The 57,671-nt window shown below is 73.8% G+C and carries 41 protein-coding genes, 2 tRNA genes and 1 pseudogene (1 of these 44 running past the window's edge); 19 read left to right on the top strand and 25 right to left on the bottom strand.

The window, feature by feature from the left end; translation table 11 throughout:
* Nucleotides 1-6,470: the start of a non-ribosomal peptide synthetase gene (locus L6E12_RS03150; protein WP_236226350.1), read on the bottom strand. 8,329 nt of this gene lie to the left of the window's left edge; the window shows 6,470 of its 14,799 coding nt (coding positions 1-6,470); it begins with the start codon at nt 6,468-6,470; its stop codon lies off the left edge, out of view.
* Between the two features lie 75 nt (nt 6,471-6,545).
* Entirely contained in the window at nt 6,546-15,656 is a 9,111-nt protein-coding gene (locus L6E12_RS03145) for a non-ribosomal peptide synthetase (protein WP_236226349.1), read from the bottom strand.
* A gap of 253 nt (nt 15,657-15,909) precedes the next feature.
* On the opposite strand from L6E12_RS03145, the gene L6E12_RS03140 reads away from it, so the two are divergent.
* The 5 genes from L6E12_RS03140 to L6E12_RS35260 all read left to right on the top strand — a co-directional run bounded on the left by L6E12_RS03140 (nt 15,910) and on the right by L6E12_RS35260 (nt 21,070).
* Nucleotides 15,910-16,851 (top strand): ATP-binding cassette domain-containing protein, encoded by a 942-nt coding sequence (locus tag L6E12_RS03140; RefSeq protein WP_236226348.1) that lies wholly within the window; start codon nt 15,910-15,912, stop codon nt 16,849-16,851.
* Entirely contained in the window at nt 16,848-17,732 is an 885-nt protein-coding gene (locus tag L6E12_RS03135) for an ABC transporter permease (protein ID WP_236226347.1), read from the top strand. Before L6E12_RS03140 ends, L6E12_RS03135 begins: the two co-directional genes overlap by 4 nt.
* Complete coding sequence (gene sbnA, locus L6E12_RS03130; RefSeq protein ID WP_236226346.1) at nt 17,729-18,718, top strand: 2,3-diaminopropionate biosynthesis protein SbnA; 990 nt, start codon at nt 17,729-17,731, stop codon at nt 18,716-18,718. The genes L6E12_RS03135 and sbnA overlap by 4 nt, the downstream gene beginning before the upstream one ends.
* A 52-nt stretch (nt 18,719-18,770) precedes the next feature.
* Nucleotides 18,771-19,832 (top strand): 2,3-diaminopropionate biosynthesis protein SbnB, encoded by a 1,062-nt coding sequence (gene sbnB, locus L6E12_RS03125; RefSeq protein ID WP_236226345.1) that lies wholly within the window; start codon nt 18,771-18,773, stop codon nt 19,830-19,832.
* A 194-nt stretch (nt 19,833-20,026) separates the two neighbouring features.
* Nucleotides 20,027-21,070 (top strand): LuxR family transcriptional regulator, encoded by a 1,044-nt coding sequence (locus L6E12_RS35260; protein ID WP_236226344.1) that lies wholly within the window; start codon nt 20,027-20,029, stop codon nt 21,068-21,070.
* Nucleotides 21,071-21,081: 11 nt separating this feature from the next.
* Here the strand turns inward: L6E12_RS35260 and L6E12_RS03115 are convergent, their stop codons facing one another.
* A complete protein-coding gene (locus L6E12_RS03115; RefSeq protein ID WP_236226343.1) occupies nt 21,082-21,261 on the bottom strand; it encodes a hypothetical protein in 180 nt (59 codons plus the stop codon).
* A gap of 396 nt (nt 21,262-21,657) precedes the next feature.
* Between L6E12_RS03115 and L6E12_RS03110 the strand changes: the two genes are divergently transcribed.
* The 3 genes and pseudogenes from L6E12_RS03110 to L6E12_RS35255 all read left to right on the top strand — a co-directional run.
* Nucleotides 21,658-21,843, top strand: a complete 186-nt coding sequence (locus L6E12_RS03110) for a hypothetical protein (protein WP_236226342.1) — start codon at nt 21,658-21,660, stop codon at nt 21,841-21,843.
* 175 nt (nt 21,844-22,018) lie between these two features.
* Complete coding sequence (locus tag L6E12_RS03105) at nt 22,019-22,621, top strand: LuxR C-terminal-related transcriptional regulator (protein ID WP_236226341.1); 603 nt, start codon at nt 22,019-22,021, stop codon at nt 22,619-22,621.
* Nucleotides 22,622-22,762: 141 nt separating this feature from the next.
* Nucleotides 22,763-23,168 (top strand): annotated as a pseudogene (locus L6E12_RS35255) (helix-turn-helix domain-containing protein); the annotation flags it as partial.
* Nucleotides 23,169-23,639: 471 nt separating this feature from the next.
* Here the strand turns inward: L6E12_RS35255 and L6E12_RS03100 are convergent.
* The 4 genes from L6E12_RS03100 to L6E12_RS03085 all read right to left on the bottom strand — a co-directional run bounded on the left by L6E12_RS03100 (nt 23,640) and on the right by L6E12_RS03085 (nt 26,829).
* Nucleotides 23,640-24,299: a transglutaminase-like domain-containing protein gene (locus L6E12_RS03100; RefSeq protein ID WP_308074021.1), complete on the bottom strand. Its 660-nt coding sequence runs from the start codon at nt 24,297-24,299 to the stop codon at nt 23,640-23,642.
* Nucleotides 24,300-24,728: 429 nt separating this feature from the next.
* Nucleotides 24,729-25,223 carry a hypothetical protein gene (locus L6E12_RS03095; protein ID WP_236226339.1) on the bottom strand — a complete coding sequence of 165 codons (495 nt, stop codon included), beginning with the start codon at nt 25,221-25,223 and terminating at the stop codon, nt 24,729-24,731.
* Between the two features lie 76 nt (nt 25,224-25,299).
* Nucleotides 25,300-25,479 (bottom strand): hypothetical protein, encoded by a 180-nt coding sequence (locus tag L6E12_RS03090; protein ID WP_236226338.1) that lies wholly within the window; start codon nt 25,477-25,479, stop codon nt 25,300-25,302.
* 150 nt (nt 25,480-25,629) lie between these two features.
* Nucleotides 25,630-26,829 (bottom strand): MFS transporter, encoded by a 1,200-nt coding sequence (locus tag L6E12_RS03085; protein WP_236226337.1) that lies wholly within the window; start codon nt 26,827-26,829, stop codon nt 25,630-25,632.
* 120 nt (nt 26,830-26,949) lie between these two features.
* Between L6E12_RS03085 and L6E12_RS03080 the strand changes: the two genes are divergently transcribed.
* Nucleotides 26,950-27,141 carry a hypothetical protein gene (locus tag L6E12_RS03080; protein ID WP_236226336.1) on the top strand — a complete coding sequence of 64 codons (192 nt, stop codon included), beginning with the start codon at nt 26,950-26,952 and terminating at the stop codon, nt 27,139-27,141.
* Nucleotides 27,142-27,190: 49 nt separating this feature from the next.
* Here L6E12_RS03080 and L6E12_RS03075 read toward each other — a convergent pair whose 3' ends face one another.
* Both L6E12_RS03075 and L6E12_RS03070 read right to left on the bottom strand, forming a co-directional pair.
* Nucleotides 27,191-28,780 (bottom strand): ABC transporter permease, encoded by a 1,590-nt coding sequence (locus L6E12_RS03075; RefSeq protein ID WP_236226335.1) that lies wholly within the window; start codon nt 28,778-28,780, stop codon nt 27,191-27,193.
* Nucleotides 28,777-29,667 carry an ABC transporter ATP-binding protein gene (locus L6E12_RS03070; protein WP_236226334.1) on the bottom strand — a complete coding sequence of 297 codons (891 nt, stop codon included), beginning with the start codon at nt 29,665-29,667 and terminating at the stop codon, nt 28,777-28,779. The genes L6E12_RS03075 and L6E12_RS03070 overlap by 4 nt, the downstream gene beginning before the upstream one ends.
* A 67-nt stretch (nt 29,668-29,734) precedes the next feature.
* Here L6E12_RS03070 and L6E12_RS03065 point away from each other — a divergent pair, with 67 nt between their 5' ends.
* Nucleotides 29,735-30,199: a GbsR/MarR family transcriptional regulator gene (locus L6E12_RS03065; RefSeq protein WP_236226333.1), complete on the top strand. Its 465-nt coding sequence runs from the start codon at nt 29,735-29,737 to the stop codon at nt 30,197-30,199.
* A gap of 74 nt (nt 30,200-30,273) precedes the next feature.
* On the opposite strand, the gene L6E12_RS03060 is transcribed toward L6E12_RS03065, so the two are convergent.
* From L6E12_RS03060 to L6E12_RS35645, 3 genes are all read right to left on the bottom strand, one after another.
* Nucleotides 30,274-30,672: a hypothetical protein gene (locus L6E12_RS03060; protein ID WP_236226332.1), complete on the bottom strand. Its 399-nt coding sequence runs from the start codon at nt 30,670-30,672 to the stop codon at nt 30,274-30,276.
* 128 nt (nt 30,673-30,800) lie between these two features.
* A complete protein-coding gene (locus L6E12_RS03055; RefSeq protein WP_236226331.1) occupies nt 30,801-32,156 on the bottom strand; it encodes a dicarboxylate/amino acid:cation symporter in 1,356 nt (451 codons plus the stop codon).
* A gap of 49 nt (nt 32,157-32,205) precedes the next feature.
* Entirely contained in the window at nt 32,206-32,289 is an 84-nt protein-coding gene (locus L6E12_RS35645; RefSeq protein ID WP_374201831.1) for a putative leader peptide, read from the bottom strand.
* A 1,128-nt stretch (nt 32,290-33,417) separates the two neighbouring features.
* Here L6E12_RS35645 and L6E12_RS03050 point away from each other — a divergent pair.
* From L6E12_RS03050 to L6E12_RS03040, 3 genes are all read left to right on the top strand, one after another.
* Complete coding sequence (locus tag L6E12_RS03050) at nt 33,418-33,855, top strand: hypothetical protein (protein ID WP_236226330.1); 438 nt, start codon at nt 33,418-33,420, stop codon at nt 33,853-33,855.
* 21 nt (nt 33,856-33,876) lie between these two features.
* The gene (locus tag L6E12_RS03045; protein ID WP_236226329.1) at nt 33,877-34,122 is read left to right on the top strand and encodes a hypothetical protein; all 246 of its coding nucleotides are present in this window, start codon (nt 33,877-33,879) and stop codon (nt 34,120-34,122) included.
* Between the two features lie 888 nt (nt 34,123-35,010).
* A tRNA-Ser gene (locus L6E12_RS03040) sits at nt 35,011-35,100 on the top strand.
* Nucleotides 35,101-35,151: 51 nt separating this feature from the next.
* Here the strand turns inward: L6E12_RS03040 and L6E12_RS03035 are convergent.
* The 9 genes from L6E12_RS03035 to L6E12_RS02995 all read right to left on the bottom strand — a co-directional run bounded on the left by L6E12_RS03035 (nt 35,152) and on the right by L6E12_RS02995 (nt 42,805).
* A complete protein-coding gene (locus L6E12_RS03035) occupies nt 35,152-36,261 on the bottom strand; it encodes a DUF2786 domain-containing protein (RefSeq protein WP_236226328.1) in 1,110 nt (369 codons plus the stop codon).
* 150 nt (nt 36,262-36,411) lie between these two features.
* Nucleotides 36,412-36,570 (bottom strand): hypothetical protein, encoded by a 159-nt coding sequence (locus L6E12_RS03030; RefSeq protein WP_236226327.1) that lies wholly within the window; start codon nt 36,568-36,570, stop codon nt 36,412-36,414.
* Between the two features lie 40 nt (nt 36,571-36,610).
* On the bottom strand, nt 36,611-38,026 hold the full coding sequence (locus L6E12_RS03025; RefSeq protein WP_236226326.1) for an aminopeptidase P family protein: 1,416 nt from the start codon (nt 38,024-38,026) through the stop codon (nt 36,611-36,613).
* Between the two features lie 163 nt (nt 38,027-38,189).
* Nucleotides 38,190-40,613: an endonuclease/exonuclease/phosphatase family protein gene (locus tag L6E12_RS03020; RefSeq protein WP_374201829.1), complete on the bottom strand. Its 2,424-nt coding sequence runs from the start codon at nt 40,611-40,613 to the stop codon at nt 38,190-38,192.
* A gap of 185 nt (nt 40,614-40,798) precedes the next feature.
* Nucleotides 40,799-41,167 carry a ClpX C4-type zinc finger protein gene (locus L6E12_RS03015; protein ID WP_236226325.1) on the bottom strand — a complete coding sequence of 123 codons (369 nt, stop codon included), beginning with the start codon at nt 41,165-41,167 and terminating at the stop codon, nt 40,799-40,801.
* Between the two features lie 117 nt (nt 41,168-41,284).
* Nucleotides 41,285-41,374, bottom strand: a tRNA-Ser gene (locus L6E12_RS03010).
* A 181-nt stretch (nt 41,375-41,555) separates the two neighbouring features.
* Nucleotides 41,556-41,768 (bottom strand): CsbD family protein, encoded by a 213-nt coding sequence (locus L6E12_RS03005; protein ID WP_236226324.1) that lies wholly within the window; start codon nt 41,766-41,768, stop codon nt 41,556-41,558.
* A gap of 90 nt (nt 41,769-41,858) precedes the next feature.
* Entirely contained in the window at nt 41,859-42,320 is a 462-nt protein-coding gene (locus L6E12_RS03000) for a nucleoside deaminase (RefSeq protein ID WP_236226323.1), read from the bottom strand.
* Entirely contained in the window at nt 42,320-42,805 is a 486-nt protein-coding gene (locus tag L6E12_RS02995; RefSeq protein WP_236226322.1) for a tRNA adenosine deaminase-associated protein, read from the bottom strand. Before L6E12_RS02995 ends, L6E12_RS03000 begins: the two co-directional genes overlap by 1 nt.
* Before the next feature lie 78 nt (nt 42,806-42,883).
* Here L6E12_RS02995 and L6E12_RS02990 point away from each other — a divergent pair, with 78 nt between their 5' ends.
* The 3 genes from L6E12_RS02990 to L6E12_RS02980 are packed head-to-tail and all read left to right on the top strand — an operon-like array spanning nt 42,884 to nt 47,138.
* Nucleotides 42,884-44,080, top strand: a complete 1,197-nt coding sequence (locus L6E12_RS02990) for a M20 family metallopeptidase (protein WP_236226321.1) — start codon at nt 42,884-42,886, stop codon at nt 44,078-44,080.
* A 47-nt stretch (nt 44,081-44,127) separates the two neighbouring features.
* Entirely contained in the window at nt 44,128-45,108 is a 981-nt protein-coding gene (locus L6E12_RS02985; protein WP_236226320.1) for a prephenate dehydrogenase, read from the top strand.
* A gap of 56 nt (nt 45,109-45,164) precedes the next feature.
* On the top strand, nt 45,165-47,138 hold the full coding sequence (locus L6E12_RS02980) for a fibronectin type III domain-containing protein (protein WP_236226319.1): 1,974 nt from the start codon (nt 45,165-45,167) through the stop codon (nt 47,136-47,138).
* Between the two features lie 22 nt (nt 47,139-47,160).
* Here the strand turns inward: L6E12_RS02980 and L6E12_RS02975 are convergent, their stop codons facing one another.
* The 4 genes from L6E12_RS02975 to L6E12_RS02960 all read right to left on the bottom strand — a co-directional run bounded on the left by L6E12_RS02975 (nt 47,161) and on the right by L6E12_RS02960 (nt 51,312).
* Nucleotides 47,161-47,802: a putative glycolipid-binding domain-containing protein gene (locus L6E12_RS02975; RefSeq protein WP_236226318.1), complete on the bottom strand. Its 642-nt coding sequence runs from the start codon at nt 47,800-47,802 to the stop codon at nt 47,161-47,163.
* A complete protein-coding gene (locus tag L6E12_RS02970; RefSeq protein WP_236226317.1) occupies nt 47,799-48,008 on the bottom strand; it encodes an antitoxin in 210 nt (69 codons plus the stop codon). Before L6E12_RS02970 ends, L6E12_RS02975 begins: the two co-directional genes overlap by 4 nt.
* A 94-nt stretch (nt 48,009-48,102) precedes the next feature.
* Nucleotides 48,103-50,067 (bottom strand): FUSC family protein, encoded by a 1,965-nt coding sequence (locus tag L6E12_RS02965; protein WP_236226316.1) that lies wholly within the window; start codon nt 50,065-50,067, stop codon nt 48,103-48,105.
* A 72-nt stretch (nt 50,068-50,139) separates the two neighbouring features.
* Entirely contained in the window at nt 50,140-51,312 is a 1,173-nt protein-coding gene (locus L6E12_RS02960) for a thioester domain-containing protein (RefSeq protein ID WP_236226315.1), read from the bottom strand.
* Between the two features lie 445 nt (nt 51,313-51,757).
* Between L6E12_RS02960 and L6E12_RS02955 the strand changes: the two genes are divergently transcribed.
* The 3 genes from L6E12_RS02955 (at nt 51,758) to L6E12_RS02945 (ending at nt 57,446) form a co-directional block, all read left to right on the top strand.
* On the top strand, nt 51,758-52,465 hold the full coding sequence (locus L6E12_RS02955; protein WP_236226314.1) for a hypothetical protein: 708 nt from the start codon (nt 51,758-51,760) through the stop codon (nt 52,463-52,465).
* Between the two features lie 105 nt (nt 52,466-52,570).
* The gene (locus L6E12_RS02950; protein ID WP_236226313.1) at nt 52,571-54,211 is read left to right on the top strand and encodes a DUF885 family protein; all 1,641 of its coding nucleotides are present in this window, start codon (nt 52,571-52,573) and stop codon (nt 54,209-54,211) included.
* 241 nt (nt 54,212-54,452) lie between these two features.
* Nucleotides 54,453-57,446, top strand: a complete 2,994-nt coding sequence (locus L6E12_RS02945; RefSeq protein ID WP_236226312.1) for a BTAD domain-containing putative transcriptional regulator — start codon at nt 54,453-54,455, stop codon at nt 57,444-57,446.
* Nucleotides 57,447-57,671 lie beyond the last annotated feature (225 nt).

Here is a 57,671-nt window from a genome sequence, read left to right as displayed (position 1 = left end):
TGCGGGGAGTGCAGCAGCACCCGGTCCTGGTTGGGGGTGTCCCAGGCGCTGTCGGTGGCGAGGCCGAGCACGTCGCGGTGGGTGACCGCGACACCCTTGGGGATGCCGGTGGAGCCGGAGGTGAACATGGCGTAGGCCAGCGAGTCCGGGTGGGCGGGCACGACCGGCGCGGTGTCGGGCTGCCCGGCCAGGCCGGGGTCGTCGTCGACGACGAGCACGCGGCAGTCGTTGTCCGGCAGGTCGTCGCGCAGGGCGCGGTCGGTCAGCAGGGCGGTGGCGCCGGTGGTCGCCAGGACGGCGGTGAGCCGCGTGCGCGGGCTGCGGGCGTCGAGCGGGACGTAGGCCGCGCCCGCCTTGAGCACGGCGAGGGTCGCCACGACCAGGTCGACCGAGCGCTGCTGCAACAGCGCGACGGAGTCCTGGGGCCGTACGCCGAGGCCGATCAGCCGGTGCGCCAGGCGGTTGGCGCGGGCGTCGAGGTCGGCGTAGGTGATCTCGGTGTCGGCCGCGACCAGCGCCACGGAGTCCGGGGTGCGGGCGACCTGGGCGGCGAACCGCTCGTGCACGGTGTCGGTCGGGGTCGCGCGCCCGGTGCCGCGGGCGGCGGCCAGCAGCCGGGTGCGCTCGGTGGCGGTGAGGGCGTCGACCTGGCCGACGAGCCGGTCGGGCTCGGCGACGAGCAGGGCGAGCAGCCCGGTCAGCCGGGCGGCGATGGCCTCGGCGCCCGCGGCGTCGATCAGGTCGGCCCGGTAGTCCAGGGTGAGGCCGAGGTCGTCGCCGGGCAGGGCGATCAGGGTCAGCGGGTAGTGCGTGCTGTCGTCGACCTCGGCCGACTCGGCGCGCAGGCCCCCGGGCAGCCGGACGGCGGCGGGGTCGAGCGGGTAGTTCTCGAACACGGTCAGGGTGTCGAACAGCTCGGTGGTGCCCGCGATCTCGCGCACCTCGGTCAGGCCGAGGTACTGGTGGGCCAGCAACGACGCCTGCTGCTCCTGCAACCGGGACAGCAGCCCGCGCAGGGTCTCGTCGGGGCGCAGCGCCACCCGCACCGGCAGCGTGTTGATGAACAGGCCGATCATCGCCTCGACGCCGGGCAGCTCGGCCGGGCGACCGGAGGCGGTGGCGCCGAAGACGACGTCGCTGCGGCCGGTGAGCCCGGCCAGCAGCAGGCCCCACGCGCCCTGCACGACGGTGTTGAGGGTCAGCCCGTGCGCGCGGGCGAAGGCGGTCAGCGGCTCCAGCGGCACCCGCGTGACGTGGCGGGCGGGGACGGCGGGCTCGCGGCTGCCCGCGGGGGCGATCAGCGTCGGCTCCTGCACCCCGGCCAGCACCTCGCCCCAGGCGCGGCGAGCGGCGTCGCGGTCCTGGGTGGACAACCAGCGCAGGTATTCGGCCGGGGCCGGGGCCACGGCCGGGGTCTCCCCCGCGTACAGGGCGAACAGCTCGCCCGCGAGCAGCGGCATCGACCAGCCGTCGAACAGGACGTGGTGGTTGGTCAGCACGAACCGGTGCCGGTCGGCGCCGAGCCGCACCAGGGTGAACCGCAGCAGCGGCGGCGCGGCCAGGTCGAACCCGGCGGCGCGGTCGTCGGCCAGCAGGCGCTCCAGCTCGCCGTCGCCCGCGTCGGACAGGTCCACCTCGCGCCACGGGGTGGGCACGTCGACGGGGACGAAGGCCACCGGGGTGGTCAGGCCGTCGTGGCGGAACCCGGTGCGCAGCCCGGGGTTGCGGGCGAGCAGGGCGGTGGCGGCCGCGCGCAGGGCCGCCACGTCGAGGTGCCCGACGAGGTCGACCGCGAGCTGCACGGTGTAGACGTCGGAGCCCTGGTCGTAGAGGGAGTGGAACAGCAGGCCTGCCTGCAGCGACGACAGCGGCAGCAGCTCGGCGCCCTCGGGCACGGTCGGCAGGACGGCGTCCAGCTCGGTCTGGGTCAGCGACACCAGCGGGAAGTCCGACGGGGTCGCGCCGCCTGCGCCGGGGGTGGTGGCGTGGGCGACCAGGGCGGTGAGCGCGCGGGTCCAGCGCTCGGCCAGGGCGCGCACGTCGTCCTCGGCCAGGACCTCGCCCGCCCAGGCGAAGGTGGTGGCGAGCCGGGGGCCGTCGGCGCGGTCCTCGGTGACGGCGGTGACCTCCAGCGCGTGCGGCAGCGGGGTCTGCGGGTCGATGCCGCCGCCGAGACCGGCGGCCTCGGGGGCCTGCGCCCAGTCGGCGTCGACGGCGGTGAAGCGGCCCAGGTAGTTGAAGCCCAGCCGCGGGGTCGCGGTGCCCGAGAGCATCGGCGCGGTCTGCGGGTTGAGGTGGCGCAGCAGGCCGAAACCGGTGCCGTGGTCGGGGATCGCGCGCAGCTGCTCCTTGACCAGCTTGAGCGCGGTGCCCGCCGCCGGGCCGCCCGCGAGGGCGTCGGCGACGTCGACACCGGCGAGGTCGAGGCGGGCGGGGTGCATGGTGGTGAACCAGCCGACGGTGCGGGACAGGTCGGTGCCGTCGGTCCCCTCGTGCCTGCCGTGGCCCTCCAGGTCGAGCAGGGTGGTGTCACGGCCGCGCCAGTCGGCGACGGCCAGCGCGAGCGCGGCGAGCAGGACGTCCTGCACCCCGGCGCGGAACGCGGCGGGCGCCTCGGCCAGCAGCGCGGCGGTGACGTCGGTGGGCAGCTCCACCCTCAGGTCGCGGGCGGTGGCGACGGTGTCGCGGGCGCGGTCCAGGGCCGGGGTCAGCGGCTCGTCGGCGCGCAGGACCTCGGTCCAGAACGGGATCTCGGCCAGCCGCGCGGGGTCGTGGGCGGCGGCGGCCTGGCGCTCGGCCCAGCGGCGCAGCGGGGTGCCGACCGGGTCGAGGGCGGGGACGCGGCCCGCGGCGGCGTCGGCGTGGGCCGCGGCCAGGTCCGGCAGCAGCACCCGCCAGGAGACGCCGTCCACGGCGAGGTGGTGCACCAGCACGAGCAGGCGGCCGGGCTCGGTGCCCCGGTCGAACCACACGACGCGCACGAGGTCGCCGCGCTCCGGGGAGAGCTGGGACTGGGCGGTGCGGGCGGCGGCCTCGACGAGCGCGGCCACGCCGTCAGCTCCGACACCGGTGGCGTCCACAGTGGACACGCTCGGGGTCGCCGAACCGCGCGGGGGGACCTCCAGGCCCCAGGTGTGCCCACCGGTGCGGGTCAGCCGCAGCCGCAGGGCGTCGTGGTGGTCGAGCAGGGCGGCCACGGCGGTGCGCAGGTGCGCGACGTCGAGACCGGCGGGCACGCGGACCAGGGTGGACTGGTGGAAGCCGTCGACCGGGCCGCCGTGCTCGCGCAGCCAGTGCGCGATCGGGGTCAGCGGGACGGCGCCGAGCCCGGCGTCGGGGTCGGTCGCGGCGGCCTCGTCCGCCGGGCGCGCGGCGGCGGCCAGCGCCTCGACCGTGCGCAGGGCGAAGATGTCCTTCGGGGTCAGCACCAGCCCGGCCCGCCGGGCGCGGCTGACGAGCTGGATCGACATGATGCTGTCGCCGCCGAGGTCGAAGAAGCCCGAGTCGGCCCCCACCTCGGCCACCCCGAGCACCTCGGCGAACAGCCCGGCGAGCACCAGCTCGGTCTCGGTCTCCGGGGCGCGGCCGCCGGTCGAGCCGAGCCGCGGCGCGGGCAGCCCGGCCCGGTCGAGCTTGCTGCCGTTGGCGGTCATGGGGAACGCGTCGAGCGCCACGACCGCGACCGGCACCATGTACTCCGGCAGGGCAGCGGCGACGTGGGCGCGCAGCGCGTCGCTGTCGGTGGTCTCACCGGCCGCGGGGACGACGTAGGCGACGAGCCTGCGCACCCCGGGCCGGTCCTCGCGGACGAGCACGGCGGCCTGGTCGACGCTGCGGTGCCCGCGCAGCACGGACTCGATCTCGCCCAGCTCGATCCGGAACCCGCGCACCTTGACCTGCGCGTCGGAGCGGCCGTGGAACTCCAGCTCGCCGTCCGGGGTCCAGGCGACGAGGTCGCCGGTGCGGTACATCCGCGAACCCGGCCCGCCGAACGGGTCGGCGACGAAGCGCGACGCGGTCAGCCCCGGCCGGTCCAGGTAGCCGCGGGCGAGGCCGCCGCCCGCGATGTACAGCTCGCCGACGCGGCCGGGGGACACCGGGCGCAGGGCGTTGTCGAGCACGCGGACGACGGTGTTCCACAGCGGGCTGCCGATCGGCGGGACCCGGCCGGGCACCAGCGGGCCGCTGGTGGTGGCGGCGACGGTGGCCTCGGTGGGCCCGTAGGCGTTGACCATGCGGCGCCCGGCCGACCAGGTCGCGACCAGCTCGGCGGAGGTCGCGTCGCCGCCGACGACCAGCGAGGTGAAGTCGGGCAGGGCGGTCGGCGGCACGCTGGCCAGGGCGGCGGGCGGGATCAGCGCGTGCGTGATCCGGTTCTCGGCCAACACCTCGGCCAGCACCTCGCCCGCCAGCGGCCCGCGGTCGGGGACGACGAGCGCGGCGGCGGCGCCGAACGCGGTGCACAGCTCCAGGACGAACGCGTCGAAGCTGGGCGAGGAGAACTGCAGGACCCGGCTGCCCGCGTCCGCGGCGAAGCGCTCCACACAGGACCGGCTGAACGCGGCCAGCCCGGAGTGCGGCACGACGACGCCCTTGGGCACCCCGGTCGAGCCGGAGGTGTAGATGACGTACGCGGGGTGCTCGGGCAGCAGGGGCGCCGTGCGGTCGGCGTCGGTGACGGCGTCGGCCGGGTAGGCGCCGGTCGGCTCGCTGATGAGCAGCCGGGAGACACCGGTGCCCGGGCAGTCCACGCCCTCGGCGGTGATCACGAGGACCGGCTTGGCATCGGTGAGGGTGAAGGTGATGCGGTCGGCCGGGTAGTCCGGGTCGATCGGCAGGTACGCGCCGCCCGCCTTGGTCACCGCGAGCACGGCGACGACGAGTTCCGGCGAGCGCGGCAGCACCAGCGCCACCCGCTCCTCGGGGCCGACGCCGCGCTCGACGAGCAGCCGGGCGAGGCGGTTGGCGGCGGCGTCGACCTCGGCGTAGGTCAGGGTGGTGGCGCCGTGCACGAGGGCGGGCGCATCCGGCGACCAGGTCACGGCCGAGCCGAACAGCTCGGGGAAGGTCAGGCGGGGCAGCTCGACGGCGGTGGCGTTCCAGCGGCGCAGCACGCGGTCGCGCTCGTCGTCGGAGAGCAGGTCGACCGAGCCGGTCAGCGCCTCGGGGGTGGTGGCGATCGCGGTCAGCGCGCGCAGCACCCGGTCCAGGACACCGCGGGCGGTGGCGGCGTCGACCAGGTCGGCGCGGTGGTCCAGGCGCAGTCGCAGGGCGTCGCCCGGCAGTGCGACGAGCACCATCGGGTAGTGGGTGGCGTCGTGGGCCTCGACACCGGTCATGGTCAGGCCGGTGCCGGGCAGCCGCAGCGCGTCGGGGTCCAGCGGGTAGTTCTCGTAGACGGCGAGGGTGTCGAACAGCTCGCCCAGGCCGGTGGCGGTGCGGATGTCGGCCAGCCGCCCGTGCTGGTGGCCCAGCACCTCGGTCTGCTGCTTGCGCAGCGCGGCCAGCGTCTCGGCGATGGTCGCGGCCGGGTCGAGCGGCACCCGGACCGGGACGGTGTTGATGAACAGACCGACCATGGACTCCACGCCGGGCAGGTCGGCGGGGCGCCCGGACACCACGGACCCGAACACGACGTCGTCGCGGCCGGTGTGCGCGGCGAGCACCAGCGCCCACGCGCCCTGCACGACGGTGTTCATCGTCAGCCCGTAGGCGCGGGCGGTGGCGGCGAGGGCGGCGGTCAGCCCGGCGTCGAGGGAGACCTCCAGGCGACCCGGCTCGACCGGGGCCCGGGCGGGGTCGACGGGCGCGACGAGGGTCGGCTCGTCGAGCCCGTCGAGCACCCGCCCCCACGCCTTGGCGTCGGCGTCGCGGTCGCGACCGGCCAGCCAGGCGAGGTGCTCGCGGTACGGGGTGACCACGGGCAGGGACGTGCGGGCGCCGCGCTCGGCGTAGAGGGCGAACAGCTCGCGCACCAGCACCGGCATGGACCAGCCGTCGAGCAGGATGTGGTGGTGCGACACCAGCAGCCGGTGCCGCTCGGCGGCCAGCTTGAGCAGGGTGAAGCGCACCAGCGGCGGCGACTCCAGCTCGAACCGGGTGGTGCGGTCGGCCTCGGCCTCCCGCAGCGCGGCGGCGGCCTGCCCGACCGCGGGCACCCCGCTCAGGTCGACGACCCGCCACGGCACCGACACCGACCGGGAGACGACCTGCACGGTCTCGCCGGTCTTCTTCTGCCGGAACCCCGCCCGCAGCACCGCGTGCCTGGCCACCAGCGCGTCGGCGGCGGCGTGCAGCACGCCAGCCTCCAGCGGCCCGGCCAGGTCGAAGGCGAACCGGACGGTGTAGACGTCCTGGGCGTCCGCGTCGAACAGCGCGTGGAACAGCAACCCCTCCTGGAGGGGCGAGAGCGGGAGGATGTCCTCCACTTTGGACTGTTCTTTGCGCACGGCGGGGTCTGTCTTGCGCACGGCGGGGTCTCCTGCGTTCTGTGGCACGGGTCGTCTCCTGACGGGGGGCGGTCGGGGGGTGGCCCCGCACCTGGCTCAGTCGAGCAGGTCCTCGAAGTCGTCGATGTCCTCCTGGCTGACCGACACCAGGGCCAGGTCGGACGGGGTGAGACCGCCCGCGTCGGGGCGCGCGGCGTGCTCGGAGAGCACCAGCAGGGCCCGGCGCCAGGCGGTGGCCACGGCCCTGACCCCGGTGTCGTCGAGCAGCTCGGACGGGAACAGCCAGGTCGCCGACAGGCGGGGGCCGTCCGGTCCGTCGAGGGCCACCGCGGTGATCTCCAGCGCGTGCGGCAGCGGCATGTCCGGGTCGGCGCCGCCGCCCAGGCCCGCGGCCTCGGGGGCGGGCTCGAACCCGTCGCCGTCGGTCGGCCCGGCGAGCCTGCCCAGGTAGTTGAAGCCGATCTGCGGGGTGTGCCCGGCGGCCAGGACGCCCTCGGTGTGCGGGTTGAGGTGGCGGAGCAGGCCGTGGCCGATGCCGCCGTCCGGCAGGACGCGCAACTGCTCCTTGACCTGCTTGAGCGCGCGTCCGGCGGCCGGGCCGCCCGCCCACAACTCGGTCCAGTCGTCGACGCCCGGGTCCAGCCGCACCGGGTGCAGGCTGGTGAACCAGCCGGTGGTGCGGGACAGGTCGGTGCCGGGCAGGTCGAGCCTGCCGTGGCCCTCGACGTCGACCAGGACGGCGCCCGCGGTGTCGAGGCGCTGGTCGGCGACCGCCAGGGCGAGCGCGGTGAGCAGCACGTCCTGGACGCCCGCGTGGAAGGCGGCGGGCACGTCGGTGAGCAGCGGCAGCGTCTGCTCCGGGGTCAGCTCGACGGTGACGGTGCGGGCGGTCGCGGCCAGGTCGCGGTCGGGGTCCAGCGGCCGCGACGACAGCAGCGCGTCCGGCCGGGAGACCTGCGCCCGCCACAGCTCCAGCTCGCCCACCCGCTCGGCGGCCTGCTCGGTGAGCAGCCGCCCCCACGTGCGGTAGGAGGTCGCGACCGGGGCCAACTCCTCCCCGCGCCACGCGGCGGCCAGGTCGGGCAGCAGCACCCGCCAGGACACCCCGTCGACGCTGAGGTGGTGGACCACCAGCAGCAACCGCCCGGGGCGGCGCGGGCCCGCGTCGAACCAGACGAACCTGGCGACGCGGCCGGTGAACGGGTCCAGTTCGGTCCGCGCGGCGACCGCCTCCTCGGCGATCACCGCGGCGACGCCCTCGGGGTCCACCGTGGTCAGGTCGACCTGGCTGAGCAGGTCCGCGGCGCGGACCGTGCCGCGCGGGGCGACCGAGGCCGACCAGCCGGTCGCGTCCCGGTCCACCCGCAGCCGCAGCGAGTCGTGCCGGCCGAGCAGGGCGTCGAGGGCGGCGGCGAGCCGGTCGAGGTCGGCCCCGGCCGGGGTGGTGACCACCATCGACTGGTGGAACCCGGCGATCGGGCCGCCCCGGTCCAGCAGCCAGTGCGAGATCGGGGTCGGCACCAGCGGGCCGGTCCCGGCGTCGGCGTCCTCGACGAGGAGCGCGGCGGCGGTGTCGGCGCGGGCCACGGCGGCGAGCCGGGCGACGGTGCGGTGCTCGAACACCTGGCGCGGGGTCAGCACGAACCCGGCCGCCCTGGCCCTGGCCACGAGCTGGATGGAGACGATGCTGTCGCCGCCCAGGTCGAAGAAGCTGTCGTCGGCGCCGACCTCGGCCACGCCGAGCACGTCGGCGAACAGCCCGACCAGGACCGCCTCGACCGGGGTCCCGGCCTGCCTGCCCGACCCCGCGCGCACCGGGTCCGGGGCGGGCAGGGCCTTGCGGTCCAGCTTGCCGTTGGGGGTCAGCGGCAGCGCGTCGAGGACGACGACGGCGGCGGGGACCATGTGCTCGGGCAGCGCCTCGGCGGCGTGCTCGCGCAGCACCTCCGCGTCGACCTCGGTGCCCGCGGTGGGCACGACGTAGGCGACCAGGCGGATCGACCCGGGCCGGTCGCGGCGGGCGAGCACGGCGACCGAGCCGACCGTGGCGTGCCCGGCGAGCACGGCCTCGACCTCGCCCGGCTCGACGCGCTGGCCGCGGATCTTGACCTGGTCGTCGACCCGGCCCAGGTACTCCAGGGCGCCGTCGGCGCGCCAACGGGCGATGTCGCCGGTGCGGTACATCCGGGTGCCGGGGGCGCCGTGGGGGTCGGCGACGAACCGGTCGGCGGTCAGGCCGGGGCGGTTGTGGTAGCCCAGCGCCAACTGGCGGCCCGCCAGGTACAGCTCGCCGGGGACACCGGGCGGGACGGGGCGCAGCGCCGGGTCCAGCACGTAGGTGCGGGTGTTCCAGACCGGGCGGCCGATCGGCACCGACGTGCCGTCCTCGGGCAGCACCGCCCACGCGGTGACGTCGACCGACGCCTCGGTGGGGCCGTAGAGGTTGTGCAGCCCGGCGTCGAACGCGGCGGTGAACCGGGCGGCCAGCTCGCCGGGCAGGGCCTCCCCGCTGCACAGCACGCGGCGCAGGCTCGCGCACCGGGCGGGGTCGGCCTCGGCGACGAACGCCTGCAGCATCGACGGGACGAAGTGGGCGGTCGTGACCCGCTCGCGGTGGATCAGGTCGGCCAGGTAGCCGGGGTCGCGGTGCCCCTCGGGTCGGGCCACCACGAGGGTGGAACCGGCGATGAGCGGCCAGAAGAACTCCCACACCGACACGTCGAACCCGGAGGGGGTCTTCTGCAGCACCCGGTCGTCGGCCCCGAGCCGGTACTCGTGCTGAGTCCACAGCAGGCGGTTGACGATGCCGCGGTGCGGGACCAGCACGCCCTTGGGCCTGCCGGTGGACCCGGAGGTGAAGATCGCGTACGCGGGGTGCCCCGGCAGCAGCGGGGCGAGCCGGTCGGCGTCGGTCAGCGGTTCGGGTGACAGCGCCTCGGCACCGGCGGCGGGCAGCAGCAGGCGCGGCACGCCACCGGGCAGGCGGGAGTCCAGCCCCGGCGTCGTCAGCAGCAGCGCGGGGGCGCCGTCGGCGAGCAGGAACCCGATGCGGTCGGCCGGGTAGTCCGGGTCGATCGGCAGGTACGCCGCGCCCGCCCGCAGCACCGCGTGCAGGGCCACGACCAGCTCCACCGAGCGCGGGACCGCGACGGCGACGAGCCTGCCCGGCCCGGCGCCGTGCTCGACGAGCAGCCGGGCGAGCCGGTTGGCCTCCGCGTCGAACTCCGCGTAGGTCAGCGACCGGTCCTCGAAGACCAGCGCCTCGGCCTCCGGGGTGCGGGCGGCGGCCTCGGCGAGCAGCGCGGTGAGGGTGGTGTCGGGGACCTCGGTGGCGGTGTCGTTCCAGCCGTCGAGGACCTGGGCCCGCTCCCCGGCGGTCAGCACGTCGACGTCGCCCGGGGTGGCAGCCGGGTCGGCGACCAGGGCGTCGAGCACCCGCAGCAGCCGGTCGAGCAGCAGCCGGGCCGCGTCCGCGTCGACGAGGTCGGGGCGGTGGCCCAGGCGCAGCTCCAGGTCGGTGCCGGGGACGGCCATCAGGGTCAGCGGGTAGTGGGTGGCGTCGACACCGTCCACCCCGGTCACCTCGGCGCCGGGCAGGACCAGCGCGGACGGGTCGAGCGGGTAGTTCTCGAACACGACGAGGGTGTCGAACAGCTCGCCGAGTCCGGCGACGCGCTGCACCTCGGCCAGGCCGAGGTGCTGGTGCGGGACCAGTCCGGCCTGCCGCCCCTGGGTCGCGGCGAGGGAGTCGAGGACCGGGCGGGCCGGGTCGAGTTCGACCACGACCGGGACGGTGTTGATGAACAGGCCGACCATGGTCTCGGCGCCGTCGAGGTCGGTGGGCCGACCGGAGACGGTCGCGCCGAAGGTGACCTCGGTGCGGCCGGTCAGCTTCGCCAGCAGCACCGCCCACGCACCCTGCACCAGGGTGTTCGGGGTCAGGCCGTGGGCGCGGGCCAGCGCGTCGAGCGGGCCCATCGGCACGGTGACCGAGACGCGCCGCGGCTCGGCGGTCCGCTCGGGGCGCTCGGTCGGCAGCAGCAGCGTGGGCTCCCGCACCGACGCCAGCTCCTCGCGCCACGCCTGCTCGGCGGCGCCAGGGGGCAGCGCGGCGAGCCGGGCGAGGTGGTCGCGGAAGGGCCGCACCGGGGGCAGGACCGCGGCCGGGTCGCCGTAGAGGGCGAACAGCTCGGTCGCCACGATCGGCATCGACCAGCCGTCGAGCAGGATGTGGTGGTTGGTCAGGGTCAGGCGGTGGCGCTCGCCACCGAGGTGGAACAGGGCCACGCGCAGCAGCGGCGGGGCGGCGAGGTCGAACCGGCTGTTGCGGTCGGCGTCCTGGACGCGGGCCAGCTCGGCGGCCGGGTCGGCCACCCCGGACAGGTCGTGCACCTCCAGCGGGACGGTGACCTCGGCCGGGACGACCTGCAGCGGCCGGTCGCCGGGGACGAAGGCGGCGCCGAGGGTGGGGTGCCTGCGCACCAGCGCGGCCAGCGCGGTGCGCAGCGCGGTCTCGTCGACCGGGCCGTGCAGGTCGAAGCCGAACTGGACGGTGTAGACGTCGGTCTCGGCGTCGTCGAACTGGGCGTGGAAGAACAGGCCGCGCTGCAGCGGGGCCAGCGGCAGGACGTCGAGGAGCCTGCCGTGGCGGCGCTGCAGGGCGTCGACCCGGTCCTGGTCGAGGTCGACGAGCGGGAAGTCGCCCGGGGTGGCGCAGACCTCGCCGCCGACCGAGGACACGTGCGCGGCGGTGGCGCGCAGCGCGGCGGTCCAGGCGGCGACCAGCTCGTCGACCAGGTCGAGCCCGACCGCGCCGACGGCGGCGGTGAGGTGCGCGGCGACGCCGCCGTCCGGGGTGACCAGGGTGGTGACCTCGACGGCGTGCGCCGGGCGGGCGTCACCGTGGTCGCCGGGCACGGCCGGGGCGTCGGCGAGCGCCCAGCCGTCCAGCTCGGGCAGGGTCAGCGCGCCAAGGTGGTTGAAGCAGACCTGCGGGACGGGCGCGTCGGCGAACTCGCCCGCCGCGTGGCGCAGGACGCCGTAGCCGGTACCGCCGCCGGGGACCGCGCGCAGCAGGTCGCGGACCCGCTTGACGACGAGCGCGGCGCAACGCCCGCCCGCCAACGCGTCCCCGACGTCCACACCGGACAGGTCGATGCCGAGCGGGTGCACGGCGGTGAACCAGCCGACGGTGCGCGACAGGTCGACCCCGGGCAGGACGTCGGCGCGGCCGTGGCCCTCGACGTCGACGAGCAGCCCGCCCGCGGGGCGCACGGTCTCGACCGCGATGGCCAGCGCGCCCAGCAGCACCTCGGCGACCCCGCCGAACGCGGCGGCCACCGGGCCGAGCAGGTCGGCGGCGAGGTCGTCGGGCAGCCGGAGGCTGGTGGTGCGGGTGGTGGAGGCGGTGTCCACGGCGGGGTCGAAGGCGCGCGGCCCGAACCCGGGGTCGGCGACGGCGAGGTGCGCGCGCCAGAAGTCGATCTCGGACGAGCGGTCCAGCGCGACCAGTTCCCGCGCCCACCAGCGGTACGGGGTGCCGACCTCGGGCAGGGACACGGGGTCGCCCGCGGCGACCGCGGCCCACGCGGCGGCCAGGTCCGGCAGCAGCACCCGCCAGGACACGCCGTCGACCAGCAGGTGGTGCAGCACGAGCAGCACCCGGCCGGGCTCGGCACCGGCGTCGAACCAGACGACCTGGGCGAGCACGCCCTCCTCGGGGACCAGCCGGTTCCAGGCCGCCTCGGTGACCGCGTCGGGGTCGGCGTTCCCGCAGACGCGGCGGACCAGGTCGGTGGCGCGGACCGAGCCGCGGGCACCGATGGTGAGCTGCAGGCCGGGGTCGTCCGCGTCGACGAGCACCCTGGTGCGCAGCGCGTCGTGGTGGTCGAACAGCGCCTGCACCGCGGTGGTGAGCCCGGTGAGGGTCAGCGAGGCGGGGGCGTCGAGCAGGATCGCCTGGTGCAGGCCGTCGATCGGGCCGCCGCGGTCGCGCAGGTCGGCCACGATCGGCAGCAGCGGCAGCGCGCCGACGCCCTCCCCCACCCCGGCGGCGGTGGGTGCCTCCGCGGCCTCGGTGGCCACCGCGGCCAGCGCGGCCGGGGTGCGGGCGGCGAAGACCTGGCGCGGGGTGATCAGCAGACCGGCCTCGCGGGCCCGGGAGACCAGGCGGATGGCGACGATGCTGTCCCCGCCGAGGTCGAAGAAGCTGTCGCCGACCCCGACCCCGGACACGCCGAGGACGTCGCCGACCAGCCCGCACAACACCCGCTCGCGCTCGGAGGCGGGGGCGGCACCGGCGCCCGCGGCCACGTACTCGGGGGCGGGCAGCGCCAAGCGGTCGAGCTTGCCGTTGGGGTTGAGCGGCAACCGGTCCAGGACGACAAACGCCGACGGGACCATGTACTCGGGCAGCCCGTCGGCGATCGCCGAGCGCACCACCGCGGCGTCGATCGGGTTGCCGAGCGCGGACCCGGCGGTGTCGCCGAGGTGGCCGACGAGGTAGGCCACGAGCTGCTTGACGCCCGGCTGGTCCTCGCGGACCACCACGGCGGCCTGCGCCACGGAGGGGTGGGCGGTCAGCGCGGTCTCCACCTCGCCCAGCTCGATCCGGAAGCCGCGCACCTTGACCTGGTCGTCGGCGCGGCCCAGGTACTCCACGTCGCCGTCCGGGGTCCAGCGCACGACGTCGCCGGTGCGGTACATGCGGTCGCCGGGGGCGCCGAACGGGTCGGCGACGAAGCGCTCGGCGGTCAGACCGGGGCGGTCGAGGTAGCCGCGGGCCAGTCCGGCACCCGTCAGGTACAGCTCGCCGGTGGCGCCGGGCGGCACCGGGCGCAGCGCGGCGTCGAGGACGTACGCGCGGGTGTTGCGGATGGGCGCGCCGATCGGCGGGGCGGCCTCGACCGGCCCGTCGGCGTACCAGGCGGTGGCGTAGACCGTGGCCTCGGTGGGGCCGTAGATGTTGGACAGCCGGGCGCCCGCGACCTTCTCCTGCACCAGGCGCGCGTTGGGCAGCGACAGGCCCTCGCCCGCCAACACCACGTCGCCCGCCTCGACGGTGGCCCCGCCGTGCGCGAGCACCTGGGCCAGCGCGGACGGCACGGCGCTGACCAGGCTGCCCGACCAGGTGCCGCCCGGCTGCTCGGCGAGGGCGAGCAGGTCGCGGACGACCTCGACGGACCCGCCGCAGGCCAGCGGCCCGAACATCTCGAACACCGACACGTCGAAGTTGAGCGAGGTCGCGGCGAGCACGTGCGCGAGCCGGTCGGGCCCGAACTCGCCCACCGCCCAGCGGATCAGGTCGGCGACCCCGGCGTGCGGGACCACGACACCCTTGGGGCGGCCGGTCGAGCCCGAGGTGAAGATCGTGTACGCGGCGTTGGCCGGGCGCAGCGGGGCACGGCGGTCGGCGTCGGTCAGCGGGGTGGGGGCGTGCCCCGAGGTGTCCACGGCGCCTGCGCCGCCGACGAGCAGCAGGGGGCGGTCGGTGGCGGGCAGCGCGGACCGCGCCCGGTCGTCGGTGAGCACCAGGACGGGGTCGGCGTCGGCGAGCATGAACGCGATCCGCTCGGCCGGGTAGGCGGGGTCGACCGGCACGTACGCGCCGCCCGCCTTGAGCACGGCCAGCACCGCGACGATCAGCTCGTGGGTGCGCGGCAGGCACAGCGCCACCGAGGTCTCCGGGCCGACACCGCGCGAGACCAGCAGTCGGGCGAGCCGGTTGGCCCTGGCGTGCAGCTCGGCGTAGGTCAGGGTGGCCCCGCCGTGGCGGACCGCGGTGGCGGCTGGGGTCGCGGCGGCTTGGGCGTCGAGCAGGTCGACCGCGGTCTCCACCGGGTTCGGCGCGGCGGTGTCGTTCCACCGGCGCAGCACGGTGTCGGACTCGGCCGGGGTCGCCACGTCGAGGTGGGCCAGCGGGCTGTCCGGGCCCGCGGCGGCCAGGGCCGCGGTGAACCGGGCGAAGCGGGAGTGCAGCGCGTCCAGCTCGGCGGGGCCGAAGAGGTCGGGGTTGGCGTCGAGCAGCAGGTCGACACCGTCACCGCCGCGGCCGTCGATGACCAGCGACAGCTCGTCGACCGGGCCGCCCGCGAGGTTGACCACACGGGCCGCGGCGCCGCCGAAGGCGAGGTCCTGGTCCAGCAGCACGATGTTCACGTGCGCGCCGACCAGCCGGTCGTCGTCGGTGACCAGCTTGAGGTCGCGGCGCAGGTCCTCGTAGCGGTAGCGCTGGTGGCGCACGGCGGCACGCAGGTTCGCCGACGTGGCGGAGACCAGCTCGGCGACCGTGGCGGCCGGGTCGGCGGGCAGCACCAGCGGCACGATGTTGGACACCATGCCCGGCACCGACGCCGCCGCGCCGCGCGGGCGGGCCGAGACGGGGACACCGAGGACGACCCGGCGCGCGCCCGACAGCCTGCCCAGGTACGCGCCGAACGCGGCCACGACCACGGCGGGCCACGCGCAGCCGGTCTCCCTGGCGAGGTCGCGCACGGCGGTCAGCTCCGCGGCGCCGAGGTGGGCGCGGCGGCGGTCGAGCCGGTGCGGCATGACGGGCTTGGCGCCGGTGAGGCTGACCGGGGCGGGGCGGTCGGCCAGCAGCCCGGCCCAGTGGGCGCGGTCGCGCTCGAAGCGCTCGCCCGCCCGGTACTCGCGCTCCTCCTCGACCAGGGTCCGCAACGGCGCGAACGGCGTCGGCCCGGCCGGGCGGCCCTCGTGCAGCGCGGTGTAGACGTCGGCGACCCTGCGCTGCACCAGCGACATGCCCACGCCGTCGAGCAGCGCGTGGTGGTAGCGCTGGTACCACAGCGACCGCTCCTCGCCGACGCGCAGCAGGGCGAAGGCGTACAACGGGTCCCGGTCCAGGTCCAGCGGGGTGGAGTGCTCGGCGCGCATCCACTCCAGCGCCGCCGCGCACGGGTCCGCCGCGTCCCGGAAGTCCACCTGGGACAGTCGGGGGTCGGTGCGGTCGAGCAGGGACTGGGTCGCGCGGCCCTCGGTGTCGACCGCGACCCGCACGCGCAGCGCCTCGGCCTCGGCGATGACGGTGACCAGCGCCGCCCGCAGCAGCCCGGCGTCCACCCGCCCGTCGACCTCGACGTACTCGGCGATGTTGTACACCGGGTTGGTCGGGTCCAGGCGCTGGGCGAAGACCACCCCGGCCTGGGCGGCCGTCAGCGGCAGGTGCGGGGGGTTCGCAGCGGTCATCGGGGCATCACCTTCACTCGCGTCCGGCCCCCGGGACCCGGGGTCGCGACCCAGTCTCGGGACCGGCCCGACCGACCGGCAACGCCGCTGCAGCTAACTGCACGGCCTGCGGGAACGGGGTCGGAAGCGTTGCCGGGCAAGGCATTCGGCCCAGTGCTTCAGCTTGCTGCAACGCGCTGGGTGGCGGTGGCCCGCACTGCTTGAGTGACAACCGCACACACACCAGCGGCACGCGAGCGAACGAGGTGCGCAAGTGGACAACGCGATCGAGGCGGAGGGTCTCCGCAAGGCCTACGGCGGCCACCAGGCCCTGCGCGGGGTCGACCTCGCAGTGCCGCGCGGGACGGTGCTCGGCGTGCTCGGCCCCAACGGCGCGGGCAAGACGACGACGGTGCGCATCCTGGCCACCCTGCTGACCGCGGACGCGGGCACGGCGCGGGTGGCCGGTCACGACGTGCGCCGCCACCCCGGCCTGGTGCGCTCGCGCATCGGGCTCACCGGCCAGTACGCGGCACTCGACGACAAGCTGACCGGGCGGGAGAACCTGCGCCTGGTCGGCGTGCTGCACCACCTCGGCCGGGCCCGCGCCCGCGCCGTGGCCGACGAGCTGCTGGAGTCCTTCGAGCTGGCCGACGCCGCCGACCGGCCGGTCAAGGGCTACTCCGGCGGGATGCGGCGGCGGCTGGACCTGGCCGCCAGCCTGGTCGCCGAACCCGAGGTGCTCTTCCTCGACGAGCCGACCACCGGCCTGGACCCGCACAGCCGCAACACCCTGTGGAAGCGCATCCGCGCCCAGGTCGACGCGGGCGTCACCGTGCTGCTGACCACCCAGTACCTGGAGGAGGCCGACCAGCTCGCCGACCGCGTCGTGGTCGTCGACGCGGGCCGGGTCGTCGCCGAGGGCACCCCCGACCAGCTCAAGCGCAAGGTCGGCGGTGAGCGGCTGTCGGTCACGCTGGTCGACCCCGCCGACTCCGCCTCGGCCCTGTCGGCGCTGGCCGGGGTCGGCACCGACGCGCCGGTCCGGCAGGGCGAGCGGGTCGTGCAGGTCAGCCTGGCGGCGGGGATCGGCTCGATCGCCGACGCCGCCACCGCCCTGGCGGGTCTCGACATCGCCGTCGAGGACTTCGGTGTCCGCCGCCCCTCCCTCGACGACGTCTTCCTCGCCCTCACCGGACACGGAGCGACCGCATGACCCTGGCCACCGCCCCCCGAGGCGCCCCCGCCCCCAGCGGCGTCAGCACCCCCGACCGCGGCGCACCCGCCGCCCGCGGCCTCACCACGACCGCGGTCAACGCGCTCAGCGACGCGGGCGCCCTGTTCGGCAGGCACCTGCGCCACCTGGTGCGGATGCCGGAGAAGCTGCTCGCCGCCACCGTCATGCCGGTGGCCTACGTCGCGCTGTTCGGCGTGCTGTTCGGCAGCGCCATGGCCGCCCCCGGCGGCAACTACCAGGACTACCTGATGGCGGGCATCCTCGCCCAGACGATGCTGACCAACCTGTCCAGCACCGCCCTGGGCGTGGCCACCGACCTGGGCAACGGGCTGGTCGACCGGTTCCGCTCGCTGCCGATGTCCGACGCCGCCGTGCTCGCCGCGCGCACTGCGTCCAACGTGGTGGTCTCCGCGATCTCCATCGCCGTCATGGCGGGAGTGGGGTACCTGATCGGCTGGCGCCTGCACAACGGTGTCGGCCAGGCGCTGCTCGGCTTCGGCCTGCTGCTGCTGCTCGGCTTCGCGATGGCCTGGGTGGGCGCGTTGCTGGGCCTGCTGGTGCGCGACGCCGAGGCGATCAGCTCGGTGGCGGTGCTGGTCGTGCTGCCGCTGACGTTCCTGTCCAACGCGTTCATCCCGCTCGGCGGCCTGCCCGGCTGGCTGCGGGTGGTCTGCGAGTGGAACCCGCTCAGCGCCGTGGTCACCGCGTGCAGGCAGCTTTTCGGCAACGAGACCGGTCCGCTCCCGGGCAGCCTGCCCGGGCAGTACCCGCTGGCCGTGGGCACCGTCCTGGTGCTGGTCCTGCTCGCCGTCGCGGGCCCGCTGGCCGTGCGCGCCTACCGGCGGGCGGTCACCCGGTGACCGCCACCGCGGACGTCGCCGTCCAGGGCCCGCTCACCGAGGCGCTCGCGCGGATCGCGGGCGCGATGCGCGAGACGGCCACCGTGCCCCTCGCCCACCGCACCCTCGACCTGCACGCCAAGCTGGAGTACGCCAACCCCAACGGCAGCTCCAAGGACCGCTCCGCGTACTGGATCCTCAAGCGCGGCGTCGAGCGCGGCCACATCACCGAGCGCACCACCGTGGTCGAGTCGTCCTCGGGCAACTTCGCGCTGTCGATGGCCTCGTTCTGCCGGGCCCTGGGCATCGCGTTCATCCCGGTGATCGACCCCAACGTCAACGCCTCCACCGAGGCATACCTGCGGCTGACCTGCGACCGGGTGGAGAAGGTCACCGAACGCGACGCCACCGGCGGCTTCCTGGCCACCCGGCTGACCAGGGTCGCCACCCTGCGCGCCGAGCTGCCCGACGTGTTCTGGCCCGACCAGTACGGCAACCCCGACGCCGTCGAGGCGCACTACCTGCTCACCGGCGGTGAGCTGGTGCGCGCGCTGCCGCGCATCGACTACGCGTTCATCGGCGCGGGCACCGGCGGCACCATCGGCGGGGTCTCGCTGCGGCTCAAGGAGGCCCACCCGAGGGTGCGGGTGGTCGCGGTCGACGCGGAGGGTTCGGCGATCTTCGGCGGCGCCCCCAAGACCCGGCGCATCCCCGGCCTGGGCTCGAGCATCGTCCCGCCGCTGATCCACCGGGCCAGTGTGGACGACGTGGTCCTGGTGTCCGAGCCGGACACCGTGCGCGGCTGCCACGACCTGCTGCGCGAGCACGGCCTGTACGCGGGCGGGTCCACCGGCACCGTCTACTCCGCGCTGACCCGCTACTTCGCCGGGCACACCGGCTCCAGACCCACCGTGGTGTTCCTGGCCGCCGACCGCGGCACCGCCTACGCCGACACCGTCTACAACCCGGCCTGGGCCGCCACCCTGCTCGACCCCGTCCCCGCCTGACCCGAACCCCGACCACCCCGAACCCCGATCACGAGCACTGGGAGACCCACACATGACAGCGACCGCAGAACCGACGGCCGACCCGACCCCGGCCCCCGCCGGGCCGCGCGTGCCGCAACTGCGGGTCATCGGCGCGGGCGAGATCGCCGCGCAGGTCGACGCCGACCGGGAGGGCGCGCTCGCCGCCGTCCGCGACGCCTACCTGGCCCACGACGACGGCACCACGGTGAACCCGCACAGCAGCTTCCTGCGCTTCCCCGACCGCCCGCGCGACCGGATCATCGCGCTGCCCGCCTTCCTCGGCGGCGACCGCGAGATCGCGGGCATCAAGTGGATCGCCAGCTACCCCGGCAACACCGAGCACGGCATCCCCCGCGCCTCGGCGATGCTCGTGCTCAACGACCACGGCACCGGCTACCCCTACGCCGTCCTCGAGTCGTCGATCATCTCCGCCACCCGCACCGCCGCGTCCGCCGTCCTCGCCGCGCAGGCACTGACCGGGGGCAGGCGCGCGGGCCGCGTCGGGTTCGTCGGCACCGGCCTGATCGCCGACAACGTGCGCAAGTTCTTCCGCGACCTGGGCTGGGAGGTCGGCGGCTGGCGGCTGTTCGACACCCGCCGCGCCAACGCCGAGCGGTTCGCCGCGGCGATCACCGCCGACGGCATGGGCGAGGTCGAGGTCGTCGACGACGTGTCCGGCGCGTTCACCGGCTGCGACGTCGTGGTGCTGGCCACCGTCGCGGGCGAGCCGCACCTGGGCGACCCGGCCCTGCTGGCGCACAACCCGGTGGTGCTGCACCTGTCGCTGCGCGACCTCACCCCGGAACTCGTGCTGGCCTCGACCAACGTCACCGACGACGTCGACCACGCCGTGCGCGAGCGCACCTCGCTGCACCTGGCCGAGCAGGTGGCGGGCAACCGGGACTTCGTGCACGGCACGATCAGCGACGTGCTGCGCGGGCGGTTGACCCCTGAACCGGGCAGGCCGGTCCTGTTCTCCCCCTTCGGGCTCGGCGTGCTGGACCTCGCGGTCGGCGGCTGGGCCTACGACCGCGTGCTCGCCGGTGGCGGCGGCCAGGCCGTGCCGGACTTCTACACCGGCGCCGTCGGCTGACCCGCGTCCCATCGACCCGGGACCCCTGCCCGGGGTCCCGGGTCAACAGCGATCACCGGCCGGGACGACCCCTAATTCCCCGGACTTGCGCACCCCGCGGCTGATACGGTTCGGCCGGAGTACCACCGCGGGCTGCCCGTCCCGGCCGACGGCGAACACCGGCCTCCCGGCGAGCCCTGCACGCAGGGAGAGCTGTGGCTGACAACGAAGACGTTGAACTGGGCGCCGACACGGGGCTGGGCGCGGGGAACCCGCTGGACCCCGACCTCGTCGCGGTGTACCAGGTGCTGCTGGAGGCACCGCTGACCACAGAGGAGTGCTCCGACCTGGTCGGCAGGCCGCTCACCTCCGAACTGGAGCGGCTGGCCGCGATGCGGCTGGTGCGACCGTCCCTGGTGGAGCCGGGGCGGTGGGAGACCGTGGCCCCCGACGCCGCCATCGCCGCGATCCTCGCCCCCGTCCAGGCCCGCGCGCACGCGCTCGCCCTGCACAGCGACGCCGTCCGCAAGACCCTGGGCGGCCTGGAGACGCTCTACCAGGCGGCCTACCGCAAGCAGTACGCCCAGTCGAGCACCGAGATCGTGCGCGGCGGCGACCAGGTCCGCCAGCGGCTCAGCGACCTGGCCACCAGGGCGACCCACGAGGTGGTCGCCGTGCACCCGACGATGGCCCCGGTCGAGGTGTTGCGCGCGGGCCTCGAACTCGACCGCGGCCTGCTCGACCGCGGCATCGACTACCAGGTGGTGTGGCCGCACTCGGCGCGCCGCCAGCAGGACGCCATCGACTACATGCGACTGCTGCGCGACCTCGGCGGCACCGTGCGCACCGCGGCGATGCTGCCGTCGCGGATGATCCTGCTGGACCGCTCGGTCGCGCTGATCCCGCTGCCCGCCGAGGAGGGCCCCGGGGCGGCCATCGTCCGCGACCCGGTGGTCCTGGACTTCATGGTCCGCATCTTCGAGCACATCTGGGAGCGCGCCAGGCCGGTCGAGGAGATCTGCTACGACACCACCGTGTTCGGCGAGATCGAGCTGGCGATCCTGCAGGACCTGGCGGGCGGGCACACCGACGAGGCCATCGCCAGGCGGCTGGGCATCTCCACGCGGACCCTGCGCCGGTACCTGACGACGCTGTTCGAGCGCCTGGGCGTGGAGACGCGGTTCCAGCTCGGCATCGCGGCGATGCGCGCCGGGCTCATCCAGGAGGAGGACGAGGGACCCGGCTCCCCGTGCCCCTGACGCCCCGCGGCTCAGTCCGGGTGCACCCAGTAGGGCAGCGGCGGCTCGTGGCCCGGATCGGACACCCGGGCGGGCTCGACCGCCTCACCACCGGTCCCGGCCACCCCGTTCTCGGTCTCCGCCTCGAAGGACGGGGTGCTCCCGACCTGCACGTCATGGCGACTGCGCGCCCGACCACCGAACCCCGACACCGCTGACTCCTCACCTCGTGGCCGCCCCGACGCCGGCCCCGTTTCCCATCATCGGGGACGGGTGCGCGGTGTGCGCCCGGGCGCCGTGTCTGGTCGAGGACTGTCCGCTTCCGGTCGGGGCGGGCCACGGCCATGACCCGTTCGGCGGAGTGCGCGGGGCCGTTCGGGTGTGCGAGAAAGGGTGTCCGGCAGTTACCGGCCATCCTTTCCGAATTTGTTGCGCGCGGCACCGATCACGCTGGCCAGAATTTGACACGGCCTGACCCGGTTCGGACAGGTGAATCACCTGCCAAACCGCGGCAGCATGCGGTTGATTGGTGACAGCGCCCCGAGCCGCACACCGCCAGCGGAAAACCGGACCAGGGCACAGAGCAACCGCCACGAGAGGAACACCCCATGCGCCGCCTGCTGTCCGCCATCGCTGTCGCCGCCGTCGTCTCCGCCCCCGCCGCCGTCGCGTTCGGCCCGGACCTGTTCGCCCAGCCCGAGGCGCCGACCTCGACCGATGCGCCGCAGAGCGCCGGTGTCGAAGGCGGGCTGACCGTCGTGCTGCCCCTCGGCCTGTTCTGGCCGAACGCCTGAGAGACGACCCGCGGGCCGCAACCGACCTGCATCGAAAAAGCGGACGCAATTCCGCGCGGAAAACCCGCCGTACAGGCGGTTGAATCCAACTGTTCACCGAATGTCAGGGGGAACGATGACGGAAACACTCGACCACCCGGTGGCTTTATCCGGGCGACCCTCGATTCCGGCCCAGGTGCGAGAGCGCTTTCCCGCCCCGGGTCTCGGCGCGCTGACCCAGCGCGTGCTCGTCGGCGTCAGCCGGGAGATCACCGTCCTGGCCACCACCTACCGCCCGGGCGCCCCGGAGTTCTCCCGGGAGGTCGCCGAGACCATCCTGCGCCGCGGTGGCACCGTGCGCGTCGTCCTGGCCACCGACCTGCTGGCCGTCGACGCGGTCTCCGACCACGCGGGCTGGCTGGCCGCACGCGGCGCCCCGCCCCGCACCGCCGACCGCGTCCCCCTGCACACGCTGCTGATCGACGACGACCTGGCCGTGGTGACCGATCCCACCGGTGAGCGCTTCGTCCGCGAACCCGCCCGTCTCGACGCCCTGCACGCGACCGCCGAGCGGCTGTGGGCCCGCGGCGTCCCCCTGGCCCACCTGCCCCGCTCGCGGCCGCGCACCGAACAGGTGCTGCGCCTGCTGGCCGAGGGCCTGACCGACGAGGCCGTCGCCCGCCGCATCGGCGTCAGCGTGCGCACCGTCCGCAACGACATCGCCACCACGATGACCGGGATGGACGCCCACAGCCGCTTCCAGGCCGGGGTCCGCGCGGCCCAGCTCGGCCTGATCTGAGTCCCGCACCCTCGACCGGCCCACGCGTTCCGCGTCCCCGCCACCGGCTGCCTGAGCAGGTTGACTGAAGTTGTGTCTGCGACCCACGTGGATTCCCTGCGAACGTGAGATACCCCGTCGGGTTGGAACCGGTCACCACACCTGGACCAACCCGACGAGACGACAACAAGTACGCGCCCGGCGCACACCTGCGCCACCCTGCCCCTGCACAGCACCACGACCTGTTCACCGTCCCGCGCGGACACGGGCGAATCGCCGCCCGCATCGTCATGATCCCGCTGTCCGCAGCCGCGACGAGCGCCGCCGAGATCGCCGACCTGCCGCACCACAACCCGGTCACCGTTCGGCGGTGGATCGACCGACACACCCGCGAAGGCCTCGACGCACTGCCAGACGGGCCCCGCAGCGGACGACCCGCCTGGGCAGCTCCCGCTTCGGGCACCGCATCCGCACCCTGCCGCACACCCCGAAAGCCTGGACCACCGCCCGCCTCTGGCGGGCCGCCGGACAACCCGGGATGAACCCGCGCACCTTCCACCGGCGGCTGCCGACCTCACCAGAGCGCTATCCGTCGGGCAGGATCAGGCGGCCGCCGAGGGAGAAGGGGGCCAAGGCCGAGAGCGTGTTCGACAGCGGCGGTGAGGGCGGCGCTGGCACGACCCGTATCCCGGCAGCGCGTGCACACCCCTGGCCGCCGCCGCCCGGCGCACCACTCCGACTCGTCTCGCTGACGACCTGGTCGGCGAACTGGATGTCCCCAAGAACCACTGTTGGCGGCCGTTCCAGCTCGCCTTCGACCTGCTCAACCTGGCGCCTGCTGACCATCCAGCAGTTCGAGCGCGCCGCCACGCCGATCTGCGCCGCCGAAGTCCTGCGCCGCGGTGACGAGGCCAAGTGGAAGACCGAGTCGTTCCGGCTGGGGCTGTGGGTCGGTGGTCGGGTCACGCCCAACCGCACCGACGACGCCGCCGAGTGGGCTGCCGAGGTGCACAGGCCCAGTGGTCGGGTGCGGCTTCTGTCAGCTGAGGACGACCAAGTCGTCGGGGTTGTCGGTGGGGAGGGTGGGTTCGGCGGTGACGGTGATGGAGGTGGAGAGGAGGTCTGTGTTGTTGGGGGTGGTCAGGAATGCCGTGTCGGCGGCGTCGCGGCCGGTGGCTATGCGGAGGAGGGATTGGCGGGGGGCCAGGTGGGTGGCGTCGAAGACGTGCCAGCGGTCTTCGATGGCTGCTTCGAAGACGGCGTGGAAGTCCATGGGGGAGAGGCCGGGGGCGTAGACGGAGACGAAGCGGGCGGGGACGTCGACGGCTCGACACAGGGCCACGCACAGGTGGGCGTAGTCGCGGCAGACGCCCTGGGTGAGGAGGAGGGTGTCGACCGCGTCGTCGGTGGGGCCGCTGGAACCGCCCACGTAGGACAGGTGTTGGGCGACGTGGGTGACTATGGCGCGGACCTTTTCCGCGTTGTCGGTGCTGGTGCCGATGATGCGGGTGGCGTAGCCGCCGAGGCGGTCGGAGGGGCAGTAGCGGCTCGGGCGCAGGTATTCGATCCGCTCGGCCTCGGTGACCGCGGCCAGTTCGACCTCGGCCACGCCGGTGCCGTACCGGTGTGCCGCTCGGTAGCGCAGGGTCAGGTCGCCGGGGTTCGCGTCGACCACGTGCAGGCGGGTGCCCTGTGGCATCGCCACCACTCGCGGTGGACCCGGTGCGCCTTCCACCAGCAACTCCTCGTCCCCGGGGGGTCCGGCGGCGGCCACCGACACGGTGACCGGGCCCGACTGCGTCAGGCGCAGTCGTAACTCGACGTCGATTCGGCAGATTTCCAGCATTCCTCCATCATCGGGTAACGGGCACCTTCCCGCCTAGACGCCACCGCTGCCACCACGGCTGCCGGACCACCACCACGCTGCCGCTGCCACGCCATCACCACCGCTGCCGCGCCGCGCTGGCGCCGCCATGCTGCTGCCGTGCTGTCGCCGCGCCGCTGCGGTGAGATGCGTGGGGGGCACTGGGCCGGCATGGTGGGTGGCTGGTGTGGTGGGGTGCCCTGGGCGGGAAGCTGTTGCAGCGGCGGGAAAGCGGCGAGGTGGGTGGGGGAGTGGTGGGGTGGGTCAGGTGTCGTCCACGGCGGGGATGGCGTCTCGGCCGACCAGGGGTGCTGTGGTTTCGGTGAGGAGGCGGCCGCTGACGTCGGGGTCGCAGGTGAGGCGGGGGAGGCGGGCTCGGATGGCGGCGGGGGTGCGCTGGTGGGCGGTGGCCAGGGATCGGATGACCTCGGTGGCCGGGTCCGTGGGTGGGTGGGACAGCCAGGCCTCGCGGAGGGCGGTGTCCTCGTCGGGGGTCCAGCGCTGGTTGGCGTTGCCGACCGCGCTGCGGCGGGGGCGGCGTTTCTCGAAGCCCGCGATCGCCGTGAGGGACTGGTGCAGGAGGCGGGCGGATTCGGTGGCGCCGCCCGGGGGGAGGGTGAGGGTGCCCTCGGCGACCTTGGTGCCCGACTCGTCCTCGCCGGTGAGGTCGATGGCCAGGGCGCCTTCGGCGTCGGCGTTGACGGTCAGGGTGTAGGTGATGTTCCGGGCGGTGCTGGTGTACTCCAGGGTGAATGTCATGGGGGAGAAGGTAGGGCGGTTCGCGGGATCGCGCGAAAAGTTGTCCACAGGGTCTTGACAGGGGCTGGGGACGGCGTCAGGGGTCTCGGCGGTGGCGGCCGACCTCGTGGGGTTCGTCGTCGGTGTCCAGGGGAGCCGGGGGGCGGTTGCGCTCCTCGCGGAGGATGGTGTCGAGGGTGTGGTTCGCGCGGCGCAGCCGCCAGACCAGGAACACCACGACCGCTGTCGCGGCCAGGAGCCACAGTGCTGTCGTCACCCTGCTCACCGCCTCAGCCGTTACTCGTGGTCCCGTCTGGTACCCCCCAGGTTCCCATTTCATTCACAGGGGCGCACCCGTTCGGCGGCACTTGTTTCCCTCCGGGGGATGGATTCCGCCCGTATGGGTGAGTCGGATCTACACGGTGGGTCAGGTGGGGCGGGGCATGGTCTCGCGGGCGGGCAGCCAGGCCAGCACCGCCGCCACGACCAGGAAGCCGGAGGCGGCGAACGCCACCCGGTAGGAGAAGCCGTCGACGAGCAGGCCCGCCGCGACCGGGCCGATGATGGCGCCCAGGTCGGCGGCCATCTGGAAGGTGGCGAGGACCTGGCCGCCTCGGGCGCCGGTGCCGATGACGTCCGCCACGGCGGCTTGCTGCGGGGGTGTCAGCACGCCCGTCCCCAGGCCCGCGACCACCGTGGCCAGCAGGAACTCCGGGACGGTGGTGGTGTACCCCACCCACACCATCGCGCCGCCGGACACCACGAGGCCGATCAGCACCAGCGGTTTGCGCCCCCACCGGTCGGACAGCCGCCCGGACACCAGCAGCATCACCACGTTGCCCGCCGCGAACACCGACAGGGCGGTGCCCGCGAACGCGCCGTCGCGCTCCAGCACCTCGACGATGAACAGCGGCATCAGCGATATCCGCACGCCGAACACCGCCCAGCCGTTGGCGAAGCTGGACACGAGGGCCGCCCGGTAGCCGCTCACGCGCAGGGCGGCGCGCAGCGGGAACGTCGGACCCCGGTCGTCGCCGTGGGTGATCAGGGTCGACCGGCGGAGCAGGAGCCACACGAACGCGATGGCCACCAGCAGCGAGACCGCGTAGACGAGGAACGGGGCGCGCACCGAGATGGTGATCAGGCTGCCGCCGACCAGCGGGCCCGCCACGTTGCCGAGCAGGAAGCTGGTGCCCCACAGCCCCGAAGCCCGGCCGCGCAGGGTGGGTGGGGTGAGGTGGATCAGCAGGCCGACGCCGGAGACGGTGAACATGGTGGAGCCGGTGCCGCCGAGCGCGCGGAAGACGAGCAGGTGCCAGTACTCGGTGGCGAACGCGCAGGCGCCGGTGGAGACGGCGACGACCAGCAGGCCCCACAGGTACACCCGGCGCTCGCCCAGCCGGGTCACCAGGCGCCCGCCGACCGGGGCGAAGGCCAGCCGGGCGACGGCGAACGCGCTGATCACGATCGAGGCCGCCGTGACGCTCACGTCGAAGCCGCGCGCGAACGTGGGCAGGGCGGGCGCGACCAAGCCGAACCCGACGGCGATGACGAAGTTGGCGGCGACCAGGACCCACACCTCGCGGGGCAGGGTCCGCGTCGCCGCGGTCGTCGGTGCCGCGCCCACGCTGGTGCTCCCATCCCTCGGCCGGGAAAACTATATGCCCGATCGGCCCGCGGACTGTCACGACGGGTGTGGTTGGGGGTACCTGGCAGGAGTCATCCCCCGAATGAAGGAATCCCCACGATGTCGGAACCTGTCGAGACCATCCAGGTCGTCTCCGTGCTCGCCAAGCTGGCCGAGGCCGAGCGGGACGCCCGTGAGCTGTCCACGGACGAGTCCTACCGCGCGGGCCAGGCCGCCGGGTTGGAGCTGGCCCAGCGCATCGTGCGCGAGCTGGCCGGGCTGCCGGTCGAGGCCGACTCCGGCCGCGTTTGACCGAACCGACCGGGGCGGGCACCCCCCCCGAAAGCCCGCCCCGGTCCGGTCAGCCCACGTCGCGCCTGCGGAAGGCGGCGAGCCCGGCGACCACGGCGAGCACCCCGATCGCGGTCAGCCACACCAGCGGCGTCGCAGGCACCCCCGGGCCGGGGACCTTCGGCACGTGGGTGAACGGCGAGACGTCGAGCACGGCCTGGCCCAGGTTCAGCGCGGGCCCGAACAGCCCGATGCCCACGACGACCCCGACCACGGCCCAGGACCCCGCCGCGGACAGGGTCGGCAGCAGCCCGAACAGCAGCGCGGCCGCCCCGGCGACGACCCACACCGCGGGCAGTTGCGCGATCGCCCCGCCCACCGCGTGCCCGAGCTGGGTGTCGAGGTCCCCGGCGCGCAGGCCGTGCGCCAGCCCGGCGCCGAGCCCGGCGGCGGTGAGCAGCAGCGCCGACCCGAGCAGCGCGAACACCAGGTGCGCGCCCATCCAGGCGGTCCGGCCGACCCCGGCCGTGAGCACCGGTTCGGCGCGGCCGCCGGTCTCCTCGGTGCGCAGCCGCAGCGCGACCAGGACGGCGTAGACCGCGACGACCATGCCGAACACGCTGCCGATCAGCGCCAGGTAGGTGTCGACGATGCCCTGCGCGCCGCCCATCCGCTCGAAGATCCCGCGCACCTGCTCGCTGTCGCCGAGCAGGCCGCCGATGCCGTCGGCGATGGAGCCGAAGACCGCGCCGATGACCGCCATGGCCACGGTCCAGCCGATCAGCGCGCCGCGCTGCAACCGCCAGGCCAGGCCGAGCGGTCCGCGCAGCGAGGGGGGCGCGGTCGGCGGTCCCGGCCGGGTGGGCAGCAGACCCGCGCCCAGGTCGCGGCGGGGGAGCAGCAGGTACCCGACGGTGCCCACGACCACCGCCACGAGCAGCGGGATGAGCAGCACCCACGGCCGTTCCCCGGCGAACGGGCGGGCCAGTTGCGCCCAGGACAGCGGGGAGAGCCAGGACAGCCAGGACGCGCCCGGGCTGGAGTCGCCGACCGCGCGGAGCAGGAACGCCACGCCGAGGACCCCGCCCGCCAGCCCGTTGGCCGACCGCGAGTACTCGGTGAGCTGCGCGGTCACCGCGGCGACGGCGGTGAACGCCAGCCCGGCGCCCGCCATGCCCGCGCCGAAGGTGAGCGAGCCCGCCGCGGGCAGCCCGGCGCCGATCATGGTGACCGCCTGCACCGCGCCGATCACCGCGCTGGTGCCCGCCGCGACGGCGACCGCCGCGGTCAGCGCCGCGTACCGCCCGACCACCGCGGACCCGAGCAGCTCCAGCCGCCCGCTGTCCTCCTCGGCGCGGGTGTGCCGGGTGACGGTGAAGACGGCCATGAGGCCCAGGAACAGGGCGAGGAACACGCCGTAGCGCCAAGCGGTGAACCCGCCGGGCGTGGTCAGGTCGAACGCCTTGCCGTAGATCACCGCGATGGACGGGTTGCCGCCGCCGCTGGCGTTGAGCGTCGCGCGGGAAGCGGCATCGGGGTACAGGCCCTCGTAGGTCGAGACGGTGCCCACCGGGAGGAACCCGAGCAGCAGCACCCAGATGGGGAGCATGACCCGGTCGCGGCGCAGGGCCAGCCGGATCAGCGCGCCGGTCCCGGTCATCGGCCGGACTCCTGGTAGTGGCGGAGGAACAGCTCCTCCAGGGTCGGCGGTTGGCTGGTCAGCGACTTCACCCCGGACGCGGTCAGCGCGCGCAACGCCCGGTCGAGGTCGGAAGTGTCGACGTCGAAGCGGACCCGGTTGCCCTCGGCCTTGAGGTCGTGCACGCCGGGCAGCTCACCGATGCCGTCGGGCGGGCCGCTGAGGTCGGCGGTGATGCTGGTGCGGGTCAGGTGCCGCAGGTCGGCGAGCGTGCCGGTCTCCACGGTGCGGCCCGCGCGGATGATGCTGACGCGGTCGCAGAGGGTTTCCACCTCGGCGAGGATGTGGCTGGAGAGCAGCACGGTGCGGCCGCGGTCGCGCTCCTCGGCGACGCACCGCTGGAACACCGACTCCATCAGCGGGTCGAGCCCGGAGGTGGGTTCGTCGAGGACGAGCAGGTCGACGTCGGAGGCCAGGGCGGCGACGAGGGCGACCTTCTGCCGGTTGCCCTTGGAGTAGGTGCGGCCCTTCTTGCGGGGGTCGAGGTCGAAGCGGTCCAGCAGTTCGTCGCGGCGGCGCCGGTCGAGGCCGCCGCGGAGCCTGCCGAGCAGGTCGATGACCTCGCCGCCGGAGAGGTTCGGCCAGAGCGAGACGTCGCCGGGGACGTAGGCGAGCCTGCGGTGCAGCTCGGTGGCGTCGCGCCACGGGTCGCCGCCGAGCAGGGTGACCTCGCCCCCGTCCGCGCGCAGCAGGCCCAGCAGGACCCTGATGGTGGTCGACTTCCCGGAGCCGTTGGGGCCCAGGAAGCCGTGCACCTCCCCCGTCCGCACCGACAGGTCGAGACCGTCGAGCGCGCGGGTCCGGCCGAACGACTTGACCAGGCCGGACACCGAAATTGCCGTTGTCATGATTCACAACGTACTCGTATTTCACAACTTTGTGAATGTTTTGAGGGGGATAAGGTAGGCTGATGGGGTGAGTGAAGACGCGGTGGCCCAGTTCGTCGAGCGCCTCGCCCTGCTGATGGCCGAGGCGGGCATGGCGCGGATGCCCGCGCGCGTGTTCGCCCGCCTCCTGGTGACCGACTCGGGGCGGATGACGGCACCGGAGCTCGCCGCCGCCCTCCAGGTCAGCCCGGCGGCGATCTCCGGCGCGGTGCGCTACCTCGACCAGGTCGGACTGGTCACCAAGGGGCGGGTGCCGGGGGAGCGGCGCGACCACTACCAGGTCGGCGACGGGGCCTGGGTGGAGGCGATCGTCAACCGGGACAAGCTGCTGGTGACCTGGGCGTCGACGATGGCGGAAGGGGCCGGGGTGCTCGGCCCCGGCACCCCGGCGGGGGAGCGGATGGCGCAGTCGGCCCGGTTCTTCGACTTCCTGCAGCGGGAGATGGTGGACCTGATCGACCGGTGGCGGGCCGAGGAGGCCGCGCGGTCGTGATCAGCTCGCGGCCTGCTCGCCGAACGCGCGCACCAGGCGGGCGCGGGGTCGCGCGGTCCAGCGGTTGACCGGGGTCAGCCGCCGGGGCAGCTGTTGTCGCCGCCGCTGTGCTCCTGGCACACCGCGGGGCCTCCCGGCTCGAACGCGGGTCCGGCCGGGGCCGGGGTGTGCGGGCGGCTGCCGAGCCACACCAGCAGGACGGCGACGAGGAAGGTCGTGAAGAACCCGGCGAACCCGCCGCGGCGCAACCACACGGCCAGCACCAGGCCCGCCGCCGAACCGCCGACGCCCAACCAGAAGGCGGCGAACAACCACCCGCTACCCGTCTCCCAGTCCGCGGTCGCGCTGCCGAACAGCCGGACCGACTCGCTCACGCCCGCCAGCGCCAGCCACGGCACACCGATGAGGACGCCGGTGGTGAGCAACGCCAACAGCAGGTGCGGCCACACCGGCTCGGTCTCCACTTCACCCATCCGACCAGTCTGACCGAGCGGTGCCCTCGCAGGCGCCGTTCCGCGTTGTCGGCACGTGATCCCGGTACAACGACGGAAGCGGTCGGCGTCCCGGGGACTCCGAGAACGTCGACCGCTTCCGTGGGACCTCAGACGAGCGCCGGTTCCCTGGTCTCCTGCTCCAGCAGGGGCGGGGTGCCGGGGGCGTTCAGGACCTCGTCGTCCAGCAGGTTCTCCGAGCGGGCAACCAGGACCGGGACGGTGATCTGGCCCGCGACGTTGGTGGCGGTGCGGATCATGTCCAGGATCGGGTCGATGCCGAAGACGATCGCCACGCCGGTCGCCACGACCTCCGGGGGGAGGCCGATGGTGCTCAGGGTCAGCGTCAGCATGGTGAACCAGCCGGTCGTGCCCGCCGTGGCGAACGCGCCGAACACGGCCACGGCGACGATGCCCGCGTACTGCCAGAAGCTCAGCGAGACCCCGAACAGGTTGGCGATGAAGATGGTGCCGATCGCCGGGTACAGGGCGGCGCACCCATCCATCTTCGTGGTGGTGCCCAACGGGACGGCGAAACCGGCGTAACCGGGTTCCACACCCAGGTTGACGGCCGTCTGCCTGCTCAGCGGCAGCGTCGCGCCCGAGGAGCGGGAGACGAAGGCGAACTGCAACGCGGTCCAGGCCTTGCCGAAGAACTTCACCGGGCTCACCCCGCCGACGGTGCGCAGCAGGATCGGGTACACCACGAACAGGACCAGGAGCGCGGCCACGTACACCGCCGCGATGAGCGAGAGCAGCGGCTTGACGAACTGGTTGCCGTAGGTGGCGAAGGCGGTGCCGATCAGGCCGAGGACGCCGAGCGGGGCGAGGCGGATGATCCAGCCCAGCAGCTTCTGGATGATGTCGAACGCCGAGCGGTTGAACGCGACGAACGGGGCGGCCTTCTCGCCCAGGGTGTAGGTGGCGATGCCGACCAGGACGGCCACGAACACCACCTGCAGGATCTCGCCCTCGGTGAAGGCCGAGAAGATGTTGCTCGGGACCAGGCCGTTGAGCACGGTCAGCCAGTCGCCCTGCGCGCGGTCGGCCAGCTTCTCCACGGTGGCCGCGCTCGGTTCGACGTCGACCCCCTTGCCCGCGCCGCTGATCAGGCCGACGGCGATGCCGATCAGCACCGCGATCAGCGAGGTGATGCCGAACCACAGCAGCGTCTTGCCGCCGAGCCGGGCGGCGGTGCGCGGGCCGCCGAGGCCGCGCAGGCTGTTGATGCCGACCACGATCGAGGTGAAGACCAGCGGGATGACGGTGAACTGCAACAGGCTGGTGAACACGTTGCCGATGGTCTTGAGCGTGGTCGTCAGCCAGGCGGTGTCGGTCTGCTTGGCGACGAAGCCGAGGACCGCGCCGAGCACGAGGCCCGCGAGGACCGCCAGGCCGAAGTACAGGCTGCGCCGGGAGCCGGATCGCGGCTCGCGGGTCGCCGCCGTGGGCACGTCTGTGGACATGGGTGCTCCAGGGGAGGGATGAGGCAGGGGTGGGGTGGGCGGGTCCGGCTCAGCGCGGACAGAGCGAGCTGGCCTGCCGCCGCAGATCGACGTGCAGGCGCTCGGTCAGCGCGGTCCCCCGGAAAGTGCTCATCACCGTGAGCCAACCAGTTGTTCGGTGAATTACTTCCGCCGAGCGGTCGAGACTGCCGTCACTCCCACGAGGTGGAACACCGCAGGTGGTGCCGGGTCGTGCGCAGTCGGTAGTGGTTGAGCCCATCACGGCGGGGCACCTGCCCAGAGCCGTGAAGTAATCTCAATACCCGGATTGTGGGGTGCACTCGCATCACCCCCGGGCCGACACTGGTCGCCCTGGGACTCGGTGGTCTCCCCGTCTCGCAGACGGGAGCGGCGGTCGCCGTCTCCGGCCCCACCCTGCTCCCTGGAACGTTCTTCGGCGCCAACAGCGAACTGCGCGTGGCCAACGACTCCGGCGTGCTCGTAGGCGAACTGGACTACCGGCTCACCCTCTGGAAGGGCGGGCGGACGACGGTGCTCACACCGTTGCCCCCGGGGGGAGCATGCCCGATTCGGTGCGATGAACAACCGGGACGAGTCGCCGCCGTCGCCTTCCCCAGTGCGGAGCGGATCGCGACCAAATGCACCGCGTCGGGCACCTGCGCCCGCTGCCCGAGCTGCCGGGCACGATCACGTCCGAGCCAACGGCCATCAACGACGCGGGTGTGGTCGTGGGACGGGCGGAGGTGCGCGTGAGCCCGTCGGAGATCATGAGGGTCGCCGTGGTCTGGCGCGACGGCGCGGTGGAGGAGCAGGCGACGGGTCGGCCCCGCAACACCTACCGCTTCGACATCACCGGGATCACCGACGTCGGCTGGTCATCGGGATCAGCGGGTACTCTCCGCCCATCCCCCTGTCTTCCAGGTGGTCGCGGGCGACCACCTGGAAGATCAACCGCCGATCGGAGTCGCCGCCTTGGCGGAGTGGCGGACGACCACCGTCGGTTCCCCGCATAAGCTCAAAAATTTCTCGGTAACAATCGGAAATTGCAAACAGGTGCAAACAGAATTTACCACGAATGACTAAACTTTGGGCTAAATGAAGTGAGTCGCAAAGGGGTTATTTGGTGTAGGTTTTGAAAACCGGTTGCGATGCCTCCGAGTTTGTCGAGGGCTTGCTCGTACGTCAGATTTTTTCGATTGACGTACTTCCGGGTCTTGGGGTGGTTCTCCATTGCTCATGTCTGAGGGGTCAGTTCTTTGTAGTGAAGAGATTTGGCCTTGTTGTCGCTCTTGTGGCCGCGGTGACATCTGGTGGAGCGGGTGTCGCTGTTGCCGAGGCGCAGGCCCCGATCGATGGAGTGCGGGTTGCGGAGAAGGTGTTCTCCTCGGCAAACCCGAAGGTTGTGTGCGACTCGCTGTCGGGTGCCGAACGGGAGGCGTTCGCCGCATCGACGACGGTGGCGAAGTCGGAGGCCCGTGTCGTCGGCAAGGGGATGGGTGTCAACGCGAGTATCACGGTGAATTCGATAGAAGAAACGATGTCGGTGCAGGGGTGCTGGGAGGGTCGAGGGGTGGCCCAGTACTACTTCGTCCTAGGCGTCGGCGGCTGGGACGTCCAGCACCCCACGACCTGCCTGCAGGGTCGGGTGAACGCGAACGGCGTCGACAAGTTGGCGTCGCTTTCCTGCAACATCGGTTGAGAAGTGTGAGACACTGAGGTCATGGCTGCCGTTGAGGGTAATGTCCGAAACGGTGTCGCTGGTTCGACATTTGCCATTATCTGTGGCGCACTGGGAGTCTTGTTTTCAGTGGTTTTGACTTTCTCTTACCCACTGATTGCGCCAGTGGTCGCTCTGGCCGCCGTCGGCGCGCTTGCGTTCTTCGGTGCGCTTGTCATCGACCTGGGGCTGCTCAGCACCGGTAACACAGTGACAACCACCGAGGGTCCCATTTCGACCAATCGGTGACATGGTCATCAGTCGGCATTCCCTGATTTTTCTGGGAATGCCGACTGGTGTGTTCGCGTCAGTCGGCATCGGAGAACCGCATTGCGGCCAACCGGAACGCACCGCTCGCGCTCGTCGAACGAATGGGATTCGAGTAGGGCAGCCTGCTTCCGCGACATGCCAGTACTGCTCGGCACGCCGCCACCGTGCGTTCGGCATCGACCCACGACACACGGGGGTGGCCGACGCTTGTGGGCCTGAGTACCAGGTCGGATTGCGGAATCCATCGGAAGCGAGAGGCCCGCGTGGCTCGGTCGCCGCGTGCTTGCCCCGACGACGACCTCACCTCGCTGACGGTCCTCGACGAGGTGACCCACTTGAATTCGCGCCGCGCTTGCCGTAGTTCCTCGACGTGAGCACTTGGCCGGTGTCGACGTTGTGCTCGCCGCGGTTGACTTGCTCGCCGAACAGCTTCCGGTGCCGTGGAGGGCTGACAAGCGCCGCCCGGCAAGGGCGGAAGTGGGTACGTCGAGGCGTGCTCAGCGACTGCGCAGGGGGAAACCTCGGCCTGGTCCGCTACCACCGACGGCAGGGGTGACTCGTGGTGCGGCGCCGCCGCACCCGCGCAAGCCGGACGAAATCACCGTGCGCTCGCTCGTCCGGCAGCGAGGCAGACCGGCCTTGTCGACATAGTGACCGAGGCTGAGCACCAAGGCGACTGATCGCCAGCGCACCTCGTGCCAGCCCGCCCCTTCCCGGAACGCAACAGCCCGTGGCGTCGCTGACATGTTGCTTGTTCCTGCGACAGACGCTCCAACAGCGTTCACGCTGAGCGTCGTGCCTACTGCATGTCCCCGCCGCCGACCCCCGCTCCGGGTGGTCAGACCCCCCTCCGGTAAGCTCTCCGGCGGAGGATTCGCATAGTGGCCTAGTGCGCACGATTGGAAATCGTGTTGGGTGTTAAAACCCTCGGGGGTTCAAATCCCCCATCCTCCGCCAGCGCGATCCGAACGCCGGTCACCCCCTCGGGGTGACCGGCGTTCCGGCTTTTCAGCTGGCCACGCGGGGGCGGGGTGGGGTGAGGTCGGCGAGGGTGGCGGCGGCCTGGCCCGCGCTCCAGCCCGAGGTGTCGCTGATGGTGGAGCGGCGGACGCGGATGCCGGGGAACATGGCGGCGAACTTGATGTCGACGGCCTGCCTGCGGCGGCCGAGGACGGGCACCAGGCGGGTGTCGCCGGAGATGGCCTCGGTGGTGGCGGTGGTGAGGCGGGTGCGGATGCGGTGGGCGTAGCCGGTGAGGAAGGCGTGCCGGAAGGCGCGGGTGCGGGCCGGGGTGCGCTTCATCGCCTGGGTGGCCTGGACCTGCAACGAGGTGGACAGGAGGGCGGTGATCTCCAGGTCGGTGTGGTGGCCGACCAGGGCGACGCAGCCGAGTTGGGCGTAGAAGACGGCGCGGCAGCGGTTGGCGGTGGCCACGGCGTCGACCAGTTGGGCCTTGGGGCCCTGGTAGGGGCCGGTGAGCCAGATGCGGTGGGCGGAGGCGTCCTGGGGTCGGTCGTCGTGTTCCAGGACGGCCTGTTCGAAGGCGTGGCGGGCCATGAGTTCCTGGGCCTTGGTGGACAGGGCCTCCGCCTCGTCGGGGTACGGGGTGGACTCGGCCTTGGCCAGGAGGGCGCGGACGCGGGCCAGGACGCGGCGGTCGACGCCGTGCGCGCCCGGGGTGGTGGTCGTGGGGGTGCCGGGGGCGGGGATGAGGTGTGGGAGTTGCGGCAGGACCATCAGGGCGGCCAGCAGTTCCACCGCCAGGGCCAGGGAGTGCTCGGTGAACTCGGGGGCCGGGCGGTCGGCGACCCCGAGGTCGAGCAGCTGGGCGCGCCAGGTGGGGTGCAGCTCGCGGGTGGCGTAGCGCTCGCCCTCGTGCGCGATGGCGTCCAGGAGCAGGTCGCGGACGGGCTTGGGGGCGACCGCGGCGACGTCGGCGGGCAGCCAGCCGCGACCCCACAGCAGCTCCAGGGAGTGGGCGAGGGCCATCATCGCGGCGGCGCCCGCGGTGGGCAGGCCGCGGGCCGCCACGTCGCGCACATACGTCGGGACCGGGCGGCGGTCGCCGCCTGCGAGGACGACGGCGGCCTCGGTCAGCCGGGCCGCCAGCACCGCCACCGAGCTCCGGGTCCCTCGATCATATGTTCGCATGGGGGACATGGTGCACCCTCGGTACGACAAAAGTCGTCCAACCCGGGGTTTTCCCTGGTGGACGACTTGTCCGGGCGTGTCCCCGGTGGGGCCGCCGGGGCGGCCCCACCGGTGCGGCTACTCCGCGTCGTCCTCGGCGGCGGCGTGGTCGGCCTGCCCCGGGTTCGGGTCCCGGGCGAGGTCGATCAGCGGGTGGCGCTCGGCGCCCTCCTTGGCCGCGTGCCTGCCGGTGGACTCCCCGTCGCCGTTCTCCGCGGTCGCGTGCTCGGTCGTCACGACATCCCCTTCTTGTCTCCCCTTCTGACAGGGGGCGACATTACCCCTGGTGGGACCGGGTCCACTCGGTGAGAGCGTCCGGTGTGGTCGGCAGCGCGGCCGAGAGCACCTCGGCGCCGCCCGGGGTCACCACCAGGTCGTCCTCGATGCGGACGCCGATGCCGCGCAGCTCCGGCGGGACGGTGAGGTCGTTGGGGTGGAAGTACAGCCCGGGTTCCACGGTGAGGGCCATCCCGACCTCCAGCTTGCCCTCGTTGTACGCCGACTCCCGCGCGTTGGCGCAGTCGTGGACGTCGAGGCCCAGCAGGTGCCCGATGCCGCAGCAGATGTAGCGGCGGTGGTGCTGCCCGTCGGCCTCCAGCGACTTGTCGACCGAGGCCGGGAGCAGGCCCCAGTCGTGCAGGCCCTCGGCGAGGACGCGCATGGCCGCGGTGTGGAAGGCGCTGTAGTCGTTGCCGGGGCGCACCTCGGCGATGGCGGCCAGGTGGGCCTCGTGCACGAGGTCGTAGACCTGGCGCTGCGGGCCGCTGAACTCCCCGGAGACCGGGAAGGTGCGGGTGACGTCGGCGGTGTAGAGGGTGTTCACCTCCACCCCGGCGTCGAGCAGCAGCAGGCCGTCCTCGGGGACGGGCCCGTCGCAGCGGGTCCAGTGCAGGATCGGCGCGTGCGGCCCGGCGGCGACGATGGAGGTGTAGCCGGGGCCGTTGCCCTCGGTGCGCGCCCGGCGGTCGAAGGTCCCCTGGAGCCAGCGCTCGCCGCCCCGGCGCACGGCGGTGGGCAGTTCGCGGGCGACGTCTTCGAACCCGAGGATCGTGGCGTCGACGGCGTTGCGCAACTGGGTGATCTCCCAGTCGTCCTTGGTGCGGCGCAGTTCGGAGAGGACGGTGCGCAGGTGGCCGCTGTGCTCGCCGACCTGGGCGTCGAGGAACGGGTCCACGCCCTTGGCGGCGAGGACGCCGGGCAGTTGCCCGCGCAGCGACCGGGGCAGCTCCTCCAGGGGGCGGCAGGCGATGCCCAGCGCCTCCGCCCAGTCGGCGAGGCGGGGGACGGCGCCGATCCACAGCTCACCGTCGCGGGAGCTGGCGAAGAAGTCGGCCTCGCCGGGGCCCGCGGGTTCGCGCAGGTGCAGCACGGCGTCGTGCCCGCCCTCGTGCGGGACCATGACCAGCACGGCGCCCTCGGCATAGCAGCCGGTGAGCCAGGCGAAGTCGCTGTCGGCCCGGAAGGTGTAGTCGGAGTCGTTGGCCCGGACCGGGGCGTGGCCGGACGCGACGGCGATGCGCGCGCCGGGGAAGGCGGCGGAGAGCCTCGCCCGGTGGGCGGCGGCGGCCTCGGCCGCGCCCGGGACGGTGGTGACCCGGCGGTCGGCCGGTCCCCAGTCGCCGCGAACGAAGTCGCGGAAACCCCGCGCTTGCACCAGCTTCGACGGGTCGCGCCGAGCAGGGCGGTCGATCATCCTGGCACCCCTTCACTTCCGATGTGGCGCCAGCTTAGGTCGTGGTGTCCCCGAGCGGGGTCGGAACCCCGCTCGGTGGCTCCGCACCGCGCGGTCGGGGTGCGCTGAGCAGGCGGACGGGCCCGCACCGGCAGCGGTGCGGGCCCGTCCGGCGTTGCGGGGACTACTTGTTCGGCCAGGGGATGCTGGTCGGGTGGAAGCGCACGACCTGGGGGTCGTGGTCGCTGGCCTGGTCGGCGAACTCGGCGTTGATGTGGACGACGTCGTAGTCCGGCTTGAGGATGAACGGGCTGGTGAGGATGTGGTCCAGCACCTGGGAGTTGCCCTCGAAGACGTAGCTGTACCGCTCGTTCACCGGCAGGGTGTCGATGAGCGTGCGCAGCGCCCTGCCGTCGGTGAGGCGGGCCAGCGCGGGGGAGAACTGGTAGTCGTTGAAGTCGCCCAGTGCCACCACGTTCGCCAGCGGGTCGGCGGCCAGGAGCTTCTTGGCGAAGTCGTTCACCAGGGCTGCCTGGGCGGTGCGCTGGGTCTCGGAGCTGCGCGCGGGCGGCTGGTTGCGTCCGCTGAGCGGCTGGTCGCCGCCCTTGGAGTTGAAGTGGTTGGCGATGACGAACACCGGATGGCCGCGGAAGGAGAACTCGCCGACCAGCGGCTTGCGGCTGGAGTTCCACGCCGGGTCCGCGGGGGCGATGCGGCCGGGGGACACCGAAAGCTGGGCCTGGAACGGGAACCTGCCCTTCACGACCTCGACCGGTGTCGTCGCCGTGCCGCCCGGTCGGTCCACGAAGGACACCCGGGCCGGGTCGAACAGGAACACCACCCGGATGTTGCCGCCCGGCTGACCGCCGTCCGCACCGTTGACCGGGTCGATGAGGCGCCACTGGTAGCGGGGGCCGCCCGCGGCGGCGATGGCGTCGGTGAACCGGGTGAGGGTCTGGTCGGCGGCGACCACGCCGTCGTCGGCGGGACCGCTGTTGTCCTGGATCTCCTCCAGCGACAGGACGTCCGGGGCGGCCAGGTTGCCGACCACGGCCGAGGCCAGGCGGTCGAACTTGGCCTGCGTGTCCACAGGGGACAGGTTCTCCACGTTGTAGGTGGCGATGGCGAGTTCGCCGGTGCGCTTGGCGCGGGTCACCTCGGGCTTGAGGCCGTTGGACTTCAGCGCGCCCAGTTCAGTCGCCTGGATGACGTACCCGCCGAAGCTGCTGAAGTCGACCGGACCCACTGTGGCGCCGGACAGCACGTCGCCGACGTCGCCTTGCGGGAACGGGCGCTGGGCGAACGGGATCAGCGACTGCACCTGCACGCGACCGCTGTTGGGCTGGTCGTAGCCGGTGTAGACCGTGCCGCCGCGCGCGGAGCGGTTCTGGGTCGGCTTGGTGGTCACCCAGATCTCGTTGTAGTCCGAGGTCGGCGACACGAACCGGGCGTCGTCGACCCGGACGCGCATCCCCTCGCGGGACTCCCAGAAGTCCAGCGCGAACGCGGCCGGGTCCAGGGTCAGCGCCTCGATGCCGCCGCCCGGGCTCGGCGCGTACGCGGTGGGCACGGTGTCCGGTCCGAGGACCTCGGCGGCGGGCAGCGGGTTGCCGCTCGACGCGACGGTCCAGGTGGCGCCGGTCAGTTCGGTGGTGGACTGCTGCACCGAGGCGGTGGGCGAGGCGTCGGGGTAGTACTCGTCGACGGTGCCGGTCGCCGACACCGCGTCGCCCACGGCCACCGCCGGGGTGGTGGAGCCGGTGAAGGCGAACAGGCCCTCGCTGGTGGCGGGGTCGGCGTCGGGAGCGGTGTCCTGGAACCAGAAGCCCCGCGCGGAGCCGAACGCGCGGACAGCGGTGACGACCCCCGTGACGCCCGAGACCTTCTTGCCGTCGAACGGCGACAGGCGCGTGGTGCCCTGGACCTCGTGGATGCGCGCGACGACGGGCGGCGGTCCGCCGTCCCCGGGGGTCTCGCCCTTGGAGTTGGTGGGCGACGGCGTGCCGGTGGGGAAGTCGGTGGCGTTGTCGTCGGTGTCGGTCAGCGCGGCGCGGGCGGCCGAGGTGGTGTTGGAGGGGTTCGCCGTGGGGGCGGTCTCGAACACCTTGGCGGCGCTGCCGTAGCCGACGAGGTCGCGGACCCGCGGGTCGGCGCCGCAGTCGGCGGGGGTCTTGCAGGTCAGCGCGGCGGTGCCGTCGACCAGGGCGACGATCCCGGCGGTGCCGGACAGCGGGATGGTGCCGGTGGCGTCCGGGGTGGGGAGTTCGACGGTGCCGCCCGCGCCCTTGGCCTCGGCGACCAGGTAGCGCCCGCCCGCGGGCAGGGCGCCGGTCAGCGGGGTGACCTGCCAGGAACCGGTGGCACCGCTCGAGAGGTACTGCACGCTCCAGCCGTCGAGGGGGACGGCTGCCGCGCCCGCGTTGGCGAGTTCGACGAAGTCGCTGGTCAGGGTGGCGCCGGAGTTCCCACCGCCGCCGTAGACCTCGGCGATCAGGGCGTCGGGACTCGGCGCGGCGGTGGCGGTCGGGGCGGTCGCGGTGGCGATCAACCCGACCGACACCGCGGCCACACCGAGTCGCGCCAGCGGGCGGCGCGCGGTTGAGCTCACGAGGGGTCCTTCCTCCCGGGACTGTGCCCGCATCCTTGCCCGGATGGGTGAAAGGGGAAAGACCAACGACACAAGGATCGGGTAATTTTGCTACCGGAAGTGACACCCAGACCCGATCGGGCGTGTCCGATACCGACGAAAGGCGCAACCCACCCTCGGGTTCGGCGGGCGCCACCCGACCCGGTTCACTCCTCGCCGGAGAACCGCTCCCACGCCGACTGCCGCGTCATCCCCAGCGCCGCGCCGACCTGCGCCCAGGTCGCCCCGGTCGCCCGTGCCTTGCGCACCCAGACGGCGAGGTTCTCCTCCACCTGCGCGCCCGCCGCGGCCACCGGGCCCAGGATGGCGAGCACCTGGTCGAGGGGCATCTCCACCTCCCACGGCAGGACCGCCTCGTGCTTGGCGGGCGCACCCGCGATCACCTCTGCGGCCAGGGCCACGCAACCGTCGCAGATGAAGATGCCCGGCCCGGCGACGACCTTGTCCACCTCGTCCTGGGACCGGCGGCAGAACGAACAGCGGATGGGCATCAAAAGCTCCTGGACCATGCTCATGGAACCCCTCCTCGTGTCAGGCTCGACCTTACAAGCGTCAGGAGACGCCTGACAAGAGAACGAGGGGCGGAAACGGCGGAAGCCGGGTCTCCGTGGAGACCCGGCTTCCGGTGCTGCTGGCGGTGGCGGTGGGATTTGAACCCACGGACGGGGTGAACCGTCACGCGCTTTCGAGGCGCGCTCCTTCGGCCGCTCGGACACGCCACCGCGAAAGACAATACACAGCCGCCCCCGAACGCCACGAACCCGCCCCCTGTCGGGTGGGGGCGGGTTCGTGGGTGGGGCAGCACCGGGGATGCTCCGGTCGGGAACGCTCACGCGCGAGGGCTGCGCTCACCCCGGGGGGTGACGGCGTTCCCGGTCGGGATCAACCCGGGTCAGGATCGGCTCAACCCCTGCCGCTGAGCCTGTCCTGGGCGTCGTGGACGGCGCCTGCTGCCTTGTCCCGCAGGTCGTGGCCGGACTCCTTCACCTGACCGGTGACCTGGTCCTTCTTCCCCGCGTTCTCCAGATCCCTGTTGTCGGTGGCCTGCCCGAGCTTCTCCTTGACCTCGCCGACGACCTGCTCGGCCTTGTCCTTGGCCTTGTCGAAAACGCTCATGGCTTCCTCCTCTTCCCGCGAGGGCTGCGTGCCCCTCGCACCGGAGGGGTTGCCGGGATTCGGCCTGATTCCACATCATTGTGACCGGCGTCACCTGTTTCGGCGGTCGGCGAAGAACTCCGCCAGGAGCGCCGCGCACTCGCGTTCCAGCAGGCCACCGACCACTTCCGGGCGGTGGGTGAGGCGCCGGTCGCGGACCACGTCCCACAGCGAGCCGACCGCACCGGTCTTCGGTTCCCAGGCGCCGAACACGACCCGGGACACCCTGGCGAGCACCGCGGCACCCGCGCACATCGTGCACGGCTCCAGGGTTACCGCCAGGGTGCAGCCGGTCAGCCGCCAGCCGTCGCCCAGGACCGCTGCGGCGGCGCGCAGGGCCAGCACCTCCGCGTGGGCGGTCGGGTCGCCGAGGGCCTCGCGGGCGTTGTGGGCGGCGGCCAGCGCGGTGCCGTCGGGGGCGAAGACCACCGCGCCGATCGGGACGTCACCGGACGCAGGGGCGCCCCGCGCCGCCGCGATGGCGGCGCGGACCAGGTCCTCGTCGCCGGTCACTACTTCAGGACGGCGTCGAGGACCTTGCTGAACTCGGCGTCGAAGCCGATCCGCTGGGCGATCATGCTGAGCTGCTCGTCCGGGTACAGGTCGATCTCGTCGATGATCACCTGCAGCTCCGGGGCGGGCAGGCCCAGGTCGGCCAGGATGTCCAGCGACCCCTCCGGCCAGACCTCGTCCTCGTCCTCCGGCGGGTCGACCCGCAGCTCCTCCAGGGCGTCCGCGGCGATGTCGTAGTCCAGCGCGGCGGCCGCGTCCGACAGCAGCAGCGACACCCCGCTCGGACCCGGCCGCAGCAGCAGGAAGAACTCGTCGTCGACCGCCAGCAGCCCGAACACGGCCCCGGTCGACCTGATCTTGCGCAGCTCGCCCACCGCCGCGTCCAGCTCGCCGAGGGCGGACGAATCCATCGGATCGCACCGCCATTTGCCGTCCTCCCGGACGACCGCAACACCGAAGCCCGGTACCGGCTCCTGATCCGACATGTGCACACCGTATTCGGCTCGGTGGTCACCCGGAAGAAGCAGTCCCTCCAAGAGCGGGTCGGTGCCACTATCAACAGCATGACGGATCCCCGGTTCGCCGGTCTGCTGGAAGCCGCGCACGCCCTGCAACCCAGGACGGTGGCGCTGCGCCGGGCCCTGCACCGCCACCCCGAGCAGGGGTTGGCCGTGCCCGCCACCCAGGCCGCGGTGCTGGCCGCCCTCGACGGCCTTGACCTGCGGGTCCACACCGGTGAGGCGCTCGGTTCGGTGGTCGCGGTGCTCGACGGGGACGAGCCGGGACCGGCCGTGCTGCTGCGCGGGGACATGGACGCCCTGCCGCTGGAGGAGGAGACCGGGCTGCCGTTCAGCTCCACCGTGCCGGGCTCGATGCACGCCTGCGGGCACGACACGCACGTGGCGATGCTCGCATCGGCGGCCCGGCTGCTGCACGAGCGGCGGTCGCGGCTGCGCGGGTCGGTGGTGTTCATGTTCCAGCCGGGCGAGGAGGGCCACCACGGCGCCCGGCACATGCTGGAGGAGGGGCTGCTGGACGTGGCGCCGGTGGAGCGGGCGTTCGCCATCCACATCACCTCGAAGGAGAGCAGCGGCGTCCTGCGGTGCAGGCGCGGGCCGATCATGGCCGCCGCGGACGCGTTCCGGGTGGTGGTGACCGGCCGGGGCGGGCACGCCTCCGCGCCCGCCGACGCCCTGGACCCGGTGCCCGCCGCGGCGGCCATGGTCGGCGCGCTGCAGACGGTGCTGACCCGGCGGATCAGCGTCTTCGAGCCGACGGTCGTGACCATCGCCCGGATCACCGCGGGCACGACGAACAACATCATCCCGGAGACCGCGGAGCTGGAGGGCACGCTGCGCACCCTGTCGGAGTCGGCGCGGAGCACGATGCTGGCGGAGATCCCGAAGGTCTGCGCGCACGTCGCCGAGGCCCACGGCTGCACCGCGGAGGTCTTCGTCGACCGGGGCTACCCGGTCACCGTCAACGACGACGACGTGGCCGACCGGGTCGCCGGGGTGGCGGCGGAGGTCCTGGGCCCCCGGAACTCCAGCACCATGCCCAACGCGGTGATGGGCGCGGAGGACTTCTCCTACGTCCTGCGGGAGGTCCCCGGCGCGCTGGCGTTCCTCGGCGCCTGCCCGCCGGGGCAGGACCCGGCCGAGGCGCCGCCGAACCACTCGAACCGGGTCCAGTTCGACGAGGCGGCGCTGCCGAACGGGGTCAGCGCCTACGCCGCGTTCGCGCTGGACGCGCTGCGCTGACCGGGTGTGCCGGGCTGACCGTCCACTCGCACCAGTAGGTTTGCGCCATGCGTTCGGTGTGTGTGATCGGGTTGGGGCTCATCGGCGGGTCGGTGCTGCGCGCGGCGTCGGCGGCGGGCCGGGAGGCGTGGGGCGCCACCGGCTCCGCGCTCGACGCCGAGGCGGCCCGGGCCGAGGGCCACGCGGTGGAGCTGTCGGTGGAGGAAGCGCTGCGCAGGGCCGCGGCGGCGGACGCGCTGGTGGTGCTGGCGGTGCCGCTGCCCGCCCTGGACGGGGTGCTGCGCAAGGTCGGGGAACTCGCGCCCGAGTGCCTGCTGACCGACGTCGTCAGCGTGAAGGCGCCGGTCGCGGACGCGGTGGCCCGGTACGCGCCGTCCGCCCGGTTCGTCGGCGGGCACCCGATGGCGGGCCGGTCGGTGTCGGGGTGGTCCGCCGGGTCGGTGCGGCTGTTCCAGGACGCCGCCTGGGTCGTGGTGGCCGACGAGGACACCGACCCGGCGGTGTGGCGGGAGGTCGCCGAGCTGGCGCTGGACTGCGGGGCGCACGTGGTGCCCACCACGACCTCCGAGCACGACGCGGCGGTCGCCCGGATCTCGCACCTGCCGCACGTGCTCGCCGCCGTGCTGGCCTCCTGCGGGGCCGACGGCGGGCCGCTGGCGCTGGCGCTGGCGGCCGGGTCGTTCGGGGACGGCACGCGGGTCGCCGCCACCCGGCCGGAGCTGGTGCTGGCGATGTGCGAGGGCAACCGGCCCGCGCTGCTGGCGGCGGTGGACGACGCGCTGGGCAAGCTGGGGGCGGCGCGCGGGGCGCTGGCGTCGACCGGCGCGCTGCGGGCCACGGTGAACGCCGGGCACGCGGGGCGGGCGGCGCTGGAGGCGCAGCGGGCCGCGGGCCGGGCGCACCTGGTGGTCGACCTGGCCGCGGAGGACGCGCTGGAGGAGCTGCGCAGCCTCGGCGCCCAGGGCGGGCGGGTCACCGGGTTCGAGGGCAGCGCGGCCAAGGCGGAGCTGCCGGTCCTGGCGGAGTAGTGCCCGTGTCCGCGCAGCCATTGTGACCGGGGACTCACCCGCCGTAGGTTGAGGCGGTGGAGCCGGACGACTTACCCGAGCGGGTGGCCGTGCACCGGCCGCGGCTGGGTCGGCGGCTGGCGGTGATCGCCGCCGGGCTGGTGGTGGTCGGCGGCGCGGTCGTGGTGCTGCGGACGCCCCCGGACCCCGGCGGCGCCGCGCCGAAGCCGCTCCCCGCCCCGCAGACCGTGGTGAAGGAGTTCGCCGGGGACGGCGTCGTAGTGCCCGCGGTGGGCGCGCGCCCCGCGGCACCCGCGGACGTGGCCGTGTCGGCGGACACCGGGCGGGTGGCGCTGCGGTGGGCGCCCGCGGCAGGCGCGGTCGGGTATGACGTGCGGTGGGGGCAGGGTGGCGGTGGCACTGTCGACAGCAGCGCCCTGATCGCCCAGTCGGCGGTGCAGTTGAACGCGTTGACCGACGACACCCCCTACGACGTCCAGATCCGCTCGGTGGACTCCCACGGCCAGCGCTCCGAGCCCACGGCCATCGTCGTCCGGTCCACGAAGCCCGCCGCGGCACCCGCTTGGTCCTATGTGGATGGATTCGACTCGCGCGTCGTGCCCGACCCGGTCGGGTGGCGGTTGTCGAGCACCACCGACTGCGGGCGGGCCACCCGGGGCGAGGGCACCGACGGCAGGCGGTTGGTCGTCAGCGCCCAGTGCGGCACCGAACCCCTTGCGCTGCGGGCGAAAGCGCCGTTCCGGTTGTCGGGAGGCGCTGAGCCGGGGCGGTTCGTCGTGGACACCGACCAGCCGGGGCAGGACGGCGAACTGCTGATCGACCTCGTGCCCGGCCCCGCCGACCTGATCGACGGCTCGCCGAACGGGACCCCGCCGCCCGCGGAACCGGGGAGGGCGCAGGACGACGGGTCGCTGCCACCGGGGACCGTGCGGGTGCGGGTCGTGGGGAAACCCGCGGGCGGCAGCGTGCAGGTACTGGTCGCGCCCGGAACACCCCGGACGGGGGTCGTGGTGCCGACAACCCCGTTGGAGACACCGGAAATCGGGGTGACTTCGCGCTGGGAAGTGGTGTTCGGCGCGGACGCGGTCCGGGTGCTGCGCGACGGCGTGGTGGTGGGCGGTGGGGACGTCGTACCCGCGTGGCGGGAGGCGACAGCGCTGCTCGGGTTCGTCGGCGGCGGCAGCGGGCTCCACGCGGGGGTGGACCTGGTGGGGTTCGTGGGAGCACCCACGGCGCCACCGGTGCTGGTGGTGCCCCCGGTCGTCGACGGCGGCCGGGTGGTGGTGGCACCGGAAACCGCCGCGACCACGACGAACAGCGGCAAACCGGTCAAGGGGAACCGGGGCGGGCAGATCCGGCTGACGCTGGTGCCGCAGGACTCCGGGGCGGACGTGTTCCAGGTCGAGGTGGCCGGGCAGCGGTACCCGGCCCGCCCCGCCGTCGACGGGCAACCGCGGGCCAGGGGCGTGCGCTACCCGATCGTCGCGGACGTGCCACCGGAAGCGCTGGCGGTGGACTCGGGCGGCAGGCTGTCGGTGCGGGCGGTCGGGCCGGTGCGGCGCGGGGTGGCCGCCACGCGGGTGATCAGCGCGAGTGTCGACCTGATCGCCGAGCCGGGGGCGGTGTCGCCCGCGGCCGGTAGCGGTACCGACGTTCCGTTGCCCCGGACTCGGCCCGCGCTGCCACGGGCCACCACGCGGTTCCTGGACTCGGCGGGGAACCCGTTGGCCGAGGACGCGGGGGTGCCCCGGGGGCGGCTCGTGCTGGAGATCGGGACTGACGGGCAGGCGGGTCAGCGGGCGGGTGGGCGGTTGGCGGGGGTCGCCGGGGTCGAGGTGCGGCTGGACGGGGAGCGGATCGCGGCGATCCCCACGGTGGTGGACGGGCCGGGGGTCGGCGGGACGTGGCGGCTGGCGCTGCCGACGAGCGGGCTGGCCACCGGGAAGCACACCGTCGAGGTGAAGGTGGTGGGTGTTTCCGCGGACGCCGCGTTCGCCGTCACCTACGCGCCGTTCGAACTGGCGGCCTAGGCACGGGGAGTCGCCGCGGTGGTCAGGCGCGGCGGGCCACGCCGGGGTGGTCCACGACGATGCCCTCCCGGTCGACCGCGATGTCCGTGCCGGAATCGCCCCGGGTGACGTTGACGACCGCGCCCCGGTCGGTGATCTCCACCGTGCGGTAGGTCTGGGTGACCAGGGAGACGGCCAGGTCGGGCATGGAGACGCGGACGACCGGGATCTCGAACTCGCCCGCCGTGCGGTGCACGCCCAGCCTGCGGATCGGCAGCGAGGTGAAGGTGACCGCGCCCGCGACGTCCACGGTGACCGCGCCCTGGAACTCGTCGCGCTCGGACTCCGTGCCGTGGTCGACCAGCCAGACGCCGTCCTCGGTGCGGCTCAGCGAGATCTGCCGCTCCTGCGCCGCCGTGGTCGTGCGCAGCAGGAGGCGGCCCGCGGCCTCGCCCTTGTCGATCGAGGCCTCGAAGGAGGCGCTGAACGCCTCGCGGTCGGACTCGGGGTCGGCGGCGGCGATGAGGCGGCCGGAGGCGCGCAGGCGGGTGTCGCCGACCAGCAGCCGGACCGACTCCAGCGTGGTCGGCGGACCACCCTGCCAGGTGATCACCGCCGGTTTGCGCCCGGGCGGGCGGACCCCACCGTCGGGAGGGGTCCGGTCCGCCGCGTCGGGCGTCGTCACGCCTGGTCGCCCTGGGTGCCGTGGGCCTGCGGGCGGTCCGGGATGAGGTCCTGGACCTTGTCCACGACCTGGTCGACCTGCTGCTCGTGGCCGAACTTGCCCTTGACGAACTCGCCCGCCTTCTCGACGCCGTCCTCGATCTTGTCCCCGTGCTGTTCGAGCAGGCCCGCGGCCTTGTTCTTGAGCTCGTTGAAGTCGATGCCCACTGGATGTGCCTCCGCACTGATCTCACGGCCGGACCCTGACGAAGGGTAACGGACCGGTTGTGTTCTTCCCACTCCCGAACGGGACCCAATCTACCTACCGCGCGGAACCGCGCGAGCGGGCCCGGCGACGGCGACCGGTCAGGGTGAACAACCGCCGCGGGCCGCGTTCGACCAGCTCAGGACCGCGCAGCGTGCCCTGCACGGCCACCAGTTCGGCCACCACGCGCTCCAGCCTGCCGGTGTCGGGCAGCGGGTCGCGGCGCGGCGACCGACCACCCCGGACCGCGGCCGCGGCCTCGCGCACGGCGGCGGCCAGGCACGCGGTGTCGGCCGCCGGGACCGGGGAGGCGCCGCGCTCGATGGCCACCGCCAGCCCGGTCACCGCGTCGGCCAGCCGCTCCAGGCCGATGATCACCGGCCACCACGCCGCGGCCGCCCGCCCGGCCGCCGACGGCTCCACGATCGACTGCTGGAAGGCCGTGCGCAGGTCCGACAGCGCCCGGTACACGCTGCGGCGCAGGGTCGAGCGCTCCCGCCGCGACAGCGCCTCCTCGACGTACTCGGCCACCACGTCCAGGGTCGCGGCCAGGTCTTCGCCGACCCGGGGGCGCCTGCTGCCCGGCCAGAGCAGGTAGCCGAAGACGAGCACGATCGCGCAGCCGAGCACGGTGTCGAGCAGCCGGGCGCCGACCAGGCCCCAGTTGCCCGCGTTGGCCAGGTCGAGCTGCACGATCACCAGCGGCGTCACGAACGTGCTGAACATCCCGTAGTTGCGCACCTGCCCGATCGGCAGCGCCGCCGCGACGGCCGCCACCAGCAGCACCAGTCCCCAGCCGGGCGGGTCCAGGGCCAGCACGCCCGCGCCGAGCAGCACCCCGACGGCGGTCCCGATGCCGCGCAGCACCGCCCGGCCGAACACCGACCCGAAGTCCGGCTTGAGCACGATCGCCACCGTCAGCACCACCCAGAACGAGTGCTCCAGCGGGAGCAGCCGACCGGCCAGCACCGCCAGGCCGACGCACAGCATCAGGCGCAGCACCAGCAGCCAGGTCACCCGACCGGTGACCACCCGGTCGAGCCAGCCGCGGAGGCGCTCGCCCGGGGTCTGCCGCTCCTCGGCCGGGCGGGCGTCGTGCGCGGTGTCACCGCGGCGGAACTCCACGACCGCGAGCAGGCCGGTGTGCAGCAGCTCGAACGCCCGCGAGTCCCCCGGCGGTTCGGGCGGCTCACCGAGGGGTTCCCGCCTGCGGATGTTGTCGGCCGACTCGTGCAGGTAGGTGATGAACTCCCGGGGAACCTCCTTCTTCGCGTTGACCAGCGCCACCGACGCCTCGATGGCCGGGGTGGTCTCGGTGAGCAGGACGAACAGGCGGCGGTAGGCGCGGTCCCGGCCCGCGAGGTGCGAGCGGGCGTCCAGCAGGGCGTCGTAGGCGCTGTTGAGCGACTGGGTCAGCGCCCGGCGGGCCGGGCGGGCCGCGGCCGTGCCGGAGGCGGCCAGCACCGCCGCGAGGTCGTCGTAGACCTGGGCCACCGCCCGCCGCTCCACCGCCGCCCCGCGCACCGGCCACGCCGCCAGCGCCAGCACCAGGGCGTACGCCACGCCGACCGCGAAGCAGGTCGCCGCCAGCCGCGGGTCCGCCGCCTGCCCGGTGCCCAGGGTGGTGAACACCAGCAACTGCAACCCGATCAGGGACGCGGTGCTGCCGGTGGCGCTGATCAGCGCGGACACCCCGGCGACGACGACCAGCACCACCGGGACCAGCACCGGGTGCCCGCCGGTGAGCGAGCCTGCGGTGTACCCGACCAGGCCCGCGACCCCGGCGCCGACCGTGCGCTGCGCCCGGTACCGGTACGGGCCGTCCGCGTCGGCGAAGGTCACGCACAGCGCGCCGATGGAGACCAGCACGCCCAGGTCGATGCGGCCGAGCAGCATCCCCAGGCCGATCGGACCGGCCAGCGCCAGCGCCGCCCGGATCGACCGCTTCCACGGCAGCGGGACCGGCTTCTGGCTCAGCAGTTGCCGCAGCCAGTGCGGCGCCTGGAGGTCGGGAGTGCTCACCGGCCCGACGGTAATACGCGTGGAGCCCCCGACCGGATCGACCGGTCGGGGGCTCCACGAAGGAGTCGCGCGTTACGCGGACTTGCGGCGGCGCTGGTAGATCAGGGCACCCGCGCCCGCACCGACCAGGCCCAGGCCGAGCAGGGCCGGGACGAGGATCGAGGCGCCGGTGTCGGCCAGGTCGGCGCCCGGGCTGCCCTGCGGGACCGGGGTGGCCGACGGGGCGACCGGGGCCACGGTGGTCGTCACCGGGGTGGTCGTCACCGGGGGAACGCCCCAGGTGGCCTTGGCGGTGGCGGTCAGCGGCTTGGTCTCCGAGGAGGCCACGATCAGCGACTGGACCGGGTTCTTGTCGTAGCCCTCGCCGACGAACAGGCGGCCGGTCTCCACGGCGGGGGAGTCGGCGGTCAGCTCGAACGAGCCGGAACCGGGGGTCGCGCCCGCCGGGACCTTGAAGAACAGCTCGGTGTCGTTGCCGACGACGGCCTTGTCGGCGACCTTGCCCTCGGCGGTGGTCAGCTCGACGCCCTCGGGCAGGTCGGCCTTGAAGCCGGTGACGGTGCCGTTGGTGGTGACCTTGAACGGGCCGACCTGACCGCCGATGGAACCCTCCTGGGTCTCCGGGCTGATCTTCAGGTCGCCGATGACCTGCTCGGCGATGCCGGTGTTCTTGTCGCCGACGAGGTAGTCGTAGAGCGCCAGGACGTCCTTGGCGCTGCCCGGGTCGTACTCGTCGTCGTTGACGTCGATCGGCTGGTCGCGGTCGAGGTCCACGCCGTCGGAGAAGTGCCAGATGGCGGTCTGGGTGGCGGAGACGGCCTCGTTCTGGGCCAGGCCGTCGTTGAAGTTCAGCGGGAGTTTGCCCAGCGACTCCAGCGAGGTGCCGGGGAAGCCGTGGTGCAGGACCCAGTTGATCTTGTCGCGGTTCTTGTGGAACGGCGAGTCGGCGACCGGGTACTTGTCCCAGCCGCTCTCGACCATGTCGACGTCCTTCGAGGCGTCGACGGTGATCTCGACGCAGTAGACGCGCAGCGTCGAGCCGTCGGCCAGTTCGAAGTCGCGCAGCAGGGGGATGCCCTGGGCGTCCTTGTTGTTCTTCAGGTTCACGATCAGGCCTGGGGCGTTGCCGTCCTTCAACCTGCCGCGCGCCGTGTCGGCGGCTGCGGGGAGTGCGGCGACGGACGCCGTGACAGCGGCGACGGCCATGACGGCCCCCGCACGCGCGAGGGTGAAGCGCTTGCCCATGAGTCTCCTTCTAGCGAACCCGATGTCCATTCCCGCCGCGGCACGTCCCCCGAGCAGGCCGCCACTGATCGACACCAAGATCCACTCACTCGAAAGGGAATGGGGTCGCCGCTCAGCGTGGACGGACTCTACTGAGTGGGGTTCGTCAGGTCGAGGTTGGGTTCACTTTCCCCTGATGAAAGTAAAAAATCGTTATCTTTCCACCGCTGCGTGACCCACGGAAAGCCGCGAGAACAGCCGGTCAGGCGGCTAGGGTCGCCCTGTGACGCAGTGGCGGGAAGACGGGTGGGAGCAACCCGAGGGGCACCCGGGCCACGCGCCGGTCCCCCCGGGCGTGGGCGGGTTCAGCGGTCCGCCACCCCCGCGACGGCCATCCCGATTACCCGCCGTGCTGGGCGTCACCTCGATCGTGGTCATTGTCGCGGCTGTGGTGACAATCATCCTGGTGAACCGGTCATCTGACCCGGTCGCCGGACCGCAGACCAGCAGCGCACCGCCCGCCACCAGCACCGGGAACCCGGCGCCCACCAGCAGCCTGCCCGGGCCCACGACCTCCGGCAGGCCCACCACCTCCGCCAGGCCGACGACGACCGCACCGGGCGGCGGGACCACTGTGGACAACGCGGCCGCCCGGCTCGCCTACCGGGTGCCCGCCGGTTGGCGAGTCGATGGGTCGAGCACGGTGGAGGTGCTGGGCGTCGAGTTCTCCGGCAGTGCCACGGCAGGCCCTTACAACTGCGCGGGCGCCGACCACTCGCGCGCGTTCGCGGTGAGCGCGGCGGTGCAGAATTCGAACAAGCAGACCGTGGACCCGGCCAAGGCGGCGAACTCGTTCGCCACCGCATTCGCCGAGAAGTTCTATCCGCAGGGGACAGTGGTGGGCGCTCCCGCCGTCGAAGAAGGACAGCGGGGCGGGAAGAAGTCCGTGACGCTCACGGCGAACGTCAGCACCAAGCCGACCACACCGGACTGCGAGGCGAGCGGCGCCGCCATCTCCGTCCTCGCCGTCGACCTCGACAACGCCACCGCCGACCACCCGAGCGGCGTGGCGCTGCTGGTGGTCGTGCGCGACCGCGCGGGCGGCCCGGCCGACCCGGCACCGGTGCCGGACCCGGTCGCGGCGGACATCCTCGACAGCGCGGAAGTCGGGTAGCGCTGCGCGTCCACCGCGCGGAACGGGCCTGTGGACAACTCGATCCGCACCTCCCGGCTTTGTTCTAACCTCGGTGGACCGATCACCGACCTGGGGGGACGCACCATGACCACACTCGCCCTCGCCGACGAGCTGCTCGAACTCCAGCTCACCGCGGAACCGCTCGGCGCCACCCTGCTGGGCCTGCCCGGCCACGACCACGCGCTGGCCGACCCGAGCGAGGCGGCCGACGCCGAACTGCGCGCCGCCGCCCTGGCCATCGCCGAGCGGGCCGACGCCCTGGTCGAGGCGGGCGACGACCCGATCACCGCCAAGGTGGTCGCCCAGCAGGCGCGGGCGGTGGTGGACCGGGTGGACGCGCGGGTGGTCGAGTACACGATCACCGACCTGTTCATCGGCCCGGCGTCGGCGCTGCTGATGTACCTGCCGATGCTGCCGCTGCCGGACACCGCCCGGGTCGAGGGGTTCCTGGCCCGGCTGCGGGCGGTGCCCGGGTACCTCGCCGCGGTCGCCGAGCGGCACCGCGCCGGGGTGGCGGCGGGCCGGGTGCCGGTGCGCAGGCTCGTCGACGCGGCCGTCGCGCACCTGGACCGCTGCCTGGCCGTCGAGGTCGAGTCCGACCCGCTGCTGGCGCAGCCGATCGAGGACGCCGCGCTCGCGGCCGAGCGGGTGCGGCTGGTGGCCGAGGTGGTCCGACCGGCCCTGGCGGCCTACCGGCGGGTGCTGGTCGACGAGGTCGCCGAGCACGGCCGCCCGGACGACCGGCCGGGGCTGTGCGCCCTGCCGGGTGGCGCGGAGCTGTACGCGGCCCTGTCGCGGGTGCACACCACGACCTCGCTGACGCCGGACGAACTGCACCGGACCGGGCTGGACCTCATCGCCGGGCTCCGCGCCGAGTACGCCGAGCTGGGCTCGCGCGTCTTCGGCACCACCGACCAGGCCGAGGTCTTCCGGCGGCTGGGCGAGGACCCCGACCTGCGCTGGCGCGACGGCGAGGAGTTGCTCGCCGCCGCCAGGGCCGCGGTGGCCAGGGCCGAGGAAGTCGCACCGCGGTGGTTCGGCAGGCTCCCGGGGCAGCGGTGCCAGGTGCGGGCGGTGCCCGAGGCGGAGGCCCCCGGCGCACCCTTCGCCTACTACATGCAGCCGTCCCTCGACGGGCTGCGGCCAGGCGTCTACTTCGCCAACACCGACCGCCCCACCGAGCGGCAGCGGTTCACCGCCGAGGTCGCCGCCTTCCACGAGGCCGTGCCGGGGCACCACTTCCAGCAGACGATCGCCATCGAGCTGTCCGAGCTGCCGCTGCTGCGCCGCCTGGCCGACGTCAACGCCTACATCGAGGGCTGGGGCCTCTACACCGAGCGCCTCGCCGAGGAGATGGGCCTCTACTCCGACGACGTCGCCCGCCTCGGGATGGTCGCCATGGACTCCATGCGCGCGGGCCGCCTCGTCGTCGACACCGGGCTGCACGCCAAGGGGTGGAGCCGCGCCCAGGCCATCGCCTACCTGAGCGAGAACACCCCGCTGTCCACCATCGAGGTGGAGAACGAGGTCGACCGCTACATCGCCTACCCGGGGCAGGCCCTGTCCTACATGGTCGGCCGCCTGGAGATCCAGCGCGTCCGCGCGGCGGCCGAGGCCCGCCTGGGCGACCGCTTCGACATCCGCGCCTTCCACGACCTGGTCCTGGGCAGCGGTCAGCTACCGCTGACGGTGCTGGACGAGGTGGTCGCCGCCTGGGCGGGCTGACCCGGGCCGACACCCCGCCCGGTGCGGGAGCTGGGGGCGCGGAGGCCCACGCAGGGGAGGGGTGGGGTGGTGGGTCGGGGAGGACCGACGCAGGGTGGGAGGCAGGCACAGCGCGGTGGGCGGCTGAGGACGCGCACGGGCTGACGGCTCACGGGCTGGGGGCGACGGGCTCAGGTGGAACTGGGCGGGGGCGGGGGGCGTCCGATGGGGGCTGGGACCCGAGAACTCGGAAGGTCTGGTCGTGCGATTCCAGGTGCTGGGGCCGTTGCGCGTGGACGACGGCGGTGTCGCCGTGGGGCTCGGCGGGACCAAGCAGCGGGTGCTGCTCGCGCACCTGCTGCTGAACGCCGGGCGGGTGGTCCGGGCCGCTGCGCTGGTGGACGCGCTGTGGGGGGACGAGCCGCCGACCTCGGCCGGGGCGAACCTCCAGACCTACGTGTGGCGGCTGCGGCGCGAGGTGGCACCGGAGGCGCTCGTGCGCAGCGGGGACGGGTACGCGCTGCGGGTGCCGGAGGAGTCCGTCGACGCCTTCCTGTTCCGGCGGGAGTGCGCGCGGGCGCGGACCGAGCGCGACCCGGTGGTGGCGCTGGAGCTGTTCGAGGGGGCTGAGGCGCTCTGGCGGGGGGAGCCGCTGGCGGACCTGCCCGCCGTCCCCGCCTGGGAGGCGGAGCTGAGCGCGCTGTGCGAGGCGCGGTTGGCGGCCACCGAGGACCGGTTGGCGCTGGAGTTGCGGCTGGGGCACCACGGGCGGGTGGCCGAGGAGCTGGCACCGCTGCTCGACGAGCACCCGTACCGGGAACGGTTGTGGCAGCACCACCTGGACGCCCTCGCGGCCTCCGGGCGGCGGGCGGACGCGCTGGCGGCCTACCGGTCGGCGCGGGAGCGGTTCGTCACCGAGCTGGGGGTGGAGCCGGGACCGGGGTTGCGGGCAGCACAGGCCCGAATCCTCCACGGCGGCGACCACACCGCTCCCCGCGACCACAGCGCTCCCCGCGACCACAGCGCTCCCCGCGACCACAGCGCTCCCCGCGACCACAGCGCTCCCCGCGACCACAGCGCTCCCCGCGACCACAGCGCTCCCCGCGACCACACCGCTCACCGCGACCACAATGCTCGCGGCGACCACGCCCCTTCCGGCGCCTACACCGCTTCCGATGCCTACACCGCTTCCGGCGGCCACGGCGATCCCGGCGAGCAGCACGTGCCGGTCCGGCAGCTCCCGCCGGACCTGCCCGACTTCACCGGGCGGGAGGAGGCGGCGACCGAACTCCTGCGGGCGCTGGCTCCCCGGCCCGGGCAGTACGCGGCGCCGGTCGCCGTGGTGTCCGGGCCGCCGGGGACGGGGAAGTCGGCGCTGGCCGTGCACGTGGCGCACCGGTTGCGCGGGGAGTACCCGGAGCAGTTCTACGCCGACCTCGGGGCCACCGGCGGGCGGGCGCCCGAGGCCGTGCTGACCGACTTCCTGCACGCGCTGGGCGTGTTCGGGGCCGGGTTGCCCGAGGGGGTTGCGGCGCGGGCCGCGCTGCTGCGGTCGCGGCTGGTGGGGCGGCGGGTGCTGGTCCTGCTCGACGGTGCCACCGGTGCCGCGCAGGTCCGGCCGCTGCTGCCCGCCGATGGCGGGTGCGCGGTGCTCGTCACCGCCTGCTCGCGGCTGCCGGAGCTGGTGGGGGCGCACTCGGTGGAGCTGACCGGTTTCGCCCGCGCGGAGAGCGCACGCCTGCTCGCGGGCATCGCGGGCGCCGACCGGGTGCGGGCCGAACCGGGAGCGGCGGCGGACGTCGCCGAGTTCTGCGGGCACCTGCCGCTGGCCATCCGGATCGCGGGCACCCGGTTGGCCGGGCGGCGGGGGTGGACCGTGGGGACGCTGCGGGACCGGCTGGCCGACGAGTCCCGGCGGTTGGGCGAACTGCGGGTGGGCGACCTGGCGGTCCGGACCGGGTTCGAGCTGAGCGTCCGGCAGCTACCGGAGGAGGGGGTGCGCGCGTTCGGGCGGCTGACCCTGCTCCCGGGGCGGGAGTTCCCGGCCTGGGCCGTGGACGCGCTGCTGGGGTCCCCCGCACCGGACGTGCTGGACGGGTTGCTCGACGCCCACCTGGTCGCGGCGGCGGGCCCCGGGTTGGACGGTCAGCCGCGGTACCGGTTGCCCGACCTCCTGCACTGCTACGCCAAGGAAGTCGCCGACGCCGAGGCGGCGGAGGAGCGCGCGGCCGCGTTCGCCCGGTCGATTTCCGCGTTGTTGTCCCTGACCAAGCGCGCCGCCCGAGGACTGCCCACGTCGTTCGGGGCGGTGGTCGGGGAAGCGGTGGGGTGGACGCTGCCCCCGGCGGTCGAGGCGGCGGTGGTGGCGAAACCACTGGAGTGGTTCGGCACGCACCGCCACGTACTGGTCCGCGCCGTCGAGTCCGCCGCCACCGCGGGGGAGGCCGAACTCGCCTGGCAACTGGCCGCCGCATCGGTCCCCTTCCACGACCTGCGCGGCCACTACGACGACTGGCACACCGCCCACCAGCACGCGCTGAACGCGGTGCGCGCAGCCGAAAATCCCCGGGGAGAAGCAGCCCTGCTACGAGGCCTCGGCCAAGTACACCTCTACCGCGACGAGTACTCAGCAGCCGCGCGAAGCCTGAGCCGATCCGCGGAACTGTCCGCCACCCTGGAAGACCACCGCGGTGAGGCATCCGCCTTGGCAGGTCTCGGCACCCTGGCCCGAGTCGGAAACCGGCCGGACCAAGCACTGCCGCACTACCGCCGGGCCCTGCGGGGATTCCGCGCGGTCAACGACCTCGGCGGCGTGGCGCAAACACTGGGCTCGCTCGGTTCGGCATACCGCGCCCTCGGAGTGGTGGACGCAGCCGCGGTCCGCCTGACCGCCGCCCTCGACGCCGCCCGCCACCTCGGGGACGCACACCGGGAAGCCAAGGTGCGCACCGAACTGGCCGCACTGCACCGGGACAACCAGGACTTCCCCGCCGCCGAAAGGGAACTCCTCACGGCTCTGTCCATCCTGGAGGAACTGCGCGACGAGCGCTGCACCGCCTACGCCGTACTGGGCCTCGGACGCACGCTCCTCGGCGCCGGAGAACCCACCCGCGCCCGCGGGCTCGGGGAACGGGCGGTGCGGGTGTTCCGGGAAACCGGCAACCGGCGCGGGGAAGCCGAGGCCCTGGTGCTGCTCGCCCGCTGCCGCCGCCCGCCCCGGGCACTGCCGGGGCGGGCGTACGAACGCGCGGTCTAGGACATGTCTCGAAGCCGCCCGGCCACCCGAACCCCACAGGCGCACCAACCGACCACCCCGAACCCCACCGGCGCAGCGGCAACCAGCCACCAGCCACCAGCCACCCCGCCACCAGCCACCCCGCCACCAGCCACCCCGCCACCAGCCACCCCGCCAACTACCTGCCGCCCGCCCGCACCCGCTGGCGCAGTGGCCGAGCCACCCACCAACCGCTGACCGGGCAGC

It is taken from the genome of Actinokineospora sp. PR83 (assembly GCF_021056305.1).
GTDB classification, from domain to species: domain Bacteria; phylum Actinomycetota; class Actinomycetes; order Mycobacteriales; family Pseudonocardiaceae; genus Actinokineospora; species Actinokineospora spheciospongiae.
This window is presented reverse-complemented; position numbering and strand designations above follow the sequence as displayed.

What these genes read in the sequence shown, in the direction of transcription:
- L6E12_RS03095 (WP_236226339.1), bottom strand. Translation starts at nt 25,223, where the DNA reads ATGACATTCACCCTGGAGTACACCAGCACCGCCCGGAACATCACCTAC.
- L6E12_RS03060 (WP_236226332.1), bottom strand. Translation starts at nt 30,672, where the DNA reads ATGGGTGAAGTGGAGACCGAGCCGGTGTGGCCGCACCTGCTGTTGGCG.
- L6E12_RS03100 (WP_308074021.1), bottom strand. Translation starts at nt 24,299, where the DNA reads ATGCCACAGGGCACCCGCCTGCACGTGGTCGACGCGAACCCCGGCGAC.
- L6E12_RS03075 (WP_236226335.1), bottom strand. Translation starts at nt 28,780, where the DNA reads ATGACCGGGACCGGCGCGCTGATCCGGCTGGCCCTGCGCCGCGACCGG.
- L6E12_RS03145 (WP_236226349.1), bottom strand. Translation starts at nt 15,656, where the DNA reads ATGACCGCTGCGAACCCCCCGCACCTGCCGCTGACGGCCGCCCAGGCC.
- L6E12_RS02985 (WP_236226320.1), top strand. Translation starts at nt 44,128, where the DNA reads ATGCGTTCGGTGTGTGTGATCGGGTTGGGGCTCATCGGCGGGTCGGTG.
- L6E12_RS02990 (WP_236226321.1), top strand. Translation starts at nt 42,884, where the DNA reads ATGACGGATCCCCGGTTCGCCGGTCTGCTGGAAGCCGCGCACGCCCTG.
- L6E12_RS35645 (WP_374201831.1), bottom strand. Translation starts at nt 32,289, where the DNA reads ATGAGCACTTTCCGGGGGACCGCGCTGACCGAGCGCCTGCACGTCGAT.
- L6E12_RS03015 (WP_236226325.1), bottom strand. Translation starts at nt 41,167, where the DNA reads ATGAGCATGGTCCAGGAGCTTTTGATGCCCATCCGCTGTTCGTTCTGC.
- L6E12_RS03070 (WP_236226334.1), bottom strand. Translation starts at nt 29,667, where the DNA reads ATGACAACGGCAATTTCGGTGTCCGGCCTGGTCAAGTCGTTCGGCCGG.
- L6E12_RS03110 (WP_236226342.1), top strand. Translation starts at nt 21,658, where the DNA reads ATGCGCCGCCTGCTGTCCGCCATCGCTGTCGCCGCCGTCGTCTCCGCC.
- L6E12_RS03005 (WP_236226324.1), bottom strand. Translation starts at nt 41,768, where the DNA reads ATGAGCGTTTTCGACAAGGCCAAGGACAAGGCCGAGCAGGTCGTCGGC.
- L6E12_RS03055 (WP_236226331.1), bottom strand. Translation starts at nt 32,156, where the DNA reads ATGTCCACAGACGTGCCCACGGCGGCGACCCGCGAGCCGCGATCCGGC.
- L6E12_RS03045 (WP_236226329.1), top strand. Translation starts at nt 33,877, where the DNA reads ATGGCTGCCGTTGAGGGTAATGTCCGAAACGGTGTCGCTGGTTCGACA.
- L6E12_RS03135 (WP_236226347.1), top strand. Translation starts at nt 16,848, where the DNA reads ATGACCCTGGCCACCGCCCCCCGAGGCGCCCCCGCCCCCAGCGGCGTC.
- sbnB (WP_236226345.1), top strand. Translation starts at nt 18,771, where the DNA reads ATGACAGCGACCGCAGAACCGACGGCCGACCCGACCCCGGCCCCCGCC.
- L6E12_RS03080 (WP_236226336.1), top strand. Translation starts at nt 26,950, where the DNA reads ATGTCGGAACCTGTCGAGACCATCCAGGTCGTCTCCGTGCTCGCCAAG.
- L6E12_RS03025 (WP_236226326.1), bottom strand. Translation starts at nt 38,026, where the DNA reads ATGATCGACCGCCCTGCTCGGCGCGACCCGTCGAAGCTGGTGCAAGCG.
- L6E12_RS02950 (WP_236226313.1), top strand. Translation starts at nt 52,571, where the DNA reads ATGACCACACTCGCCCTCGCCGACGAGCTGCTCGAACTCCAGCTCACC.
- L6E12_RS02960 (WP_236226315.1), bottom strand. Translation starts at nt 51,312, where the DNA reads ATGGGCAAGCGCTTCACCCTCGCGCGTGCGGGGGCCGTCATGGCCGTC.
- L6E12_RS02995 (WP_236226322.1), bottom strand. Translation starts at nt 42,805, where the DNA reads ATGTCGGATCAGGAGCCGGTACCGGGCTTCGGTGTTGCGGTCGTCCGG.